Origin of the sequence: Streptomyces sp. RG80, from assembly GCF_040446465.1 — a bacterium.
In the GTDB taxonomy this organism is placed as follows: domain Bacteria; phylum Actinomycetota; class Actinomycetes; order Streptomycetales; family Streptomycetaceae; genus Streptomyces.
Window position 1 is genome coordinate 619,282 of record NZ_JBEAAJ010000004.1, and the last position, 57,357, is coordinate 676,638.

General features: G+C 71.8%; 50 protein-coding genes, 1 tRNA gene and 1 pseudogene (2 of these 52 cut by a window edge). 37 read left to right on the forward strand and 15 right to left on the reverse strand.

Annotated features, from left to right (window positions below; all coding sequences use genetic code 11):
- Positions 1 to 560 carry the 5' portion of an HAD family hydrolase gene (locus tag ABKA17_RS16970; RefSeq protein ID WP_353692878.1) on the reverse strand. Its footprint begins 274 nt before the window's first position, so the window shows 560 of its 834 coding nt (coding positions 1-560); it begins with the start codon at positions 558 to 560; its stop codon lies off the left edge, out of view.
- A 583-nt stretch (positions 561 to 1,143) separates the two neighbouring features.
- Here ABKA17_RS16970 and ssd point away from each other — a divergent pair.
- From ssd to ABKA17_RS17005, 7 genes and pseudogenes are all read left to right on the forward strand, one after another.
- Entirely contained in the window at positions 1,144 to 2,247 is a 1,104-nt protein-coding gene (gene ssd / locus ABKA17_RS16975; protein WP_353692879.1) for a septum site-determining protein Ssd, read from the forward strand.
- Positions 2,244 to 3,557 carry a TadA family conjugal transfer-associated ATPase gene (locus tag ABKA17_RS16980; RefSeq protein ID WP_353692880.1) on the forward strand — a complete coding sequence of 438 codons (1,314 nt, stop codon included), beginning with the start codon at positions 2,244 to 2,246 and terminating at the stop codon, positions 3,555 to 3,557. Before ssd ends, ABKA17_RS16980 begins: the two co-directional genes overlap by 4 nt.
- Before the next feature lie 31 nt (positions 3,558 to 3,588).
- Complete coding sequence (locus ABKA17_RS16985) at positions 3,589 to 4,458, forward strand: type II secretion system F family protein (protein WP_353692881.1); 870 nt, start codon at positions 3,589 to 3,591, stop codon at positions 4,456 to 4,458.
- A 55-nt stretch (positions 4,459 to 4,513) separates the two neighbouring features.
- Positions 4,514 to 5,299, forward strand: coding sequence for a type II secretion system F family protein (locus ABKA17_RS16990; protein ID WP_353692882.1), 786 nt, complete (start codon positions 4,514 to 4,516; stop codon positions 5,297 to 5,299).
- A gap of 70 nt (positions 5,300 to 5,369) precedes the next feature.
- Positions 5,370 to 5,579, forward strand: coding sequence for a DUF4244 domain-containing protein (locus ABKA17_RS16995; protein WP_353692883.1), 210 nt, complete (start codon positions 5,370 to 5,372; stop codon positions 5,577 to 5,579).
- Positions 5,566 to 5,922, forward strand: coding sequence for a TadE family type IV pilus minor pilin (locus ABKA17_RS17000; RefSeq protein WP_353692884.1), 357 nt, complete (start codon positions 5,566 to 5,568; stop codon positions 5,920 to 5,922). The genes ABKA17_RS16995 and ABKA17_RS17000 overlap by 14 nt, the downstream gene beginning before the upstream one ends.
- A pseudogene (locus ABKA17_RS17005) lies at positions 5,919 to 6,299 on the forward strand (Rv3654c family TadE-like protein); the annotation flags it as partial. The gene ABKA17_RS17000 and the pseudogene ABKA17_RS17005, both read left to right, overlap by 4 nt.
- Here the strand turns inward: ABKA17_RS17005 and ABKA17_RS17010 are convergent.
- A complete protein-coding gene (locus tag ABKA17_RS17010; RefSeq protein ID WP_353692885.1) occupies positions 6,250 to 8,943 on the reverse strand; it encodes a DEAD/DEAH box helicase in 2,694 nt (897 codons plus the stop codon). The pseudogene ABKA17_RS17005 and the gene ABKA17_RS17010 overlap by 50 nt on opposite strands.
- 82 nt (positions 8,944 to 9,025) lie before the next feature.
- On the opposite strand from ABKA17_RS17010, the gene bldG reads away from it, so the two are divergent.
- From bldG to ABKA17_RS17085, 15 genes are all read left to right on the forward strand, one after another.
- Complete coding sequence (gene bldG / locus ABKA17_RS17015) at positions 9,026 to 9,367, forward strand: anti-sigma factor antagonist BldG (protein WP_005475923.1); 342 nt, start codon at positions 9,026 to 9,028, stop codon at positions 9,365 to 9,367.
- 117 nt (positions 9,368 to 9,484) lie between these two features.
- Positions 9,485 to 9,922 (forward strand): ATP-binding protein, encoded by a 438-nt coding sequence (locus ABKA17_RS17020; RefSeq protein WP_353692886.1) that lies wholly within the window; start codon positions 9,485 to 9,487, stop codon positions 9,920 to 9,922.
- Positions 9,923 to 10,210: 288 nt separating this feature from the next.
- Positions 10,211 to 12,616 (forward strand): sodium-translocating pyrophosphatase, encoded by a 2,406-nt coding sequence (locus ABKA17_RS17025; protein ID WP_353692887.1) that lies wholly within the window; start codon positions 10,211 to 10,213, stop codon positions 12,614 to 12,616.
- A 195-nt stretch (positions 12,617 to 12,811) separates the two neighbouring features.
- Positions 12,812 to 13,402, forward strand: coding sequence for a small secreted protein (locus ABKA17_RS17030; protein ID WP_353692888.1), 591 nt, complete (start codon positions 12,812 to 12,814; stop codon positions 13,400 to 13,402).
- Between the two features lie 64 nt (positions 13,403 to 13,466).
- Positions 13,467 to 14,990 carry a DUF7059 domain-containing protein gene (locus ABKA17_RS17035; protein ID WP_353692889.1) on the forward strand — a complete coding sequence of 508 codons (1,524 nt, stop codon included), beginning with the start codon at positions 13,467 to 13,469 and terminating at the stop codon, positions 14,988 to 14,990.
- Positions 14,991 to 15,174: 184 nt separating this feature from the next.
- Positions 15,175 to 17,478, forward strand: coding sequence for a serine/threonine-protein kinase (locus ABKA17_RS17040; protein ID WP_353692890.1), 2,304 nt, complete (start codon positions 15,175 to 15,177; stop codon positions 17,476 to 17,478).
- A 143-nt stretch (positions 17,479 to 17,621) separates the two neighbouring features.
- Positions 17,622 to 17,819: a hypothetical protein gene (locus ABKA17_RS17045; protein WP_353692891.1), complete on the forward strand. Its 198-nt coding sequence runs from the start codon at positions 17,622 to 17,624 to the stop codon at positions 17,817 to 17,819.
- A gap of 247 nt (positions 17,820 to 18,066) precedes the next feature.
- On the forward strand, positions 18,067 to 20,883 hold the full coding sequence (gene topA / locus ABKA17_RS17050; protein WP_353692892.1) for a type I DNA topoisomerase: 2,817 nt from the start codon (positions 18,067 to 18,069) through the stop codon (positions 20,881 to 20,883).
- A 174-nt stretch (positions 20,884 to 21,057) separates the two neighbouring features.
- Positions 21,058 to 24,291, forward strand: a complete 3,234-nt coding sequence (gene tmk, locus ABKA17_RS17055) for a dTMP kinase (RefSeq protein ID WP_353692893.1) — start codon at positions 21,058 to 21,060, stop codon at positions 24,289 to 24,291.
- 155 nt (positions 24,292 to 24,446) lie between these two features.
- Complete coding sequence (locus ABKA17_RS17060; protein WP_353692894.1) at positions 24,447 to 25,652, forward strand: DNA polymerase III subunit delta'; 1,206 nt, start codon at positions 24,447 to 24,449, stop codon at positions 25,650 to 25,652.
- A 118-nt stretch (positions 25,653 to 25,770) separates the two neighbouring features.
- Positions 25,771 to 27,369 carry an alpha/beta hydrolase gene (locus ABKA17_RS17065; RefSeq protein ID WP_353692895.1) on the forward strand — a complete coding sequence of 533 codons (1,599 nt, stop codon included), beginning with the start codon at positions 25,771 to 25,773 and terminating at the stop codon, positions 27,367 to 27,369.
- Between the two features lie 129 nt (positions 27,370 to 27,498).
- Positions 27,499 to 27,572, forward strand: a tRNA-Thr gene (locus ABKA17_RS17070).
- A gap of 129 nt (positions 27,573 to 27,701) precedes the next feature.
- Positions 27,702 to 28,112 (forward strand): DUF3052 domain-containing protein, encoded by a 411-nt coding sequence (locus ABKA17_RS17075; RefSeq protein WP_353692896.1) that lies wholly within the window; start codon positions 27,702 to 27,704, stop codon positions 28,110 to 28,112.
- A 131-nt stretch (positions 28,113 to 28,243) separates the two neighbouring features.
- Positions 28,244 to 29,140, forward strand: coding sequence for a glycosyltransferase family 2 protein (locus ABKA17_RS17080; protein ID WP_353692897.1), 897 nt, complete (start codon positions 28,244 to 28,246; stop codon positions 29,138 to 29,140).
- Positions 29,141 to 29,589: 449 nt separating this feature from the next.
- Positions 29,590 to 32,760: an AfsR/SARP family transcriptional regulator gene (locus tag ABKA17_RS17085; protein WP_353693018.1), complete on the forward strand. Its 3,171-nt coding sequence runs from the start codon at positions 29,590 to 29,592 to the stop codon at positions 32,758 to 32,760.
- 36 nt (positions 32,761 to 32,796) lie between these two features.
- Here the strand turns inward: ABKA17_RS17085 and ABKA17_RS17090 are convergent, their stop codons facing one another.
- From ABKA17_RS17090 to ABKA17_RS17100, 3 genes are all read right to left on the reverse strand, one after another.
- Positions 32,797 to 34,485: a bifunctional 3'-5' exonuclease/DNA polymerase gene (locus ABKA17_RS17090; RefSeq protein WP_353692898.1), complete on the reverse strand. Its 1,689-nt coding sequence runs from the start codon at positions 34,483 to 34,485 to the stop codon at positions 32,797 to 32,799.
- Positions 34,486 to 34,743: 258 nt separating this feature from the next.
- Positions 34,744 to 35,463: a Clp protease N-terminal domain-containing protein gene (locus tag ABKA17_RS17095; RefSeq protein WP_353692899.1), complete on the reverse strand. Its 720-nt coding sequence runs from the start codon at positions 35,461 to 35,463 to the stop codon at positions 34,744 to 34,746.
- 105 nt (positions 35,464 to 35,568) lie between these two features.
- Positions 35,569 to 36,195 (reverse strand): LysE family translocator, encoded by a 627-nt coding sequence (locus ABKA17_RS17100; RefSeq protein ID WP_353692900.1) that lies wholly within the window; start codon positions 36,193 to 36,195, stop codon positions 35,569 to 35,571.
- Positions 36,196 to 36,260: 65 nt separating this feature from the next.
- Here ABKA17_RS17100 and ABKA17_RS17105 point away from each other — a divergent pair, with 65 nt between their 5' ends.
- Positions 36,261 to 37,421 (forward strand): DUF2786 domain-containing protein, encoded by a 1,161-nt coding sequence (locus tag ABKA17_RS17105; protein ID WP_353692901.1) that lies wholly within the window; start codon positions 36,261 to 36,263, stop codon positions 37,419 to 37,421.
- On the opposite strand, the gene ABKA17_RS17110 is transcribed toward ABKA17_RS17105, so the two are convergent.
- The 4 genes from ABKA17_RS17110 to rpmB form a co-directional block, all read right to left on the reverse strand.
- Positions 37,418 to 37,960 carry a DUF4232 domain-containing protein gene (locus ABKA17_RS17110; RefSeq protein ID WP_353692902.1) on the reverse strand — a complete coding sequence of 181 codons (543 nt, stop codon included), beginning with the start codon at positions 37,958 to 37,960 and terminating at the stop codon, positions 37,418 to 37,420. The genes ABKA17_RS17105 and ABKA17_RS17110 overlap by 4 nt on opposite strands.
- 109 nt (positions 37,961 to 38,069) lie before the next feature.
- On the reverse strand, positions 38,070 to 38,600 hold the full coding sequence (locus ABKA17_RS17115) for a hypothetical protein (RefSeq protein WP_353692903.1): 531 nt from the start codon (positions 38,598 to 38,600) through the stop codon (positions 38,070 to 38,072).
- A gap of 44 nt (positions 38,601 to 38,644) precedes the next feature.
- The gene (rpsN, locus tag ABKA17_RS17120; RefSeq protein ID WP_353692904.1) at positions 38,645 to 38,950 is read right to left on the reverse strand and encodes a 30S ribosomal protein S14; all 306 of its coding nucleotides are present in this window, start codon (positions 38,948 to 38,950) and stop codon (positions 38,645 to 38,647) included.
- Positions 38,951 to 38,972: 22 nt separating this feature from the next.
- On the reverse strand, positions 38,973 to 39,209 hold the full coding sequence (rpmB, locus tag ABKA17_RS17125) for a 50S ribosomal protein L28 (protein ID WP_353692905.1): 237 nt from the start codon (positions 39,207 to 39,209) through the stop codon (positions 38,973 to 38,975).
- Positions 39,210 to 39,271: 62 nt separating this feature from the next.
- On the opposite strand from rpmB, the gene rpmG reads away from it, so the two are divergent.
- From rpmG to ABKA17_RS17150, 5 genes are all read left to right on the forward strand, one after another.
- Complete coding sequence (rpmG, locus tag ABKA17_RS17130; RefSeq protein WP_019753828.1) at positions 39,272 to 39,436, forward strand: 50S ribosomal protein L33; 165 nt, start codon at positions 39,272 to 39,274, stop codon at positions 39,434 to 39,436.
- A gap of 8 nt (positions 39,437 to 39,444) precedes the next feature.
- Positions 39,445 to 39,693 (forward strand): type B 50S ribosomal protein L31, encoded by a 249-nt coding sequence (locus tag ABKA17_RS17135; RefSeq protein WP_353692906.1) that lies wholly within the window; start codon positions 39,445 to 39,447, stop codon positions 39,691 to 39,693.
- A complete protein-coding gene (locus ABKA17_RS17140; RefSeq protein WP_353692907.1) occupies positions 39,693 to 40,838 on the forward strand; it encodes a CobW family GTP-binding protein in 1,146 nt (381 codons plus the stop codon). The genes ABKA17_RS17135 and ABKA17_RS17140 overlap by 1 nt, the downstream gene beginning before the upstream one ends.
- 5 nt (positions 40,839 to 40,843) lie before the next feature.
- The gene (gene rpsR / locus ABKA17_RS17145; protein WP_353692908.1) at positions 40,844 to 41,077 is read left to right on the forward strand and encodes a 30S ribosomal protein S18; all 234 of its coding nucleotides are present in this window, start codon (positions 40,844 to 40,846) and stop codon (positions 41,075 to 41,077) included.
- A 318-nt stretch (positions 41,078 to 41,395) separates the two neighbouring features.
- Positions 41,396 to 41,656, forward strand: a complete 261-nt coding sequence (locus tag ABKA17_RS17150) for a DUF397 domain-containing protein (RefSeq protein ID WP_502994256.1) — start codon at positions 41,396 to 41,398, stop codon at positions 41,654 to 41,656.
- Positions 41,657 to 41,760: 104 nt separating this feature from the next.
- On the opposite strand, the gene ABKA17_RS17155 is transcribed toward ABKA17_RS17150, so the two are convergent.
- Entirely contained in the window at positions 41,761 to 42,261 is a 501-nt protein-coding gene (locus tag ABKA17_RS17155; RefSeq protein WP_502994257.1) for an ATP-binding protein, read from the reverse strand.
- Positions 42,262 to 42,582: 321 nt separating this feature from the next.
- Between ABKA17_RS17155 and ABKA17_RS17160 the strand changes: the two genes are divergently transcribed.
- Positions 42,583 to 43,419, forward strand: coding sequence for a Sco1979 family transcriptional regulator (locus ABKA17_RS17160; RefSeq protein WP_502994268.1), 837 nt, complete (start codon positions 42,583 to 42,585; stop codon positions 43,417 to 43,419).
- A 112-nt stretch (positions 43,420 to 43,531) separates the two neighbouring features.
- Positions 43,532 to 44,992, forward strand: coding sequence for an aldehyde dehydrogenase family protein (locus tag ABKA17_RS17165; protein ID WP_353692910.1), 1,461 nt, complete (start codon positions 43,532 to 43,534; stop codon positions 44,990 to 44,992).
- A 276-nt stretch (positions 44,993 to 45,268) separates the two neighbouring features.
- Here the strand turns inward: ABKA17_RS17165 and ABKA17_RS17170 are convergent, their stop codons facing one another.
- The gene (locus ABKA17_RS17170; RefSeq protein ID WP_353692911.1) at positions 45,269 to 45,781 is read right to left on the reverse strand and encodes a hypothetical protein; all 513 of its coding nucleotides are present in this window, start codon (positions 45,779 to 45,781) and stop codon (positions 45,269 to 45,271) included.
- Between the two features lie 280 nt (positions 45,782 to 46,061).
- Between ABKA17_RS17170 and ABKA17_RS17175 the strand changes: the two genes are divergently transcribed.
- From ABKA17_RS17175 to ABKA17_RS17195, 5 genes are all read left to right on the forward strand, one after another.
- Positions 46,062 to 46,610 carry a DinB family protein gene (locus ABKA17_RS17175; RefSeq protein ID WP_353692912.1) on the forward strand — a complete coding sequence of 183 codons (549 nt, stop codon included), beginning with the start codon at positions 46,062 to 46,064 and terminating at the stop codon, positions 46,608 to 46,610.
- A gap of 25 nt (positions 46,611 to 46,635) precedes the next feature.
- Positions 46,636 to 47,277, forward strand: a complete 642-nt coding sequence (locus ABKA17_RS17180; RefSeq protein ID WP_353692913.1) for a PadR family transcriptional regulator — start codon at positions 46,636 to 46,638, stop codon at positions 47,275 to 47,277.
- Between the two features lie 73 nt (positions 47,278 to 47,350).
- Complete coding sequence (locus tag ABKA17_RS17185) at positions 47,351 to 48,307, forward strand: ATP-binding cassette domain-containing protein (protein ID WP_353692914.1); 957 nt, start codon at positions 47,351 to 47,353, stop codon at positions 48,305 to 48,307.
- Complete coding sequence (locus ABKA17_RS17190) at positions 48,304 to 49,065, forward strand: ABC transporter permease (protein ID WP_353692915.1); 762 nt, start codon at positions 48,304 to 48,306, stop codon at positions 49,063 to 49,065. The genes ABKA17_RS17185 and ABKA17_RS17190 overlap by 4 nt, the downstream gene beginning before the upstream one ends.
- A 361-nt stretch (positions 49,066 to 49,426) precedes the next feature.
- Positions 49,427 to 50,419 carry a WD40/YVTN/BNR-like repeat-containing protein gene (locus ABKA17_RS17195; RefSeq protein WP_353692916.1) on the forward strand — a complete coding sequence of 331 codons (993 nt, stop codon included), beginning with the start codon at positions 49,427 to 49,429 and terminating at the stop codon, positions 50,417 to 50,419.
- A 224-nt stretch (positions 50,420 to 50,643) separates the two neighbouring features.
- Here ABKA17_RS17195 and gad read toward each other — a convergent pair whose 3' ends face one another.
- Positions 50,644 to 52,056, reverse strand: coding sequence for a glutamate decarboxylase (gad, locus tag ABKA17_RS17200; protein ID WP_353692917.1), 1,413 nt, complete (start codon positions 52,054 to 52,056; stop codon positions 50,644 to 50,646).
- Between the two features lie 30 nt (positions 52,057 to 52,086).
- Positions 52,087 to 53,370 carry an ion channel protein gene (locus ABKA17_RS17205; RefSeq protein WP_353692918.1) on the reverse strand — a complete coding sequence of 428 codons (1,284 nt, stop codon included), beginning with the start codon at positions 53,368 to 53,370 and terminating at the stop codon, positions 52,087 to 52,089.
- Positions 53,371 to 53,506: 136 nt separating this feature from the next.
- Here ABKA17_RS17205 and ABKA17_RS17210 point away from each other — a divergent pair, with 136 nt between their 5' ends.
- Entirely contained in the window at positions 53,507 to 54,268 is a 762-nt protein-coding gene (locus ABKA17_RS17210; protein ID WP_353692919.1) for a MerR family transcriptional regulator, read from the forward strand.
- A 24-nt stretch (positions 54,269 to 54,292) separates the two neighbouring features.
- Here the strand turns inward: ABKA17_RS17210 and ABKA17_RS17215 are convergent, their stop codons facing one another.
- Positions 54,293 to 54,658: a YbjQ family protein gene (locus ABKA17_RS17215; protein ID WP_353692920.1), complete on the reverse strand. Its 366-nt coding sequence runs from the start codon at positions 54,656 to 54,658 to the stop codon at positions 54,293 to 54,295.
- A gap of 132 nt (positions 54,659 to 54,790) precedes the next feature.
- On the opposite strand from ABKA17_RS17215, the gene ABKA17_RS17220 reads away from it, so the two are divergent.
- Complete coding sequence (locus tag ABKA17_RS17220) at positions 54,791 to 55,675, forward strand: DedA family protein (RefSeq protein WP_353692921.1); 885 nt, start codon at positions 54,791 to 54,793, stop codon at positions 55,673 to 55,675.
- A 113-nt stretch (positions 55,676 to 55,788) separates the two neighbouring features.
- On the opposite strand, the gene ABKA17_RS17225 is transcribed toward ABKA17_RS17220, so the two are convergent.
- Positions 55,789 to 57,357 carry the 3' portion of a threonine/serine exporter family protein gene (locus tag ABKA17_RS17225; RefSeq protein WP_353692922.1) on the reverse strand. Its footprint extends 96 nt past the window's final position, so only the last 1,569 of its 1,665 coding nucleotides appear in the window; its start codon lies off the right edge, out of view; the stop codon is at positions 55,789 to 55,791.

Below are 57,357 nucleotides of genomic sequence, written 5' to 3' on the forward strand. Positions count from 1 at the left end.
CAGCGCTCCAGGTCGTACCCCTCGGACTCGGCCAGCTCCTTGATCGCCTCGGCCTTCGTCGGGCCGTAGGCGTAGTACTCCACCTCGCCGGTGTAGCAGCCGTCCTCGCCCACGACCATCCGGGTTGCCACCACCCGGTCCGCGCCCAGCAGTTCGCCGATCGGCTCGACCACCTCGGAGCCCGACGTGGACACGATCACGACGTCGCGTCCCGCGGTGTGGTGCTCCTCGATGAGGGAGGCGGCCTCGTCGTAGATGATCGGGTCGATCAGGTCGTGAAGGGTCTCGGCCACGATCTCCTTCACCTGTTGGACGTTCCAGCCGCGCACGAGTGCCGAGAGGTACTCGCGGGTTCGTTCCATCTGGTCGTGGTCCATACCGCCCACGAGGAAGACGAACTGGGCATACGCGGTACGCAAGGCGGCCCGGCGGTTGATCAGTCCGCCTTGGTAGAACGACTTGCTGAACGTGAGCGTGCTCGACTTCGCAATGACCGTCTTGTCCAGGTCAAAGAAGGCCGCTGTGCGGGGCAAGGAGTGGTTTTCCACGACCCCGAGCATAGGCGCAGCCCATTCGGCGTAAGGTGTGGCGCGTGGGTTTGCCTGAGAGGGCTCTCGGGTACACCATGGAAGTCACGGATCGTTCGCGACCGTGCTAACCCGGCCCGGCTCCTCCCCCCCCGAGTCGGCCGTGGAGACGACCCCCACTCTCCCCCCCGGTGGGGGTCGTCGCATGTCCGGGTGGGTTTTTCCGTTTCCCTGTGTGTCCCTGTGCGGCTCTACGTCGTGTCGAGGCGGCTGCGGCCGCCTCTTTCGCATGCCCATGATCCGTCACTGTGCGTAGCTGTCGCACTGCTCTGCGGAACTCGCACAGACGCCGGTGCGGAGTGCACCGGCATGGGTGACGGCGATATTCACAACGGCTGAGTTGTCCACAGTTATCGACCAAGATCCACAAGATTTCCGGCATCGCTGCACGGTGATTCCAGCGCGGCCCGCCGACGCCGACTTGATGGCCGGTTCCGGTTAGTCGGCCGTGTTTGGCCGGTTCCTATCGGCCGTTCATATGGGGCCGCTTGCCGGTTCTTCACACGTTTGGGAATCGCGGGGCCCTCGTGGCCGGCGCGAGATGCAGCGAAGGGGGATGGAAATCGTGGCCGCAGCCGTCACACACGATCCGCCGCACGGCACCGGAGGGCGCCAGGGCGAACCGCTGATCGTCACCGACGACCCGGTGCTCCTCGACGACCTGCTGCGCCTGTGCGCGGCGGCCGGCGCCACGCCGGAGGTCCATCCGGGGGTGCCGGAGGCGAGAGGCCGCTGGGAGGCCGCGCCGCTCGTCCTGGTCGGCGACGACGCCGCCCGGCGGGTGCGCGGAGCCGCCCGCCGAGGCGGCGTGGTGCTCGTCGGACGGGACCAGGACGACTCCGGGGTCTGGCGCCGGGCCGTCGAGATCGGCGCCGACCACGTCCTGATGCTGCCCGACGGGGAGCAGTGGCTGGTCGACCGGATCGCCGACGTCGCCGAGGGCGTCGGCCGGCCCGCCCTCACCGTCGGCGTCATCGGCGGCCGCGGCGGCGCCGGAGCGTCCACGCTCGCGTGCGCCCTCGCCGTCACCTCCGCGCGGGAGGGGTTGCGCACCCTGCTGGTGGACGCCGATCCGCTGGGCGGCGGACTCGACGTACTGCTCGGCGGTGAGACCGCCGAAGGGCTGCGCTGGCCCGCCTTCGCCGCCTCGCGCGGCCGGGTCGGGGGCGGCGCCCTGGAGGAGTCGCTGCCCGAGCTGCACTCCCTGCGGGTGCTCAGCTGGGACCGCGGCGACTGTGTCGCCGTCCCGCCGCAGGCCGTCCGCGCGGTCCTCGCCGCGGCCCGCCGCCGGGGCGGCACGGTCGTGGTCGACCTGCCGCGCCGCATCGACGACGGCGTCGCCGAGACCCTCGCCCAGCTCGACCTCGGCATCCTCGTGGTCCCCGCCGAACTCCGGGCCGTCGCGGCGGCCGGGCGGATGGCCTCCGCGGTCGGCATGGTCGTACGCGATCTGCGGGTGGCCGTGCGCGGGCCGCGCGCGCCCGGACTCGACGACCGGGAGGTGGCACGGCTGCTCGGACTGCCGCTGGTGGGTGAGGTGCCCCTGGAGGCGGGCCTGGTCCGGCCGCACGAGAGCAGGACCCCGCCGGGTGCCGGACGGGGGCCGCTGGCGCGGTTCTGCAAGGAGTTCTGGGAGCGGGCCCTGGTGGAGGCGGCATGAACGCGTACTCCGGAACGGGACGGATGGTCGGCGCCGGACCTCCCGAGGCCTCGGCGGGTTTTGCAGCCGGTGGGGCTTCCGAGGCGTGGCGGGCGTCGGGCGGTGGGGCTTCCGAGGCGTGGCGGTCGGGTGGTGCGGATCTGACCCCGCGGCTGCTCGACGGCGTACGGCAGTGGCTCGCCGAGAGTGGGGCCGAACCGACGCCCGCGCGGGTGGCACAGGCGTTGCGGCAGCAGGGGCGGGTGCTCGGGGACGCCGAAGTCCTCGGAGCCGCCGAGCGGTTGCGCTCCGAGCTGGTCGGCAGTGGCCCGCTGGAGCCGCTGCTCGCCGATCCGTCCGTGACCGACGTACTGGTGTCGGCACCGGACCGGGTCTGGGTGGACCGGGGAGGTGGGCTCGAGCTGACCACCGTCACGTTCCCCGACGCCGCCGCCGTACGACGGCTCGCGCAGCGCCTGGCCGCGGTGGCGGGACGCCGGCTCGACGACGCGCGGCCCTGGGCGGACGCCCGGCTGCCCGACGGGACACGCCTGCACGCGGTGCTGCCGCCGGTGGCCGTCGACTGCACCTGCCTGGCGCTACGGGTCGTACGGCCGCGCGCGTTCACCCTCGACGAGTTGATGGCGGCAGGCACCGTGCCGCCGGGCGGGGACCGGGTGCTGCGGGCGCTGATCGAGGCGCGGCTGTCCTTCCTCATCAGCGGCGGCACGGGAAGTGGCAAGACGACGCTGCTGAGCGCCCTGTTGGGGCTCGTCGGACCGGGCGAACGGATCGTGCTCGCCGAGGACTCCGCGGAGCTGCGGCCGGAGCACCCGCACGTCGTACGGCTGGAGAGCAGACCCGCCAACCAGGAGGGTGCGGGCCTCGTCACCCTTCAGGACCTGGTGCGGCAGGCGCTGCGGATGCGGCCGGACCGGCTGGTCGTGGGCGAGGTGCGAGGGCCTGAAGTAGTCCATCTGCTGGCCGCGTTGAACACGGGCCATGAGGGCGGTTGCGGCACGGTCCACGCCAACGCGGCCGCGGATGTACCGGCCCGGCTGGAGGCGCTGGGAACGGCCGCCGGGCTCGACCGGGCCGCGCTGCACAGCCAGTTGGCGGCGGCGTTGTCGGTGGTCCTGCACCTCGCCCGGGATCGGAACGGGCGGCGGCGGATCGCCGAGGTGCATGTGCTGGAGCGGGATCCGTCGGGGCTGGTGCGGACGGTGCCGGCGTTGCGGTGGGGCGCGGAGGCGTTCGCGTACGAGCGCGGGTGGGAGCGGCTGCGGGGGCTGCTCGGGGTCGCGGGGCCGACAGGAGGCGTGCGGACATGAGGGGCCGAGGTGTCGAAGGGCGGGGAACGGGATGGCGACCGGTATGAGCGCGGTGTCGGCGGGCGCGGCCCTGTTGTGCGGCGTGGCGGCGGTCTGGCTCTCGGTCGGACGGCGCTCGGGGACGCGGCGGGCCGAGTTGCTGCTCGCCGGGGTCGGTGGGGCGGTCGGGACGGGGCCACCGAAGCCCTCCTGGCGTCGACTGACCGACGGGGTGCGGCGGTTGGGGAGCGAGTGGTGGTCGGTGGCGGCGGGACTGGTGCTCTCCGTGCTGGGTGCCTCGGTGCTGCCGCTCGTCGCGGGGGTCGCCGGGGTGCCGTTGCTGCGGCGGGTGCGGCTGGCCCGGGAGGCGCGCCGGGCCCGGGAGCGCCGAGGGGACGCGGTCATCGCGTTGTGCGGGGCGCTTGCGGGGGAGGTGCGGGCCGGGCGACAGCCGGGAGAGGCGCTGCTGTGTGCCACGCGGGACTCCGACGGGCTCGGCGAGGCGCAGTCCGCGGTGCTGGCGGCGGCCCGGTTCGGCGGTGACGTACCGGCTGCTCTCGCCGGGGCCGCGAGACAGCCGGGGGCGGACGGGCTGCTGGGTCTCGCGGCGTGCTGGCGGGTCGCGGTGGACCGGGGCGCGGGCCTCGCCGCCGGACTCGACCGGCTGGAGGCGGCGTTGCGCGCGGAGCGGGACCAACGTGCCGATCTGCGCGCCCAGTTGGCGGGCTCCCGGTCCACGACCGTGATGCTCGCCGGACTGCCGGCCCTCGGCCTGCTCCTGGGCACGGCCCTCGGCTCCGACCCGCTCCACGTTCTGCTGCACACGGGTCCCGGCCTGGGCTGCCTGGTGATCGGCGGCCTGCTGGAAGGGCTGGGGACGTGGTGGGCGCTGCGGATCGTGCACGGGGCGGAGGCGGTGTGAGGGCGGGGTCCCGTGTGAGGGCGGAGTCGGCGAGGGGTTCGGAGAGGAGGGCGTGGTGAGTGCGGAAGTCGTCCACAGGCTGGGGGCGGTCGCGGGCGCCGCGATGGTGCTCGGGTGGCTCGCCCGGTGGGTGGCCGGGGTGCGGCGCGAGCGGAGGCTTCGGCGCCGGCTGGCACGGCTGGTCGTACGGGAGACGGAGTCCGCCGACATCCGGGCTGAGGTCCGGACGGCCGTGCGGCGGTGGCTGCCCTCGCTGGGTGTGGTGGCCGGCGGATGGGTGCTGGTCGGTGGGGTCGTCGGTGTCGCGGTCGGGTTGCTCGGCGCCGGCGGGCTGTGGTGGTGGCGCGGGCGGCAGACCCCCCAGGCCCCGGGAGAGGCGTACGACGTCGACGAGGCGGTACGTCAACTCCCGCTCGCCGCCGATCTGCTGGCGGCCTGTATCGCGGCCGGCGCGGGCCCGGTGATCGCGGCGCGGGCGGTCGGCGAGGCGCTGGGCGGCCCGGTCGGGGAGGCACTCGCGCGGGGCGCCGTGGAGGTACGGCTGGGTGGGCCGCCCGGCGAGTCCTGGCAACGGCTGGCCGCGCTGCCGGGCGCCGGTCCGCTGGCGCGGCTGCTGGAACGCGCCGACGAGTCCGGACTCCCCGCGGCCGCACCGGTCGCACGGCTCGCCGCGGAGGCCCGGGCCGAGTGGGCGCGCACCGGGACGGCACGGGCCCGGCGGGCGGCGGTGATGGTGACCGCGCCGGTGGGGCTGTGTTTCCTGCCCGCCTTCATCGCGGTCGGTGTGCTGCCCGTGGTGATCGGGCTGGCGGACGGGGTGCTGGGAGGGGGTGGTGGATGACACGGGACGTGAGCGACGACCGGTGATCAAGAAGTAGCGGTGAACAGAGCTGACCTTTACGGGGGTTGAGATGTACAAGGCGGTACGGGCACGGATGCGTGCCCTGGTGTGCGCGGCGCGTGCGGCGCGGCGGGACGTGGGGATGGTCACCTCGGAGTACGCGGTGGGGATCGTCGCGGCGGTGGCGTTCGCGGCCGTTCTCTACAAGGTGGTGACCAGCGGAGCCGTCAGCGCGGAGCTGCAGGCCATCGTGAAGCAGGCGCTCGATGCGCGGATGTGAGCGGGACGCGGACCGGGGGTTCGTGACGGCGGAGTCGGCCGTGGTGCTGCCCGTGCTGGTGATGTTCGCGACGGCACTCGTGTGGGGGCTGCTCGTGGTGGCCGCACAGATCCAGTGCGTGGACGCCGCGCGCACGGGGGCTCGGGCGGCTGCTCGGCAGGACTCGGCCGGCGCGGTCGTCGAGGTGGCCCGGGAGGCGGCACCTCGCGGTGCGAAGGTCACGGTCGGCCGGGAGGAGGGCCGGGTCCGCGTGGTGGTCGTGGCGAGGCCGCCGGTCCTGCACGGGCTGCCCTTCGAGGTACGGGAGGAGGCGGTGGCGGCCGTGGAGGGGGCGGGTCCATGAGACGGGGATTCCGGTGGCACCGGGGTCTTGGCTCCGATCGCGGGTCCGCCACCGTCTGGAGCGTCGGGGCCATCGCCGTGCTGTGCGTGGTGTTCGGCGTCGTGCTTGCCCTGGGGCAGGCCGTCGTGACCCGGCACCGCGCGGCGGGCGCCGCGGATCTGGCGGCCCTCGCGGCGGCCGACCACTGGACGGAGGGCGGCACGGGGGCCTGTGCCCTGGCGGAAGGCCTGGCACGGGCCCAGGGCACCCGGCTCGTGCGCTGCGCGATCGTGGGCGAGACCTCGGACGTCACGGCGAGAGCGGGCCGCGGACCCTTCGCGGCGGAGGTCAGAGCCCGGGCGGGACCGGCCGACCAGCCTCTTCCGGGACCGGCGGGGCCACCTCTTCCGGGACCGGCCGAGCCGCCTCTTCCGGAACCGGCGGAGCCAGGCCCTCCGGCACCGGCCTAGCCGGCTTTCCCGGCGCCAGCTCTCCCGGCCCCGGCGGAGCCAGCTCTCCCCGCCCCGGCGGAGCCTGGTCTTCCGGCACCGGCCGGCCCCGTCCCTCCGGCGCAGGGGCCCCCTCCGCCTTCTCCTCCGGCGCACCGCGCAAGAGCACCGTGAGCAAGCGCACCGCCCCCCTCTTGTGCAACGGGTCGTTGCCGTTGCCGCACTTGGGGGACTGGATGCAGGACGGGCAGCCCGCGTCGCACTCGCAGGCGGCGATGGCCTGGCGGGTGGCGGTGAGCCAGGCGCGGGCGGTGTGGAAGGCGCGCTCGGCGAAGCCCGCGCCGCCGGGGTGGCCGTCGTAGACGAAGACCGTGGGGAGCAGGGTGTCGGGGTGCAGCGGGACCGAGACGCCGCCGATGTCCCAGCGGTCGCACGTGGCGAACAGGGGCAGCATGCCGATCGACGCGTGTTCCGCCGCGTGCAGGGCGCCGCCGAGGGTCTCCGGGTTGATGCGGGCCTCGTCCAGTTGGTCCTCGGTGACCGTCCACCAGACCGCGCGTGTGCGGAGCGTACGAGGAGGGAGGTCGAGCTTCGTCTCGCCCAGTACCTCGCCGGTGATGAGCCGGCGGCGCAGGAAGGAGACGACCTGGTTGGTGACCTCGACCGAGCCGTAGCACAACCGGCCCTGGCCCCACGGGACTTCGACGTCCGTCTCCAGGACGGAGATGGACGTCGTGTCGCGGGCCACCGTCGAGTACGACGGGTTCGCCTCCTCGACCAGGGCCACCGAGTCCTCCAGGTCCAGGGCGCGGACGACATAGGTGCGGCCCTGGTGGAGGTGGACCGCGCCCTCGTGGACGGTCGTGTGCGCGGCGCCCGCGTCGACCGTGCCCAGGAGGCGGCCCGTGCCGGACTCGACGATCTGGACCGGGTTGCCGCCCCCGCCGCGGATGTCGGTGAGGTCGGCGGCGCTTTCGCGGCGGGTCCAGTGCCAGGCCTTCGTGCGGCGGCGCAGCAGCTTGGCGGCCTCCAGTTGGGGCAGCAGGCCCTCGGTCTCCGGTCCGAACAGGGCCAGGTCCTCGTCGGTCAGCGGCAGTTCCGCCGCCGCCGCGCACAGGTGCGGGGCCAGCACGTACGGGTTGTCGGGGTCGAGGACCGTGGACTCCACGGGCTGGTCGAAGAGGGCCTCGGGATGGTGGACGAGGAAGGTGTCCAGGGGGTCGTCGCGGGCCACCAGGACCGCCAGGGCGCCCTGTCCGGAGCGGCCCGCGCGGCCTGCCTGCTGCCACAGGGAGGCTCGGGTGCCGGGGTAGCCGGCGATGACGACCGCGTCCAACCCGGAGACGTCGATGCCGAGTTCCAGGGCCGTGGTCGCCGCGAGGCCCAGCAACTCGCCGGAGTGAAGGGCCTGTTCCAGGGCGCGGCGCTCCTCCGGGAGGTAGCCGCCGCGGTACGCCGCCACGCGTCGGGCCAGGGAGCGGTCGACCTCGGCCAGCCGCTCCTGGGCGATGACCGAGATGAGCTCGGCGCCGCGCCGGGAGCGCACGAAGGCGACCGAGCGGACGCCCTGCACGGTCAGGTCGGTCAGGAGGTCCGCGGTCTCGGCCGTCGCCGAACGGCGGACCGGGGCGCCCTTCTCGCCGTGCAGCTCGGTGAGCGGGGGCTCCCAGAGGGCGAACACCAGTTCACCGCGTGGTGAGGCGTCGTCGGCCACCTCGACCACGGGGAGGCCGGTGAGGCGGCGGGCGGCGACCGCGGGTTCGGCGGCGGTCGCGGAGGCCAGCAGGAAGACCGGGGAGGCGCCGTAGCGGGCGCAGAGGCGACGCAGCCGGCGCAGGACCTGGGCGACGTGGGAGCCGAACACGCCGCGGTAGGTGTGGACCTCGTCGATGACGACGTACTTGAGCGCCTTCAGGAAGGAGGACCAGCGGGGGTGGGACGGGAGGATGCCGCGGTGCAGCATGTCCGGGTTGGTCAGGACGTAGTTGGCGTACTGGCGGATCCACTCGCGTTCCTCGTAGGGGGTGTCGCCGTCGTAGACCGCGGGTCGAACAGAATTGCCCAGCGGTTGTGAAAGTTCCTTCACAGAACGGCACTGGTCCGCCGCGAGGGCCTTGGTGGGGGCGAGGTAGAGCGCGGTGGCGCCGCGGCCGTTCGGGGCCTCGGAACCGTCCAGGAGGGCCGACAGGACGGGCATGAGGTAGGCCAGGGACTTGCCGGAGGCGGTTCCGGTGGCGACGACCACCGAGTCGCCGTCCAGGGCGTGCTCGGCCGCCTGTGCCTGATGGGTCCAGGGGTGTGCGACGCCCGCCGCCTGCACGGCCGCCACGACCTCCGAGCGAATCCGGTCAGGCCAGAGGGCATGGCGGCCCTCACGTGGGGGCAAGTGCTCCGTATGAGTGATGCGCGCAGCCCGGCTCGGCCCGGAGGCGAGCCGGTCCAGGACCGTGCCTGGTTCCGGCCGGGACACGGGGTCCGCCGAGGGTCGATCGGTTCGGTGATTCTTGGCCATCGGCACCGAGTGTGTCACTGGCGTGACGGACAATGGGACCAAGGCGTCGTGCACGCCTGCCGGTAAGTGATTGAATGCCATCGCGGCTGGCGAACCGTCCTGGGGGCTTCAAGCCGAGGTGTCCCGCGGGACGACCGCTCGATAGCAAGGTGCTGGAGGATCCGTGGACCTGTCCCTGTCGACCCGTACCGTCGGCGATCGTACGGTCGTCGAGGTCGGTGGCGAAATCGACGTATATACCGCGCCCAAGTTGCGCGAGCAGCTGGTCGAGCTGGTGAACGACGGGAGTTTCCACCTCGTCGTAGACATGGAGGGCGTGGACTTCCTCGACTCCACCGGGCTCGGCGTGCTGGTCGGCGGCTTGAAGCGGGTGCGTGCCCATGAGGGCTCGCTGCGCCTGGTCTGCAACCAGGAGCGCATTCTGAAGATCTTCCGCATCACCGGTCTCACCAAGGTGTTCCCGATCCACACCTCGGTCGACGAAGCGGTGGCGGCCACCGACTGACCAACCGGCCCGGGCGCGGAAAAAGGACCGAGCCCGGGGCGGCCGTTGTACATGGGGGGTCCGGGCTTTCGGCAGCCCGGTCCCCCGACAGCACGCCCGTAGTTCCGAGGGGGATGCATGGCCACCGTTGAACTCCGCTTCAGCGCGCTGCCCGAGCACGTCCGCACCGCCCGTCTGGTGGCGGCCGCGGTGGCGCGCAGGGCCGGAGTGGACGAGGCCGTTCTCGACGAGGTCAGGCTCGCCGTCGGCGAGGCCTGTTCCCGTGCCGTCGGACTGCACCAGAACAGCGGCATCACCGCACCTGTGAAGGTGCTGCTGATCGAGGAGGAGAAGCAGTTCTCCATCGAGGTCGGCGACGAGGCGCCGCGCTCGGCCCCGGGTGACCGGGCGCCCGGCGGGGCCGCCGAGGATCCGGACGCGGAGACCGACGAGGACGAAATGGGCCTCGCGGTCATCAGCGGTCTGGTCGACGACGTGGAGGTCACCGCAGGGGAGCACGGCGGGTCGATCCGTATGACCTGGCCGACCACTCCGCCGGCCGCGGCGCTCCCCTGATCTCACCGTCGTAGAAGACATCGAGGGCCCTGCTCAGCAGGGCCCTTTCTTTTTGCCATCGAATTCGTGAAAGAATTCACGATCAATCGCCCGATAATTCGATCAAGCGCCAATGTAGGCGTCAATGCCTTTGAGGCATTAGCTCTTTCGGGTTCCATGTCGTGACGTCGATCATTTGCTGAAGAGCATGTGAAGGCCAATTCCGTTTACCGCGTACTGTTTTGATCAGGTTCCGCTACCTACAATCCGTCCACATCTTGAGCTCAGCACAGGCGTCAAGGAGGACGAATGGCGGGGCTTTCTACCCCTCATCAGTTGGACCATCCCACTTCCCTCGCAGCCGCGGTTCTGACCGACGACAACCGGATCATCATCTGGGTGATCGCCGCCGTCGCGCTGGCCGCGCTCGTGGTCGCGGGCATCCTGGTACGCCAGGTGCTCGCGGCGGGCGAGGGTACCGACAGCATGAAGAAGATCGCGACGGCGATCCAGGAAGGCGCCAACGCCTATCTGGCCCGGCAGTTGCGCACGCTCGGCGTTTTCGCCGTGGTCGTGTTCTTCCTGCTCATGCTGCTGCCCGCGGACGACTGGAATCAGCGCGCCGGTCGATCCGTCTTCTTCTTGATCGGCGCGGCGTTCTCGGCGGCCACCGGCTATATCGGCATGTGGCTCGCCGTGCGCAGCAATGTGCGCGTTGCCGCGGCGGCACGGGAAGCGACACCTGCGGAAGGTGAGCCGGAAAAGGATCTCACCGCCGTCTCGCACAAAGCAATGAAGATCGCTTTCCGTACGGGCGGCGTCGTCGGCATGTTCACGGTGGGCCTCGGTCTGCTGGGTGCCTCCTGCGTGGTGCTCGTGTACGCGGCCGACGCGCCGAAGGTGCTGGAGGGCTTCGGCCTCGGGGCCGCCCTGATCGCCATGTTCATGCGAGTCGGCGGCGGCATCTTCACCAAGGCCGCCGACGTCGGCGCCGACCTGGTCGGCAAGGTCGAGCAGGGCATTCCGGAGGACGACCCGCGCAATGCCGCGACCATCGCCGACAACGTGGGCGACAACGTCGGCGACTGCGCGGGCATGGCGGCCGACCTCTTCGAGTCGTACGCCGTGACCCTGGTCGCCGCGCTGATCCTCGGCATGGCCGCCTTCGGCGACGCCGGACTCGCCTTCCCACTGCTGGTACCGGCGATCGGCGTGCTCACGGCCATGATCGGCATCTTCGCGGTGGCGCCGCGCCGGTCCGACCGCAGTGGCATGACGGCGATCAACCGCGGGTTCTTCATCTCCGCGGTGATCTCGATCGTGCTCGTCGCGATCGCGGTGTTCGCCTACCTGCCGTCGTCGTACGCCGACCTCGACGGGGTCACCGACACGGCGATCACGGCCAAGGACGGCGACCCGCGGATCCTCGCGCTCGTCGCGGTGGGCATCGGCATCCTGCTGGCCGCCGTCATCCAGCAGCTGACGGGCTACTTCACCGAGACCAACCGCCGCCCCGTCCAGGACATCGGCAAGACCTCGCTCACGGGGCCCGCCACCGTCGTCCTCGCCGGTATCTCGATCGGTCTGGAATCGGCCGTCTACACCGCCCTGTTGATCGGCCTCGGCGTCTACGGGGCGTTCCTGCTCGGCGGTACGTCGATCATGCTGGCGCTGTTCGCGGTGGCACTGGCCGGCACCGGTCTGCTCACCACGGTCGGTGTGATCGTCGCCATGGACACCTTCGGGCCGGTCTCCGACAACGCGCAGGGCATCGCCGAGATGTCCGGCGACGTCGAGGGCGCGGGCGCGCAGGTGCTCACCAACCTGGACGCGGTCGGCAACACCACCAAGGCCATCACCAAGGGCATCGCCATCGCCACCGCCGTCCTGGCGGCGTCGGCGCTCTTCGGGTCGTACCGCGACGCCATCGTCACGGGCGCGCAGGACGTCGGCGAGAAGGTGTCCGGCGAGGGCGCCCCGATGAACCTGATGATGGACATCTCGCAGCCCAACAACCTCGTCGGCCTCATCGCGGGCGCCGCGGTCGTCTTCCTCTTCTCCGGACTCGCCATCAACGCCGTCTCGCGGTCGGCGGGTGCCGTGGTGTACGAGGTGCGGCGGCAGTTCCGCGAGCGGCCCGGGATCATGGACTACAGCGAGAAGCCGGAGTACGGCAAGGTCGTCGACATCTGCACCAGGGATGCCCTGCGCGAGCTCACCACACCCGGTCTGCTGGCCGTGATGGCGCCCATCTTCATCGGGTTCACGCTCGGCGTCGGCGCGCTCGGCTCGTATCTGGCGGGCGCGATCGGCACGGGCACGCTCATGGCGGTGTTCCTCGCGAACTCCGGTGGTGCCTGGGACAACGCCAAGAAGCTCGTCGAGGACGGTCACCACGGCGGCAAGGGCAGCGAGGCCCACGCCGCCACCGTGATCGGCGACACGGTCGGCGACCCCTTCAAGGACACCGCCGGTCCCGCGATCAACCCCCTGCTGAAGGTGATGAACCTCGTCGCGCTGCTCATCGCGCCCGCGGTCATCAAGTTCAGCTACGGCGAGGACAAGAGCATCGGTGTACGGATCACCATCGCCGTGCTCTCGCTCCTCGTGATCGTCGGGGCGGTCTACGTCTCCAAGCGGCGCGGAATCGCAGTAGGGGACGAGGAGAAGGCCAAGCGGGTGGCCAACTCGGCCGATCCCGCGGTGGTTTCGTAGGCGGTCTTACGACGGTCCTGCTCAAGGGGCGGGCGGGCGGCGCGCGTTGACGCGTCGCCCGCCCGCCCCTCGTGTGTTTACGCCCGCACCGTGAGCCTTCTCTCTCTTGGTGCAAATGGTTACAAAAGATGTCTATACGGATGTCCGGCGCGCGGACGGGGGCCGTCCGGCGTGTATCTTCCGGGGCCGAGAGCCATGGAAGGGACCAATCCGGTGAACAAGAAGCTCGCGGCCGCACTGTCCGGCGGTGCGGTACTGGTACTGGCGCTGTCGGGATGCAGCAGCGACGACAACAGCGACAAGCTGAACTCCTGGGCCAAGGAGGTCTGCGACGCCGTACAGCCGCAGGCCAAGAAGATCGAGGCCGCCAACGCCGCGATCCAGAAGGAGACCTCGGACAACAGCACGCCGGAGGAGGTCCAGAAGACCGACGCGCAGGCCTTCCAGGACATGTCCGACGCCTACAAGGCGATCGGGGCCGCGGTCACCAAGGCCGGGGCGCCGGACGTCGACAACGGCGAGACGAAGCAGAAGAACGCGGTCAAGGAGCTCAACAGCATCTCCGCGTCCTACGCCTCCCTCCAGAAGCAGGTCGCCGACCTCGACACCAAGGACCAGGGGAAGTTCGCCGACGGCCTCAAGGACATCGCGACCGAGCTCGACAAGCTGAGCACCAGCGGCAGCGACGCCCTCAAGACCCTTGAGGAGGGTGACGTCGGCAAGGCGATGGCGCAGCAGGAGAGCTGCAAGAGCGCCTCCGCCGCGCCGTCGGCCACCACCGGCTGACATCCACCCTCGCGTGGCCCCGGCGCCGTAGGCATCGCCTGCGGCGCCGGTTCACAATGGGGGAGTGAGTAACGCCAGCCTTGCCCCCCTGCCCTCCGACCGCCCCGACGTCGCCGCGCGCCTGCGGGACGCCCTTCTGGGGGCCTCCTTCACCGCCGACGGGCTGCTCGAACTGCTCGGTGCGCCCGCGTACGCGGCGCTCGCGCGCAGCGAGACCGTGCCCGCGCTGCGGGCGACCCGCGGGGACACGCCGCTGGAGGTGCTCGTCCGGCTCTTCCTGCTCCAGCAGCCGGTGCCGCACGCGCGCGTGGCGGACGTTCTGCCCCTGGACGCGTGTCTGGAGGGCGGCTGGCTCGCGCGGGCCGGCGGGCCGTCCGGTGACGAGGTCGCCGCGACCGTGGACGTACGGCCCTACGGCGGACCCGGCGGCGAGGACTGGTTCATCGTGTCGGACCTGGGGTGTGCCGTCGGGGGCGCCGGGGGCATCGGCAGCCGCGACGAGGGCGTCGTCCTCGGGGTCGGCGGGGCGTCCACGACCCTCGCGGGCATCACCGTGCGTACGCCCGTCGGCGCCGCCCTCGACCTCGGGGCCGGCTCCGGCATCCAGGCGCTGCACGCCGCGCAGCACGCCACGCGCGTGACGGCGACCGACCTGAACCCGCGCGCGCTGCACATCACCGGGCTCACGCTGGCGCTCTCCGGCGCCCCGGCGGCCGAGCTGCGGGAGGGCTCGCTGTTCGAGCCGGTCAAGGACGGGGAGACGTACGACCTGATCGTCTCCAACCCGCCCTTCGTGATCTCGCCGACCGCGCGGCTGACGTACCGGGACGGCGGGATGGGCGGGGACGATCTGTGCCGGTCGCTCGTTCAGCAGGCGGGGGAGCGGCTGAACGAGGGCGGGTTCGCGCAGTTCCTCGCCAACTGGCAGCACGTGGAGGGGGAGGACTGGCAGGACCGCATCCGCTCCTGGGTGCCGCGCGGGTGCGACGCGTGGATCGTGCAGCGCGAGGTGCAGGACGTCACGCAGTACGCCGAGCTGTGGCTCAGGGACGCCGGGGACCACCGCGGGGACCCGGTCGAGTACCAGGCGCTGTACGACGCCTGGCTGGACGAGTTCGAGGCGCGCAAGGTGAAGGCCGTCGGGTTCGGCTGGATCACCCTGCGCAGGACGGGCGCCGCCGTGCCCTCGGTCGTCGCCGAGGAGTGGCCGCACCCGGTCGAGCAGCCGCTCGGCGACACGGTCCGGGCGCACTTCGAGCGCCTCGACTACCTGCGCGAACACGATGACGCGGCCCTGCTCGCGGGCCACTTCAAGCTCGCCCCCGAGATCGTCCAGGAGCAGGTCGGGCTGCCCGGCGCCGAGGACCCCGAGCATGTCGTGCTGCGGCAGAACCGCGGGATGCGCCGGGCCACCAAGGTGGACACGGTCGGCGCGGGCTTCGCCGGCGTGTGCGACGGCTCGCTGAGCGCGGGGCGGATCCTGGACGCCATCGCGCAACTGGTGGGCGAGGACCCGGTGTTGCTGCGAGACCGTACGCCCGCGCAGATCCGGGTGCTCGTGGAGCAGGGATTCCTCGATCCGGCGTGACCGGTGCCTTGATCCGGCGTGACCCGTGAGGTGAACGCGCGCCCGTGGGGTCAGCGTGCCCGGTCTGGCGGGATTGATCCTGAAAAGGTCTCCTGTCAGTGGTGGGTGCGAAGCTACCTTCGAGAGACAGAGTCCACGCGTCCTCGGGGGAGGCACGCCGACTCGGGTCTCGGGGGGAGGCGTGATGGTGGGGGATACGCCGGAACAGGGCGAAGGCAGGGTCATCAACGGGCGCTACCGGCTGCTGCGGACGCTCGGCGCGGGCGGCATGGGCCGGGTCTGGCTCGCGTACGACGAGGAGTTGGCCTGCGAGGTCGCGATGAAGGAGATCGCGCTTCCGGACGTGCCGATGGACGCGACCGAGCCCGCGCAGCGCATCGCGCGGGCCCGCAGCGAGGCCCGGCACGCGGCGCGGCTGCGCGGCCACCCGCATGTCGCGACGGTGCACGACGTGGTGGTCTACGAGGGGCTGCCGTGGATCGTCATGGAGTACGTGCCGGACGCGGTCGACCTTCAGGCGGTCGTACGGCGTTCGGGGCCGCTGCCGCCCGCCCAGGCGGCCCGCATCGGGCTCGCCGTGCTCGACGCGCTGACCGCCGGGCACCGGATCGGCATCCTCCACAGGGATGTGAAACCGGCCAACATCCTGCTGGCGTCGGACGCCTCGGGCGACCCGTACGCACGCGTGCTGCTCACGGACTACGGCATCGCGCTGCAACCGGAGTCCCGCGAGCCCCGGCTCACCGCCACCGCGGGCATCCTCGGGACACCCGGCTATCTCGCTCCGGAACGGGCGCGTGGGGAGCCGCCGACCCCGGCCGCGGATCTGTTCTCCCTGGGCGCGACCCTGTACTCCGCCGTGGAGGGCCGCGGCCCCTTCGACCGGCACGGTGACTACGCGACCCTGACGGCGCTGCTCGGGGAGGAACCGACGGCTCCGGTGCGGGCCGGCGAACTCGCGCCGGTGCTCCAGGGGTTGCTGGTGAAGGACCCGGTGCGCAGGTCGTCGCCGGAGACGGTGGCGCGGGGGTTGGAGCGGGTCGTACAGGGCGCTTCACCGGCCTGGCCCGCGGCGCCCGGCACCGGCACGGCGGCGTCCGGTGCGGCGGGGCCCGGAGGGGCGCCGGGAGGCTACGGGCCGCCGCCCGAGGGGTTCGGAGCGGTGACGCCGGGGTTCGGGGCGGCGACACCGCAGACGCCGGGTGCGCTGCCGACGCCGAGCACCCCGCAGACCCCGCACACACCGGCGGGCACGCCCCAGGGGGCGCTGGGCCCGGCCACACCGGGGACCGCGGGTCCCGGTGGCGGCGGTCCCGCCACGCCCGCGGGGGCGCCGGGCGGGGCGCCCGGGGTGCCGTACGACCCGTGGCGGCAGGGCGCCACGCCACAGCAGTCCGCGGCGCCCGGCAATCCCTACGCCCAGTCGCCGACCGGCGGGAGCGGCGGCCCCGGACCGTACGGCCCGTACGCGGGAAGCGGCGGCCCGACGCCCTACCCGGGAGGCCCCACTCCGCCCTACGCGGGCGGCACCTATGGCGCCGGCTGGGGCACGGGCGGGGCCGGTGGCGGGCCGCCCGGCCCTTCCGACCCCGCGAAGAAGCGGCTGGCCCTCGTCGCGCTCGTCGTGGCCGCCGTGCTCGTCGTCGCGGGCGGGACCTGGCTGGCCGTCTCGCTCACCGGGGACTCCGGCGACGGCAGCAACGCCACACAGAAGAAGCCGGCCACCTCCGGCGTGCCCAAGTCCTCGCCCCCGCCGACCGGGCCCGTGCTGCCGTACGGCGATGTCGTCGGGCTCAGCGAGCCGCTGGAGACCGGCGACTGTGTGCAGGCGGTCTGGTCGGGGACGCCTTTCAAGTCGGTGCCGAACCTCGGCAAGGTGAGCTGCTCCGAGGACTGGCCCGACGGTCAGGTCGTGGCGGTGGACACGGCCACCGACGCCGCCGACGCGGCCGCCGAGGGGGCCGGGCGCTGTGCGAACCAGACGCGCGCGGTGGTCGACGCCCTGCCGGACGCGGCCGGCTACGCCGTCGTACCGACCAAGGAGGGCTTCACCACGGCCAACAGCGGTACGGCATGTCTCGTACTGGGCCGCCATGCCGCGATCGGCGGTGAAGTGGGCCGGTTCCGCGACGAGGGCTCCAACCTGTGGGTCGGTCAGATGAGCGTCGGCGACTGCTGGGTCTACGAGGAAGAGGAGGACGGTTACAACGCGCCGCTCACCGACTGCGCCAAACCCCATACCGACCAGGTCATAGGGATGGTTCAGGTGCCCGGAAGCCTGAGTTACGAGAAAGGCGTCGACAGCGCGACCAAGCTGTGCGGCAACAAATTCGAGTCGACCTGGGCGCCGGGTTCGGAGCGGGCCGTGTTCGGCTGGGTGGCCGATGAGGACGACTGGAAACTCGGCTTCAAGAAGGCCGTGTGCACCGTGGGACGGGCCGACAACGGCAAGACGACCGGAAAGATACCCGCGCCCGGCTCCGTCTGAGCCCGGCCGCCGACGAGCCGCCCGGACAGTCCACAGCGGCGTCGGCCCGGCGTTCACCTCGGGTTCGCCTGGCCGCCGCCCACGCGTGTCAACCTCCCGGGGCTGGACACGCGCGGACGGTGCAAAAGGGGGCAGAGGGCGGCATGGAGAGGGGACCGGCGATCTTCGCGGGGGTGGTGTTCGCCCTGTTCGGAGGCGGGCTTCTGATGTGGACGGCGACCCGGGTGCGGCAGCGCGAACCCGTCGCGCACGGTGTGAACCCCGTCGCATCGGCGACCCTCGCGGGCCTCGCCGCGGTGGTCGCGCTCGCCCTCGGCGCATACTGCCTTTCCCGTATCTGAGGAGCGGGGAAAGGCCGAGGTCCCGCTAATCGGGAGGTCGCCCTCCGGTCAGGCTCGAAATAGCCGGTGGGTACACCGGGCGGCAGGAATGGCGGTAGTCGGGTTACCGTTCGAGTGGCCGTTGCGGGCTTTTCCCGTTTGACACGGGGGCGGGATGTACCGTCACACTCCGCAGCGTCACCATGACCCGACCCCGGGAAGAAGGCGCCTGGGGAGGCCCCAGCGTCGACCGGAGAGAAGAGCGAAGTTGTCCCCGACCAGCGAGACCGCAAAGGGCGGCCGCCGACTCGTCATCGTCGAGTCGCCTGCCAAGGCGAAGACGATCAAGGGCTATCTGGGCCCTGGTTACGTCGTCGAGGCGAGCGTCGGGCACATCCGCGACCTCCCCAACGGCGCCGCGGAGGTGCCGGAGAAGTACACCGGCGAGGTCCGCCGGCTCGGCGTGGACGTCGAGCACGACTTCGAGCCGATCTATGTCGTCAACGCCGACAAGCGCGCCCAGGTCAAGAAGCTCAAGGACCTGCTGAAGGACTCCGACGAGCTCTTCCTCGCCACCGATGAGGACCGCGAGGGCGAGGCCATCGCGTGGCACCTCCAGGAAGTGCTCAAGCCCAAGGTCCCGGTCAAGCGGATGGTCTTCCACGAGATCACCAAGGCCGCGATCCAGGCCGCCGTGGCCAACCCGCGCGAGCTCAACCAGAAGCTGGTCGACGCCCAGGAGACCCGCCGTATCCTCGACCGTCTCTACGGCTACGAGGTCTCGCCGGTCCTGTGGAAGAAGGTCATGCCGCGGCTGTCGGCGGGTCGCGTCCAGTCCGTCGCCACCCGGCTCGTCGTCGAGCGGGAGCGCGAGCGCATCGCGTTCCGTTCCGCCGAGTACTGGGACCTGACGGGCACCTTCTCGACCGGCCGCGCGGGCGACCCGAGCGACCCGTCGACCCTCGTCGCCCGCCTCCAGAGCGTCGACGGCAAGCGGGTCGCACAGGGCCGCGACTTCGACTCCCTGGGCCAGATCAAGGGCGCCAACACCCTCCACCTCGACGAGGCGAACGCCCGCGCGCTCGCCGCCGGCCTGGAGCAGACGCAGTTCGCCGTCCGCTCGGTCGAGTCCAAGCCGTACCGCCGCTCGCCGTACGCCCCGTTCCGTACGACGACGCTCCAGCAGGAGGCCTCGCGCAAGCTCGGCTTCGGGGCGAAGGCGACCATGCAGGTCGCGCAGAAGCTGTACGAGAACGGCTTCATCACCTATATGCGTACGGACTCCACGACGCTCAGCGACACCGCCGTGTCCGCGGCCCGCGCGCAGGTCACGCAGCTGTACGGCGCCGACTACCTGCCCTCGGCCCCGCGGACGTACGCCGGGAAGGTCAAGAACGCGCAGGAGGCGCACGAGGCGATCCGCCCCTCGGGTGATCGTTTCCGCACGCCCGCCGAGACCGGACTGACCGGCGACCAGTTCAAGCTCTACGAGCTGATCTGGAAGCGGACCGTCGCCTCCCAGATGAAGGACGCGGTCGGCAACTCCGTGACCGTGAAGATCGCCGGCACCGCCGCCGACGGCCGGGACGTCGAGTTCAGCGCCTCCGGCAAGACGATCACCTTCCACGGCTTCCTCAAGGCCTACGTCGAGGGCGCGGACGACCCGAACGCGGAGCTGGACGACCGCGAGCGCCGGCTGCCCCAGGTCAGCGAGGGCGACCGGCTCGGCGCCGAGGAGATCACGGTCGACGGGCACGCCACCAAGCCCCCGGCCCGCTACACCGAGGCCAGCCTGGTCAAGGAGCTCGAAGAGCGCGAGATCGGCCGCCCGTCGACGTACGCCTCGATCATCGGCACCATCCTCGACCGCGGCTATGTCTTCAAGAAGGGCACGGCACTCGTGCCGTCCTTCCTGTCCTTCGCCGTGGTCAACCTGCTGGAGAAGCACTTCGGGCGGCTCGTCGACTACGACTTCACCGCCAAGATGGAGGACGACCTCGACCGCATCGCGCGCGGTGAGGCGAAGTCCGTGCCGTGGCTCAAGCGGTTCTACTTCGGCGAGGGCACCGAGGGCGGTGCGGCGGTCGCCGGCAACGGCGACGGGGACCACCTCGGCGGTCTCAAGGAGCTCGTGACCGACCTGGGCGCGATCGACGCGCGCGAAGTGTCGTCGTTCCCGGTGGGCAACGACATCGTGCTGCGGGTCGGCCGCTACGGGCCGTACATCGAGCGCGGTGAGAAGGACGCCGAGGGCCACCAGCGCGCGGACGTCCCCGAGGACCTCGCCCCGGACGAGCTCTCCATCGAGCTCGCGGAGGAGCTGCTCGCCAAGCCGAGCGGTGACTTCGAGCTGGGCGCCGACCCGGTGACGGGCCACCAGATCATCGCGCGGGACGGCCGCTACGGGCCCTACGTCACCGAGGTGCTCCCCGAGGGCACCCCGAAGACCGGCAAGAACGCCGTGAAGCCGCGTACGGCCTCGCTGTTCAAGTCGATGGCGCTGGACACCGTGACCCTCGCGGACGCCCTCAAGCTGATGTCGCTGCCGCGCGTCGTCGGCGCCGACGCCGAGGGCCAGGAGATCACCGCGCAGAACGGGCGCTACGGGCCGTACCTGAAGAAGGGCACGGACTCGCGCTCGCTCCAGACCGAGGACCAGCTCTTCACCATCACCCTCGAAGAGGCGCTGGAGATCTACTCCCAGCCCAAGCAGCGGGGCCGCGCGGCCGCCAAGCCGCCGCTGAAGGAGCTGGGTACCGACCCGGTCAGCGAGAAGCCGGTCGTGGTCAAGGACGGCCGCTTCGGGCCGTATGTGACCGACGGGGAGACCAACGCGACCCTGCGCTCCGGCGACAGCGTCGAGGACATCACCCCGGAGCGCGGCTACGAACTCCTCGCCGAGAAGCGGGCGAAGGCGCCCGCCAAGAAGACGGCGAAGAAGGCTCCCGCGAAGAAGGCCGCCGCCAAGAAGGCTCCGGCCAAGAAGACGGCTGCCAAGAAGACCGCGGCGAAGACGACGGCCGCCAAGAAGACGACCGCCACCGCGAAGAAGGCGGCCGCTTCGAAGACTGCGTCCGACGACTGAGGCACGGAACGGGACGCGCTCGGTGGGTCGGGCGCGGCTGATGTGACCGAGTTGCGCCGCGGACCTTCACCCCGGGTTCGCAAAACGAACGCCCCGGCATCGGTTTGGTGTCGGGGCGTGCGCACGTTCGGACGGGCGAGGCGGGGTGTCGGTGCCGCCCGATAGGCTGAAAGCATGACGCGAGCCGAGCAGCCAACGGCCCACCACCCGGCCCCCGACGACGCCCTTGCCGCGGACTCCCGCGAGCGCGCCGTCCGCGCCCTGTTGCGCCGACCGCAGCTCAGGAGGCTGTGGAGCGCGCAGCTGGTGGGCGGTGTCGGCGACGCCCTCGCCCTGCTGGTGCTGGTCGTCCTCGCCCTCCAGGCGGCGATCGCCGAGGGCTCCTTCGGCGGCGGCTACCGGGGCGTGGCGTTCGCAGTGGCGACCGTCTTCGGGGTGCGCATTCTGGCCACACTGCTCTTCGGGGCGGTGCTCCTCGGCCCGTTGACGTCGCTCACCTCGCAGGAGGGCCCGCTCGACCGGCGCTGGACCATGGTCGGCGCGGACGCGGTGCGGACGCTGGCGCTGATCGTCGCGCCCCTGTGGATCGACTGGACGCCGGACAACGCCCTGGCCTTCCTTCTGGTGACCGCCTTCGTGACCGGGGTCGCCGAGCGCTTCTGGACGGTGTGCCGGGAGAGCGCGGCGCCCGCCCTGCTGCCGGCCCCGCCGCCGGAGGGCGCGACCGTACGGCCGCTGCCGGACCACATGGACGCGCTGCGCCGACTGTCGCTGCGCACGGGCTTCGTGGCGATCCCGCTGGCCGCCGCCGCGCTAGTCACCGCCTCGCTGGTCAACAACCTGCTGGGCGCCGGGATCGACTGGTTCGCCCAGCACCAGGCGGCCCTCGCCTCGTACGTCGCGGCCGGTCTGTTCGCGGCGTCCCTGTCCGTGCTGACCTTCCTGGAACTCCCCGACACCCGCACGCCACGCGCGCGTTCCCCGCTGGAGGGCATGCGCCGCCCCAAGACCGGCACCGGTGTCGACAAGGGCCGCACCGGCGTGCTCCCGCTGCTGGTGCTGGCCTCCGCGGCCGTCGCGGGCGCGATCTCCGCGGCCGTCGCCGTGGCCGTGCTGCACGCCAAGGACCTGGGTGGCGGGCCGGTCACGTTCGGCCTGCTGGTCCTGGCCCTGACGGGCGGCGTCGTCGTCGGCATCCGTACGGCGCCCAAGGTGCTGGTCGCGCTCTCGCGCCGCCGGCTGCTCGCACTGGCGATCGCCTTCACCGGCGTCGCCCTGCTGGCCGCGGGTCTCGTCCCGGACGTGACGACGGTGATCCTGATCCTCGCGCTGGCCGGCGTCGGCGCGGGCGTGGCCGCCAACACCGGGCACACCCTGCTCGACCAGGAGGCCGAGGACTACCGGCGCGGCCGCACGACCGAGCATCTGCACGCGGTCGTACGGGTCTTCGTGGCGCTCGGCGCGGTCGTCGCACCGCTGGTGGCCGCGCTGATCGGGCCGCACCGGCTGGAGAACGGCAAGTTCGTGTTCGCGCACGGCGGTGCCGCGTTCACGCTGATGCTGGTCGGCGCGCTGCTGCTGCCGGTGGCCGCGCTGGTCCTCGCCAAGGTCGACGACCGCTCCGGGGTGCCGCTGCGGCACGACCTGCGGGACGCGCTGCTCGGCGGCGACGACCCGGTGACGGTGCCCGCCGCGAGCGGCTTCTTCATCGCCCTGGAGGGCGGCGACGGCGCCGGGAAGTCCACCCAGGCCGAGGCGCTCGCGGAGTGGATAAGGGCCAAGGGCCACGAGGTCGTCGTGACGCGCGAGCCGGGGGCGACGCCGGTCGGCAAGCGGCTGCGCTCGATCCTGCTCGACGTCTCCAGCGCCGGGCTCTCGCACCGCGCGGAGGCGCTGCTGTACGCGGCGGACCGCGCGGAGCACGTGGACACCGTGGTGCGGCCCGCGCTGGAGCGGGGCGCGGTCGTGATCTCCGACCGCTACATCGACTCCTCCGTCGCGTACCAGGGGGCGGGCCGCGACCTGTCTCCGACGGAGATCGCCCGCATCAACCGCTGGGCGACGAACGGCCTGGTACCGCATCTGACCGTGCTGCTGGACGTCTCCCCGGAGATCGCCCGGGAGCGGTTCACCGAGGCGCCGGACCGGCTGGAGTCGGAGCCGGCGGAGTTCCACGCGCGCGTGCGCTCCGGGTTCCTCACGCTGGCCGCCGCTGACCCGGGCCGCTACCTGGTCGTCGACGCGGGCCAGGAGCCCGAGGCCGTCACCACCGTCGTACGCCACCGCCTCGACCAGCTGCTGCCGCTCTCCGAGCAGGAGATCCGGGAGCAGGAGGAGGCCCGCCGCAAGGCCGAGGAGGAAGCGCGCCGCAAGGCCGAGGAAGAGGCCGCGCGCAAGGCCGAGGAGGAGCGCCTGGAGCGCGAGCGCCAGGAACAGCTCGAGCGGCTGCGCGCCGAGGAGGAGGAGCGCAAGCGCCGCGAGCTGGAGGAGGCGCAGCGCCGCGAGGCCGAACGGCAGGCGGAGGAGGCCCGGCTGCGGGCCGAGGAAGCGCGCAAGCGTGCCGAGGAGGAGCGGGTCCGGCTGCTCGCCGAGGAGAAGGCGCGGGCCGAGGAAGAGGCTCGCCGCAAGGCCGAGGAGGAACGGCGCCGCAAGCAGGCCGAGGAGGAGGCCCGGCTGCACGCCGAGGCCGAGGCCCGGCGCCTGGAGAAGCAGCGCAAGGCCGAGGAGGCACTGCTGCGGGCCGAGGAGGCGCGCCGGCTCGCCGAGCAGGCCACGGCGGCCGCGGAGGCGGGGCCGAGGAAGCCGGTGCCGCCGACGGCCGCGCCTCCGGAGGCGGTGACCGTGCCCACGCCGGTGGTGACGCCGACGAACGCGTCGGGCGGGCCGGTGGAGGAGACGGCTGTGCTGCGGCCGGTGCGGGACGGGGACGGGCGCGAGGGCAAGAGTGAGAGGAGGGCCGCGGTTTCGTCTCCTTCCTCGGCTCCTTCGGACAACGAGGTGACTGCGGAGCTGCCGAAGCCGCCGGCGGGGGCTGCGGACGAGACCGCGGTGCTGCCTCCGGTGGTGCCGGGTGCGGCTGATGAGACGGCTGTGCTGCCGCCCGTCGTGCCGGGTGCCGCCGATGAGACCGCTGTGCTGCCGCCCGTGCCGGGGGAGACTCCCGCGGACCGGGTGCCGCCCGGGTTCTTCCGGGAGGAGCAGGCGGGGCCGGACGGGACCGAGGACCGTACGCGGGAGATGCCCCAGGTCGACGAGTCGGGGGCGCCTCGCAAGCGGGCCCGGTCGGACTGGGCCGAGGAGACACCGCTGGACGACCTGCCGTCACTGGCGGACGAGCTGCTCGGGCCGCATGACGGTGAGGAGTTCGGCGAGGAGCGTGGGCGTCGGGGCCGGGGGCGTCGAGGCTGAGCCGGAGTTGGGTGCGGCCCGGGAGCACTGTTTGCGCGGGCGGGGCGGGGCAGTGCGGCTGACCGCTTCCCGGGCGGTCGGCGGGGACCGTTGTCAGTGGCGACCCGCACAATGGATCCCGCACCCCCCACCGTGACGAAAGGGCGGCACGAGCCATGACCGTCTGGGACGACCTCGTCGGCCAGGAGAAGGTGAGCGAGCAGCTCGGCGCCGCCGCTCGGGACGCCGACGCGTTCGTCACCGCGGTCGCCACCGCCGCTCCGCGGCCCGAGGCGTCGAAGATGACGCACGCCTGGCTGTTCACCGGCCCGCCCGGGGCGGGACGGACACAGGCGGCGCGGGCCTTCGCCGCCGCCCTGCAGTGCGTGAGCCCAGACCGGGCGCTCGGCGGGGTGCCCGGGTGCGGGTTCTGCGACGGATGTCATACGGCCCTCCTCGGCACCCACGCCGACGTCACCACCGTCGCCGCGGTCGGCACCCAGATCCTCGCCGACGACATGCGGGACACCGTCCGCAAGTCGTTCACCTCGCCGGCCAACGGCCGCTGGCAGGTGATCCTCGTGGAGGACGCCGAGCGGCTGAACGAGAAGTCGGCCAACGCGGTACTGAAGGCCGTCGAGGAGCCCGCCCCCCGTACCGTCTGGCTCCTGTGCGCGCCCTCCATCGAGGACGTCCTGCCGACCATCCGCTCCCGCTGCCGGCACCTGAACCTGCGCACGCCCTCCGTCGACGCCGTCGCCGACCTTCTCGTACGGCGGGAAGGCATCGAGCCCGGCGTGGCCGCGGCCGTCGCCCGGGCCACGCAGGGCCATGTCGACCGGGCCCGGCGGCTGGCCACCGACCCCGCCGCGCGCGAGCGCAGGGCCGCCGTCCTCAAGCTGCCCCTGCGGGTCGAGGACGTCGGCGGCTGTCTCAAGGCCGCCCAGGAACTCGTCGACGCGGCCGCCGAGGACGCCAAGCTGCTCGCCGAGGAGATGGACGCCAAGGAGACCGAGGAGCTGAAGGCGGCCATGGGCGCGGTCCAGGGCGGGCGGATGCCGCGGGGTACGGCGGGGGTGATGAAGGACCTGGAGGACAAGCAGAAGCGGCGCCGGACCCGTACCCAGCGCGACAGTCTCGACCTCGCCCTGACCGACCTCACCGGCTTCTACCGCGACGTCCTCGCCCTCCAGCTCGGCTCCCGGGTGGCGATCGCCAACGCGGAGGCCGAGGACACCCTGGAGCGCCTCGCCCGCGGCGGATCCCCCGAGTCCACGCTCCGCCGCATCGAGGCGATCGCCGCGTGCCGTGACGCCCTCGACCGCAATGTGGCGCCGCTGCTGGCGGTGGAGGCGATGACGATGGCACTGAGAGCCGGCTGAGGCACGGCGTATCCGCGCCCCTTCGCTCCTGATCAACAGAAGGTTGACCAGGTCCCTCGTACGAGCCGCAAGATGCACGGAAGGCGATCGAGTGGCTGCGCAGAGTTACGCTCGGCTGATGTACATCAGGCGTAGCCTCCGCCAGGCACCCCCGCTCGACCCGCCCCGCCGCCGGCGTCCGCGCACCGCCGGCGCCCTCCTCGCCGTCGCCGCGCTGGTGGTGACCGCGTGCTCCGCGGGCAGCGGTTCCGCCGGCTCGACCGCGGAGGCGGCTGCGCTGGCCGCGCTGCCGAAGTCCACGCCGTCCGTTCTCTCGTCGTACTACGGGCAGAGGCTGAACTGGCGCAGCTGCGGAGTGCCCGGTTTCCAGTGCGCCACGATGAAGGCACCGCTCGACTACGACAAGCCGGACGCCGGCGACGTCCGCCTCGCCGTCGCCCGCAAGAAGGCGACCGGCTCCGGCAAGCCGGTCGGTTCACTGCTGGTGAACCCGGGCGGGCCGGGTGGCTCGGCGGTCGGCTACCTCCAGGCGTACGCCGCGATCGGCTACCCCGCCGAGGTCCGCGCGCGGTACGACATGGTCGCCGTCGACCCGCGCGGCGTCGCCCGCAGCGAGCCCGTCGAGTGCCTGGACGGGCGGGACATGGACGCGTACACGCAGACCGACACGACGCCCGACGACGCGGAGGAGACCGACGAACTCGTCGCCGCCTACCGGAAGTTCGCGGAGGGCTGCGGCGCGCACTCGCCCGACCTGCTGCGTCATGTCTCGACCGTCGAGGCGGCGCGGGACATGGACATCCTGCGGGCGGCGCTGGGCGACGAGAAGCTGAGTTACGTCGGGGCGTCGTACGGGACCTTCCTCGGTGCGACGTACGCGGGCCTCTTCCCGGACCGGGTGGGCCGCCTGGTCCTGGACGGCGCGATGGACCCGTCCCTGCCGGCCCGCCGGATGAATCTCGACCAGACGGCGGGGTTCGAGACGGCGTTCCAGTCGTTCGCGCGGGACTGTGTGCAGCAGCCGGATTGTCCGCTGGGCACGAAGGCGGGAGAGGTCGGCAAGAACCTCAAGGCGTTCTTCGCGAAGCTCGACGCGCAGCCGATCCCCACGGGCGACGTGGACGGCCGCGAGCTCGGTGAGTCCCTCGCCACCACCGGGGTGATCGCGGCGATGTACGACGAGGGGGCCTGGGCGCAACTGCGCGAGGCGCTGAACTCGGCGATGAAGGAGAACGACGGCGCCGGACTGCTGGTCCTGTCCGACAGCTACTACGAGCGGGACGCCGACGCCCGCTACTCGAACCTGATGTTCGCCAACGCCGCCGTGAACTGCCTCGACCTCCCCGCGGCGTTCGACTCGCCGGACCAGGTACGGGAGGCGCTGCCGGAGTTCGAGAAGGCGTCCCCGGTCTTCGGCGAGGGCCTCGCCTGGGCCTCACTGAACTGTACGTACTGGCCGGTGAAGGCGACGGGCGAGCCGCACCGCATCACCGCGGAGGGCGCCGCCCCGATCGTCGTCGTCGGCACCACCCGGGACCCGGCCACGCCGTACCGCTGGGCCCGCGCCCTCGCCGCCCAGCTCTCCTCCTCCCGCCTCCTCACCTACGAGGGCGACGGCCACACCGCGTACGGCCGCGGCAGCACCTGCATCGACGCCGCGATCGACGCGTACCTCCTGCGGGGGACCCCGCCGACGAAGGGAAAGCGCTGCTCATAACCCCTCCAGCAGCCCCTCCACGCCCCGCCCGCACCCCCGGAGCGCCCGCCTCCGGGGCCGGTACGGAGCACCCTCGGAAACTGTGTAGACTTACCGACGTTGCTGATCGCACCATAGTGCGGACGGCGCGCCGCCTTAGCTCAGATGGCCAGAGCAACGCACTCGTAATGCGTAGGTCTCGGGTTCGAATCCCGAAGGCGGCTCTTTCCAAGCCCAGCTCAGACACTGTCTGAGCTGGGCTTTTGCGTTCCTGTGGGCCTTCTCGTTCGCTCCCGTCCCCGTGGGCGGGACATACCTCGCCCGGCCCGTCAGCATGGGAGGGGAGGTGTGGGATGGGTGGTTACTCCGGTACGCCGCTCGGGCGGAAGATCGGGATCAAGGGTGGGCAGCGGGTGGGGCTGCGGTATGCGCCCGAGGGGTGGGACATTCCTGGGCTGCCCGACGGGTGCGAGGTCGTGGCGGGTGGGCCGGGTGGGGTGGATGTCGCCCTCGCCTTCTATCGGGAACACCGGGTGCTGGCCGCCGAGGCCGCCGCGCTTGTTGAGGATCTCGCCGACGACGCGATGCTGTGGATCGCCTGGCCGAGGAAGGCCGCCGGGCATGTCAGCGACATCAGCGAGAACGACCTGCGCGAGCTCTTCCTCCCGCTCGGCGTCGTCGATGTGAAGGTGGCCGCGCTGGGGGAGGACTGGTCGGGGCTGAAGTTCGTACGCAGGAAAGCGAATCGGACAGGGGAGCGGTAACGGAAGCGGAACCGTGGCCGGGACGCGATCCCGAAGGCGAACCGGCGTCGGTGAACGGGCGTATCTGAGAAGTCCTTACCGTGAACGGTTAGCATCGCGGCGGTACTTGCGAGCCGGGATGAGGTGAGGGCATGGGGGAGGCGCCACGCGTCGCCGTTGCCGTCGTGACCATGGGGAACCGGCCGGAGGAGGTCGATGCCCTGCTGGAGTCCGTGGCCAAGCAGGACGTGCCGCCCACCCGGATCGTGATCGTCGGGAACGGCTGCCGGCTGCCGGAGTTCGCCGAGCGGCTGTCGTTGCCCGGTGAGGTCACCGTCCTGGAAACGGACGACAACCTCGGCTGTCCCGGCGGCCGCAACGTCGGGATCGCGCGGCTACGGGAGTTCGGGGACGTCGATGTCGTCGTGGAGCTGGACGACGACGGGCTGCTGGTCGACGCCGATGTGCTGCGCCGCGTAGGGGAGTTGTTCGCGGCCGACGAGCGACTCGGCGTCGTGGGCTTCCGGATCGCCGACGAGCACGGGGAGACCCAGCGGCGGCACGTGCCCCGCGTCGGGGCTTCCGATCCGATGCGCGGCGGGTACGTGACCGGCTTCCTCGGCGGCGGCCACGGCTTCCGTATGACGATGCTCGACGAGATCGGCGACTGGCCGGCCCGGTTCTTCTTCGCGCACGAGGAGACCGACCTGGCGTGGCGGGCCGTCGACGCGGGGTGGCGCATCCTGTACACGCCCGAACTGCTGCTCCAGCACCCGAAGACCTCGCCCGCCCGGCACGCCGTCTACTACCGCGTCAACGCCCGCAACCGTGTCTGGCTGGCCCGGCGCCGACTGCCGTTGCTGCTGGTCCCGGTCCATCTCGGAGTCTGGGTGCTGCTCACGCTCGCGCGGAACCGGTCGGTGGCGGGGCTGCGCGCCTGGTTCGGCGGATTCGCAGAAGGTGTGCGGGAGTCGGCGGGGGAGCGGCGTCCGATGCGCTGGCGCACGGTGTGGCGGCTCACGCGGCTGGGACGGCCGCCGATCATCTGACCGCTTGCCGGCCCCGGCCCCGGCAATTGAACGCCGGTGAAGGCCCGTAGAGGACGAGAAGCCCAGTCAGGACGAGAACCCCGGTCGTTCACCTCCGCCGACCGGGGTTCTCTCGCGTCCCCGGATCCGGCCACGGCGGCGACACTCCCCCGAGCTACGCGTCGTACGCGCGCACCGTCGGGCCAGATCCGATGGAGTGATCAGATCAGGCGGCGCCAACAGATCGCTAACATGTGGCCAATGGCCCTCTCCGGCGGCGTCGGTCGATTGGCGTGAAGTCGCCGGGCGAGGCCTTCGGATGGCCGGTACGGTAGCGGATTCCGGCCTGATCGTCGGTCGGCGGGCGCTGGCGGGAAACCGTCGCGCGGAAGGCGTGATCCCGCCAGAAGTGCGGGGTGTCGGGTGTGGAGCGCCGCCGGGTACGGCGCGTGGAAAGGCAGTGGTTCGGCGTGAAGCGGTACGAGCTGCGGTTCGGACTGCTGGGGCCGCCGGTGCTCTTCGACGCCGGCACGGCCCAGGTGCTGGGCAGTCCCAAGGCGCGGGCACTGCTGGCGGCGCTGCTCCTCGAGGGCGGCCGTACCGTGTCGGTCGAGTCGCTCAAGGACGCGCTGTGGGGCGGGGCGCCGCCCGCCTCCGCACAGGCCTCGCTGCACAACCACGTCACCCGGCTGCGACGGCTCCTCGACGACCCCGAGCGGCTACGGGCGGTGCCGCCCGGCTATCTGCTGCGCGTCGAGCAGGGTGAGCTGGACGTCCATGTCTTCGACACCCACGTCGCCGAGGCGCGCGCCGCGCACGCCGGACGGGACTGGGCGGGGACGGTGCGCGCGTGCACCGACGCGCTCGCGCTGTGGCGGGGCTCGCCGCTCAGCGGACTCCCCGCCGAGCTGGGCGGATACGCCTTCGCGCAGCGACTGCGGGAGGCTCGGCTGCTGCTTCTCGAGCTGCGCTACGACGCCGAGCTCGCGGTCGGCGACCGGCTCGACGCCCTGGTCCTCGAACTGATGTCCCTGACCGCCGAACATCCGCTCCGCGAGGCCTTCCACCGCCAGCTGATGCTGGCCCTGCACCGAACCGGACGGCAGGCGGAGGCCCTGGCCGTCCACCGGGACCTGCGGACGCGACTCCTCGACGAACTCGGAGTGGAACCCGGTGCGGGGGTGCGGGAGGCCCACGTCGAGGTGTTGCGCGAGGCGACGGAGACCTCCACCGGAACTGAGGGCACGCGAGCCGACCCCCGAGCGGCCAACACCGCCCCAGGGGTGGTCGACGAAGCCCCCGCCCCCGGAACCGCCGACGCCACGCTCGCCCCCACCGACGCCGTACTCCAAGCGGCCGGCGTCGAAGGCGAGGCACTCGGCGTAAACGGCGACCCGGCCGACCCGGACCCCGGCACAGCAGCCGCCGAGCCCCGAACCGTGGCCGCGCCATCACCACCGCGCCCCGCCCAACTCCCCCCGCCACCACCCCACTTCACCGGTCGCGCAGCCGTCCTCGACGACGTACGCCGAACCCTGTCCGACGCCGAACCCGCCACCGTCGCCGTCATCAGCGGCATGGCCGGTGTGGGCAAGAGCGCGCTCGCGCTGCACGTGGCCCACGGTCTGCGGGAACGCTTCCCGGACGGCCAGTTGTACGTCAACCTGCACGGCGCCACCCCGGGCATGACCCCGCTGACGTCGTCCCAGGCGCTCACCGCGCTGCTGCGCGACCTGGGCACCGACCCGCGTTCCATCCCCGAACACCCGGACGCGGCAGCCGCGTTGCTGCGTTCCATGCTCGCGCCGACCCGCACGCTCATGGTGCTCGACGACGCCGGGACCGCAGCGCAGGTACGGCCGCTGTTGCCGGCCGGCACCGGTTGCGGGGTGATCGTCACCAGCCGCTCCCCGTTGACCACTCTCGACGGCGCCCGCCGTTTCGCGCTCGCCCCGCTGTCGGCGGAGGACAGCGCGGCACTGCTGCGGACGGTGTCCGGCCGTGAAGGCGGTGGTGGTGACGGCGGCGGGGCCGGGGACGCGGCGGACGGTGACCGTATCGACGCGAGCCACCCCCTGGTCGAACTCACCGGCCGTCTCCCGCTCGCCCTGCGCATCGTCGCCGCCCGCCTGGCCGCCCGCCGCGCCCTCACCCCGGACGTCCTGGCCGACCAACTGGCCGCCACGGAGGACCGGTTGCGGCATCTGGAGTACGACGACCTGTCCGTACGCCGCTCCCTGGCCGTCGCCCACGACGCGCTCGCCGCGTCCGGTCGCCGCACCGACCGGGACGCCGCCCTCGCCCTGCGCCGGCTCGGCGCGCTCGACCTGCCCACCTACGGCGCCCCTCTCATCGCCCGGCTGCTCGGCACCGAGACGAGCCGGGCCGAGGCCGCGCTCGACCGCCTCGTGGACGTGGCGCTCCTGGACGAGACGGCGTACGGCCGCTACACCCCCCACGACCTGGTCCGTGACTTCGCCCGCGAACTGGCCACGCCGGCCGGGGCGCCCGACATCGCCCGCACCGCCGTGCGCTGGTACACCGGCGTCGCCGAACGCGCCCTCACCGCGATCGTCGAGCCCGGCCTCGACCAGGACGACCGCCGGCGCCCGACCGCCGCGCAGCCGCCCGAGCACGCGGCGCACGTGCTGTCCGTACCGGCCTTCGCCTCCGCCGAGGAGGCCTTCGCCTGGGGGACGTCGGAGCTGGAGAACGTCATCGCCCTGGTCGAGCGGTACGCGGACGCCCCCGACGAGCGCACGGCCGCCCATGTCTCCACCCTGCTGCGGCTGTTCTTCCCCTACCTGCAACGCAGTGGCCGGGTCTCCGAGATGGAGGGGCTCGGGCAGGCCGCGGTCCGGTTGGCGCGGCGGCTCGGGGACGAAGCCGCCGAGGCGTACGCGCTGCTCGACCTCGCCGGTCTGCACTTCCTCACCGGCCGCCCCGGCGAGGCCCTCACCCTCGTCGACGAATCCCTGGTGCTCTGGCGGCGGCTCGGCGCACTCGCCCGGATCCGGCGCGGCCTCGGCAACCGGGGCCTGCTGCTGGAGACCCTCGGCCGGTACGAGGAGTCCGCGGAGGCGCTGCGGCAGAGCCTGGAGCTGTCCCGGCAACTGGACGACCCCTGGGGCGAGGCCGTGACCTACGGCCACCTCGGCAACCTGTACGAGCACACCGACCCCCGCGCCGCCATCGAGCAGCACCGGCGCTCGCTCGCCATCGGCGTCGAGATCGGCAACGTCATCGTGCAGCACTCCGCGCACTGCAACATCGGCTACGCCCATCTCACCCTCGGTGAACCGGCCGCCGCCCTGCCGCACTTCGAGGAGAGCCGGCGCATCCTCGGCGGACACGGCGACTGGCACGGCGAGTCCCAGACCCGGCTCGGACTGGTGCGCGCCCTGCGGCTGCTCGGCCGTACGGAACAGGCCGAGAGCGAGTGCGTCGAGCTGCTGAGCCGCGCGGACGCCCGCGCCGACGGCTACGCGGGCGGTCTCGCCCGCCACCAGCACGGGCTGCTGCTCCAGGAACTGGGGCGCACCGAGGAGGCGTACGACCAGTGGCGTACGGCCCTCGCCGCGCTGGACGGCACGGACCGCAAGGAGGTCGTGGCCGAGCTCCGCGCCCTGCTCGACGACTGAGCTTCTTGTCCCGCGACCGACCCCTGAGCGCCCGGTTCATTTGGCATCCGCGTAGCACTCCACCACCGATGTCGTGAACGGGAACCGCACCGGCGTCTCCCCGAAGGTCAGGCGTGCCGCCAGTTCCGCAGCGTCCCGGATCGCCGCGACGACCGTCTCCGCCTCCTCCTCGGGGCAGTGCACCATCACCTCGTCGTGCTGGAAGAAGACCAGCTCGGCCGCCATGTCCGCACAGGTCTGGCGCAGCGCGGCGAGCAGCAGCAGGGTCCAGTCCGCGGCGCTGCCCTGGACGACGAAGTTTCGGGCGAAGCGGCCACGGGCGCGTGCGTTGCGGGAGGCGTAGCCCGGCACCCAGCCGTCCTCGGCGGGGGTCTCGGCGGTGTCCTCCTGGGGGATGCCGGCCTCCTCGGCGGCGTCGCCCGAACCGACCGCCGGTGGACAGGTCCGCCCGAGCCAGGTCCGTACGAGCCGCCCCTCCTCGCCCGCGCGGGCCGCCTCGTCGACGTACGCCACCGCCTTGGGGAAACGGCGTCGCAGCGCGGCGAGGTTCTTGAGGCCGTCGCCGGAGGTCTGGCCGTAGACCGCGCCCAGCACGGCGAGTTTCGCCTGGTCGCGGTCGCCGGAGAAGGCGCGGTCGGAGACGGACTGGTACAGGTCGCTCTCCCGCCCCGCCACCTCCATCAGCCCGGGATCGCGGGAGATCGCGGCGAGCACGCGCGGTTCCATCTGGTCGGCGTCGGCGACGACCAGCCGCCAGCCGGGGTCGGCGACCACGGCTCGGCGGATCACCTTGGGGATCTGGAGGGCGCCCCCGCCGTTGGTGACCCAGCGTCCGGTGACGGTGCCGTGGCAGAGGAACTCCGGCCGGAACCGGCCCTCGCGCACCCAGTCCTGGAGCCAGGACCAGCCGTGGGCGACCCAGATGCGGTACAGCTTCTTGTACTCGATCAAGGGCTTCACGGCCGGGTGGTCGACGGACTCGAGCTCCCAGCGGCGGGTGGAGCTCACCTTGATGCCGGCCTGCGCGAAGGCCTTGACGACATCGGCGGGCAGATCGGGCCGGACCCGGCGCCCGAAAGCGGCGGACACCTCGTCGGCGAGCTCGGCGAGCCGGCGGGGCTCACCGCCGCCTGCGTACCGCTCGCCGAGCATCTCGTGCAGGACCCGCCGATGGACGTCGGCGCTCCACGGCAGGCCCGCGCGGTTCATCTCGGCGGCCACCAGCATCCCGGCCGACTCGGCGGTGATCAGCAGCCGCATCCGGTCCGGGTGCGCGGTGGCGTCCTGGCGGCGCTGCTGGTCGGCGTAGACCTCCAGGAGGTCGGCCAGGGGCAGATGGACAGCCTGCGGCTCGAAGAGGGAGGACTGCGAGCCGGGTTCGGCCGAGCGCAGCGGCGGATCCGGCGGTACGGGGCCACCGCGCAGCCGGGCCAGGGCGGCGGCGGCCGACCGGGGTTCGCCGGACCTGCCTGCGTGGCCCAGCAGCAGGGTCTCGGCGTCCTCGACGTCGTAGCACCGCTCCACTCGCACCCCTGCGGCGAGCAGTCGCGGATACACCTCGGCCGTGGACCGCCACACCCATCGCGCGACCTCCGGCCGCCCCCGCACGGCCGCCGCGAGATCCGCCTCCCACCGCACCGGCCCGGCGGGCAGCCCGTCGGGACCGAGGGCGGCGATCTCCACACCACCGTCCTCGGCCGGTGCGAGAGCCCAGCGGTCGGTCATGGCTGCGAGTGTCGCAGGAGGGTCTGACAACGGGCCTCGACACGACCCGCGAGGCCGACGGTCCAGTGCCGGCCCTGACCGCGGCCTCGGACCCGGCCCTGACCGCGGCCTCGGACCCGGCCTCGGCCGTGGACCCAGGCCCGGTCCCATTCTCGGTGCCCGATTCGGCCCCGGCCCCCAGATTCGACCCCGGCCCGGACCCGGACCCGGCTGAGCACGGTCTCGTGGGGCCGTCGGCTTCAAGGGCGCCGCCCGCCCCTACTTCTCCTGCAACTCCGCCAGCGCCTTGGCGATGTCCGCCTCCGTCGCCTCCTTCGTGATCCCGAGGCCGGACAGCACGCCTTCGCCGTTCTCGAACTCCAGCAGGGCCAGCAGGATGTGCTCGGTGCCGACGTAGTTGTGGCCGAGGCGCAGGGCCTCGCGGAAGGTGAGTTCGAGGATCTTCTTGGCGTCGGAGCCGTAGGGCACGAGCTCCGGGACCTCCTCCGCGGCCGGCGGCAGCGCGGCGGTGGCGGCCTGGCGTACGGCGTCCAGGAGTACGCCCTGCGCGGTGATCGCCTTGGCGGCCAGGCCCTGCGGTTCGGCCAGCAGTCCGAGGACGAGGTGCTCGGGGCAGCCCTCGGCGTTGCGGGCGGCGATGGCCTCGTTGTGCGCGGCCATCACCGTGTTGCGGGCACGCGGCGTGAAGCGGCTGAAGTCCTGCGCGGCACTCGAGTCGGCGCCCTCCTTGGGCACGAACCTCTTCTGCGCGGCCTGCCGGGTGACTCCCATGCTCTTGCCGATGTCCGTCCAGGAGGCGCCCGAACGCCGGGCCTGGTCGACGAAGTGGCCGATCAGGTGGTCGGCCACGTCACCGAGGTGATCGGCGGCGATGACCGCGTCCTGGAGCTGGTCGAGCGGCTCGGGGTGCACCTTCTTGATGGCCGCGATGAGGTCGTCGAGGCGTACGGATGACGTGATTTTGGGGTTCGTCGTCATGTGTCAACCTTAGGTTGACAGTAGAGGGGTGTCAACCTTGAGTTGACATTGCAGGCATCCACGCACGCGTGCCCCGACCGCGCCCCCTCACCTCACCCCGCGCCCCTACTTCGGCGAGGAAGCCACCAGCCGTACCGCCAGCCCCGTGAACACCGTCCCGCTGAAGACGTTGAGCCCCCGCGCCACCCGCCGACTGCGCCGCAGCAGTGCGGAGAGCTTCCCGGAGAGCAGTCCGATCGAGCCGTCCACCACGAAGCCCATGACCGTGATCGAGAGCCCGAGGACCAGGAACTGCTCCCACACGTGTCCCTTCTCGGGCGCCACGAACTGCGGCAGGAACGCCACGTTGAAGAGGATCACCTTGGGGTTGAGGAGATTGGTGACGGCGCCCTGCCAGAAGGCCCGCCGCATCCCCGGCCCGGCCACCACCCCCTCGCCCATCGGCGAACGGTCCCGGAACGCCTTCACCGCGAGATACAGCAGATAGGCCGCGCCCGCCCAGCGCAGCACGTGGTACAGCGCCGGAAGGGCCAGGAACAGCGCCGACAGGCCCAGCGCCGCGGCGACCGTGTGCACGAACATCGCGCAGGCCACCCCGAACGCCGCCATCACCCCGGCCGAGGGCCCGCCCCGGCCGCCCATCGCCACGATGAACATCATGTCGGGGCCGGGAGTCACACAGAGCGCGAAGGCGGCCACGAGGAAGGCCGCGTAGAGAGACATGTCCACCATGCGGCCATGCTCGGACCGGCCCGGGGGAGCGGCGAACGATTTTCGGGGAGTGAGACGATCGCCCCGTGACCAGCAGCAGTACCCCCAGTACCGTCGACCGCGCCTTCGAGGCCGCCCTCTACGCGGACTCCGACGCCGCCCTCGACACGGCGGCCTCCCTCCTCGCCGCCGACCGGACCGCGGACGCCGAACTCGACCGCCGGGGCCGGGAGTTCGTCGCGCAGGCCTGGCGGCGCGGCTGGCAGCCCGCCGACGTCGTACGGATGGTGCGGCGTGACCTGGACGACGTACACGTACGTCTGACGCAGGCCCTGATCCGTGCGCAGGCGTCCGACGACCGTGCGCGCGGCCCCCGCTGGCGGGCCCAGCTCGAAGAGCTGACCGCCGAGCCGCTCGCGACGGACCGTTTCTCCCACGCCACCGCGGTCCTGGAGCTGTATCGCCTGCTGCTCCGCCTTCCCGCGCTGGAGCCCCTGGAGGAGCCGGCCGGCCGGAAGGCGGCCCCCGAGTCCCGCATGCTCACCCGGATCCGCGCGCTGCTCGCCAAGGCCGAGGCCACCGGTTACCCGGAGGAGGCGGAGGCGCTCAGCGCCAAGGCGCAGGAGCTGATGGCCCGGCACAGCGTCGACGAGGCGCTGATCGACGCTCAGGCGCCCACGCTCCCCCACGCTCGGCTTCGCTCGCGCGGGGGGACCCCCATCACCCCCGGCGCCTGCCGGATCGGGGTCGAGCCGCCGTACGAGCAGGCCAAGGCGGTGCTGCTGGACGCGGTGGCGACGGCGAACCACTGCCGGGCGGTGTGGAACGAGGCGTTCGGTTTCTCCACGGTGGTCGGCTTCGAAGGGGATCTGGAGGTCGTGGAGCTCCTCCACACCTCGCTCCTCGTCCAGGCCATGACGGCGATGACCACGGCGGAGGCGGCGCAGCGGGCGGGCGGCCGGAAACGGACCAAGACCTTCCGGCAGTCCTTCCTCGCGGCGTACGCCCACCGCGTCGGCACCCGGCTGCGCGCCGCCGCAGAGACCCAGGTCGGCGACGACCTGCTCCCGGTCCTCGCCACCCGCGAGGTCGCCGTCACCGACCGCCTCGACCAGATGTTCCCGCAGACCACCACGACCCGGCTGCGCGGCGTCAGCGACGAGGCGGGCTGGACCGAGGGTGCCGAGGCGGCGGACCGGGCACAGGTCAGGTCCCGCCGACGGCTGGACCAGCCGCCCGGTCGCTAGTCGCCCGTCTGCTGGAAGCCGCTCACCGAGGCGTCCGGGGCCTGTCCGTCGCTCTTCAGGGCCACATCGCCGTACGACCACTTGAAGCTGTGCGTGTCGGTGGAGCCGGGCAGCGTGAACGTCGCCGACTTCACACCGAGGCTCTTCGTGCCGCCGCCCTCGCCGCGGACGTAGGTGATCGTGAAGGAGGTGACGCCGCCCTTGGTGAGGGTCGTCTTCTTCGCGTTGGCGGCCTCGTCGGGCGCGACGGTGGCCGAGGTGGCGCCCGCGTGGAGGTCGACGCCGGGGAGACCGTCCAGGGTGCACGCGGCGCCCTTGTTGGTGAGCGTGACAGGCACGTTGCCGGTGTCCCCGACGGCCGGGGCGGCGTTGGCGGGACCGACCTGCACGGTCATCTCGTCGAACGTGCAGGCGGAACCGCTCTTCTTGGCACCGCTGTCCGCGTCCGCCTTCCCGCCGCTGTCCCCGCCGTCGTCCGAGCAGCCGGTCAGCAGGAGGGCGGCGGCGACGACGCCGACGGCGAGGGGGAGTGCGCGCATGTGGGGTCCTTGATGGTTCAGGTGCTGCGTGAACGCGTGCATGGATCATCACGCATGTACCTGGGAATCGGTTGCCCGCCCCCGCCGTGGCCTCGATGTCCTACGAGGATCAGCCCAGGCTCGCCGTGGGCAGCCCGGACGGCAGCTGGCCGCCCTCCGACTTCGTGTACGTCTCCGTGCCGAGACCGCCCTCCCATGTCACCTTGAGGCTGGTCTTGCCGACGGAGTCGACCATCCCGGTCTGCCGGTCCTTGCTGCCGTCCGTGCACTTGAGGTGGATCATCTGCATGCCGTCCTCCTCGCCCGCGGTCCCGCTGCACACGGTTCCGCCGGTCGTGAAGAGCCCGGCCTCCGTGCCGTTGACCATCAGCACCACGGCCTTGCCCTTGGTGGTGGCGAGCCAGCTGCCGGCGAGGTCGCCGGAGGGGGCGGCGGACGACGACGACCCGCCGGTCCCGCCTCCCGTGTCGGCGGTCGCCGTCGAGGAGGCGCTGGCGCTCGGCGACGAGGAGTCGTCGGAGTCTGAGTCGCCGCCCCCGCCGCACGCGGTCAGCGTGAGCGCGCCCGCCAGGGACACGGCCGCCGCCGCGATCCGCATCCGCCGGCGTGACGTGGTGCGCGAGAAGATCGCCGAAGTCACTGGAGGCTCCCTGCTGTAGCGGTCGACGCAACGACCGCAGCAAGCTACCAGGAGGACTTGCGCACCCCCGGCAGGTACCCGGCGTGCGCCTGCTCGCGCAGGCCGACCCGGGAGAGGCCGAAGGCGCGGAAGTAGCCGCGCGGCCGTCCGTCCACCTGGTCCCGGTTGCGCACGCGCGTGGCGCTCGCGTCGCGCGGCTGCCTGCTCAACTCCTGCTGTGCGGCGGCCCGCTCGGCGTCCGTGGAGGACGGCCGCCGGATGATCTCCTTCAGTTCGGCGCGCCGCTCGGCGTACCGGGCGACGATCTCCTGCCGCTTGTCGTTCTTCGCGATCTTGCTCTTCTTCGCCATACCGGTTCTCCCTCAGATCCCTTCAGACCCGCACCCCGCGCGCGCGGATGCGCGCGACGGCGGCCTCGATGCCGATCGTGTCGACGGTCTTGATCCCCTTCGTGCTCAGCCGCAGCCGGACGTGCCGGCCCTCGCTGGGCAGCCAGTACCGCTTGGACTGGATGTTGGGGTCGAAGCGGCGCGAAGTGCGCCGGTGGGAGTGCGAGATGCGGTTGCCGAAGCCCGGCTGGGCGCCGGTCAGCATGCAGTGGGCGGACACGGGTGATGCACCTCTCTCGAAGCAGTTGTGTAAATGGAATTCATTTTCAGTAAGATAGCAGCATGGCTCGCAACGAACTCCGCCCGGTCATCAAGCTCCGGTCCACCGCCGGGACCGGCTTCACCTATGTGACCCGCAAGAACCGCCGCAACGACCCGGACCGTATGACGCTCCGCAAGTACGACCCGGTCGTCGGCCGTCACGTCGACTTCCGAGAGGAGCGCTGACCACCGCCATGCGCAACGGAATCCACCCCGCCTACGGCCCCGTCGTCTTCCGTGACCGTGCCGCGAACTACGCCTTCCTCACCCGCTCGACCATGACGAGCGAGAAGACGATCGAGTGGGAGGACGGCCACACGTACCCGGTCGTCGACGTCGAGATCTCGAACGTCAGCCACCCCTTCTACACCGGCACCGCGCGCGTGCTGGACACCGCCGGACGCGTGGAGCGCTTCGAGCGCCGGTACGGAAAGAAGGGCTGATGCTCTCCGTCGTGATCGTCGGCGGGCTGCACGCCGACGCCCGCAAGGCGGCCGTCGAGCGGCTGCTCGCCGACGTGCCCGGCAGCGTCGTCCTCCACCACGACCTGGCGACGGCCGCGGCGGGCACGGTCGTACGGACCGTCCGGGACGCCTCCGGCATCCTCTCCGCGGGCGAGGCGCCCCTGGTCAACGACTGCGCGTGCTGTGCGCTGCGCGAGGACCTGGTGCCGGAGCTGCGCCGGCTGGCCGACGACGGGCTCACCCGGCTCGCGGTCGTCGAGCTGTGGGACTCGGTGGAGCCCAAGGCGATGGCCGAGGTCGTCACGGCCGGCGGGCTCATCGTCACCGGCGTGGTCACCGCCGTCGACCCGGCGCTGATCCTGCCCTACCTCGGCAACGGCGACGACCTCGCCGAGCGCGGCCTCGCCGCGGCCGCCACCGACCAGCGCACGGTCGCCGACACCTTCGCCCGTCAGCTGGAGTACGCCCCGATCCTCGCCGTGGCCGACTCGGAGGAGGCCGACGACGAGGACCGCGAGCTGCTCGCCCAGCTGCACCCGACGGCCCGCCAGGTCCCGATCGGCCACGGTGACCTGGCGGGCGCCCCGTCCGCGCTCGCCGACGCCGTGCTCGCCGGGTTCGACGTGGAGGCCGCGGCCGCCGCCCAGCACCCCGCCTGTGCCCTCCTGCCCACCGAGGCCGACGCGCACGGCGTCTCCACCCTGGTCTGGCACCGCTGCCGCCCCTTCCACCCGGAGCGGCTGTACGAGGCGCTGGAGGACATCACCTGCGCCGCCGCCCGCAGCCGCGGCCGGTTCTGGCTCGCCGACCGACCGGACGTACTGCTGCACTGGGACGCGGCCGGCGGGGCGCTGTGCGTGGAGAGCGCGGGCCCCTGGCTCGCCTCCCTCCCCGACGCGGCCTGGGAGATGGTCCCGCCGGTGCGTCGCGCCGCCGCCGCGATGGACTGGCACCCCGAGCACGGCGACTGCTGCCAGCACCTGGTGTTCACCTCGCCCGCCCTGGACCGCGACGGCCTCGAACGGCTGCTGGAGTCCTGCCTGTTGACGGACACCGAGTACGCCGCCGGCCGCGACGCGTGGAAGCAGTTGCCGCCCGCCTTCGACACCCTCCTGGAGGTCTGACCCCGATGCCCCGCAAGCCCGAGCGCAAGCCCGCCAAGAACCGGCCCAACCCGCTGGACCAGGCGAAGATCACATACATCGACTACAAGGACACCGATCTGCTGCGGAAGTTCATCTCCGACCGCGGCAAGATCCGCAGCCGCCGGGTCACCCGGATCTCGGCCCAGCAGCAGCGCCAGCTGGCCCGTGCCATCAAGAACGCGCGGGAGATGGCCCTGCTGCCGTACAGCAGCCGCTGATCGCTCGTCCCTCTGTCAGGCCCCGGCGCGGACGCTCCGCGCGCCGGGGCCGAGCTCTGCCTGTGCAGGATTTGGGTGAAGGTTGGAACACGATGGGCGCGGTACGCGTCTGTTCCTTATACACGAGGGGGTTCGACCCAGATGCCCAAGGCGCCGGGGAACGGATCCGGCGCCCCGTACGTCACATCTGTAACCACAGGACCACCCCGCGTGCACGTGCATCTGCTCATGCATCTGCACGTGAACAGAGCTATGATCCGGACCAGTTGACCACTGCATCAATGGCCCCAAGGCCACCGCACCACCGGGGAGCGACCTGTGGACCACGACGTGTACAACGGCATCGGCGTGTACAACGGCATGGCGGCCGCGGACCTGAACGGGGTGGCCTGGCAGAAGAGTCGGCACAGCAACTCCCAGGGATCCTGCGTGGAGTTCGCGCGGCTGCCCGACGGGGGCGTGGCGATGCGTAACTCCCGCTTCCCCGACGGTCCGGCGCTCGTCTACACGCGCGCCGAGATAGAGGCGATGCTCCTCGGGGTCAAGGACGGCGAGTTCGACCACTTGGTGGCGGGCTGAAGGTCAGGGCCGAGGCCCGGTCGCGGGCGGAGGACTCAGGGCAATCGTCGCATCACGCCCGGTGACGCGCGTAGAACCGCGGCGCCGAAAAACGCCGCGGGGCGTCACTCGGCGGACTGGAGCCGGAACAGCGCCCAGACGACCTTGCCGTTGAGCGTGCCCGCGAGCGGGTGCCAGCCCCAGCTGTCGGCGAAGGAGTCGACCAGGAACAGGCCCCGCCCGGACTCCGCCGAGAAGTCGTCCTCCGAATCGCGCGCCACCGGACTGTCGTGGCTGGGATCGCGCACCGCGCACACCAGGCGCTCGGTCCAGCGCATCAGATGGAGCCGCACTGGCGGGATCTGTTCGGGAGCGTGTCCGTTGCTCGTCGGCAGTCCGTGCCGCAGGGCGTTGGTGACCAGCTCGGAGACCACCAGGCAGACGTCGTCGAAACGGTCGCCTATGTCCCACTGGTCGAGCGTTCTGCGGGTGAACTGCCGTGCCTCGCGCACCGCTTCGTAGCGGGCGGGCAGGGCACAAGAGGCGGCGTTGGACACGGCCGCGGGATCCAGCGGCGGAAGGCCCTGCCGTAACGGCTCGAGCATGGTCGATCCATTCGTCCCCATGCGAGGCACTCCCGGAGGTTCGCGGTCGTTGCGATGCAGCGGTTGCGCGGGACCATGGTTTCGGATGAAGAGTGCAGATGCAAGGTGCAGATGCACGTGCACGTGACCGAATTGGACGCTCCCGTACCGCTTGTTGGGCATTTTTTCCGCCAACTTCCTTACCTCTCTTGCCTTCTCCTCCCGTCCTCCTGTGTGGAATCTTTGGCTTCTTTCCATCTCTGTAATCGGACGAGTACAGCTCGAAGTGTTTTAGTGGCAGACTTCGGCTCCTGAAGACGGCTGGGGAGGCTGGCGAACGTGAGCGCGGGAGAGCCCGGATCGGTGGTGCGGCGCATGCTGCTCGGCTCGCAACTCAGGCGACTGCGTGAGGCACGCGGAATCACCCGCGAGGCCGCGGGCTACTCCATCCGCGCTTCCGAGTCGAAGATCAGCCGGATGGAGTTGGGCCGGGTGAGCTTCAAGACCAGGGACGTCGAAGACCTCCTCACGCTGTACGGCATCACGGACGAGCAGGAGCGCGCCTCGCTCCTCTCCCTCGCCCGCGAGGCCAACGTGGCGGGCTGGTGGCACAGTTACTCCGACGTCCTGCCGAGCTGGTTCCCCACCTACGTCGGCCTGGAGGGCGCGGCCACCCTGATCCGGGTGTACGAGGTGCAGTTCGTGCACGGCCTCCTCCAGACCGAGGCCTACGCCCGCGCGGTCGTCCGGCGCGGTATGAAGGGCGCGAGCGAGGCCGACGTGGAGAAGCGGGTGGCGCTGCGCCTGGAGCGGCAGAAGTACCTCGCCGACGACAACGGCCCCGAGTTCCACATCGTGCTGGACGAGGCGGCGCTGCGCCGGCCGTACGGCGACCGCGAGGTGATGCGCGGTCAGCTCCAGCATCTGATCGAGGTCTCCGAGCGCCCCAACGTACGCCTTCAGGTCATGCCGTTCGGCTTCGGCGGCCACTCCGGCGAGTCCGGTGCCTTCACCCTCCTCAGCTTCCCCGAGTCCGACCTCTCGGACGTGGTCTATCTGGAGCAGCTCACCAGCGCGTTGTACCTGGACAAGCGCGAGGACGTCGCCCAGTACGAGAAGGCGCTCAAGGAGCTCCAGCAGGACAGCCCCGGCCCGGACGAGAGCCGCGACCTCCTGCGCGGTCTCCTCCAACTCTCCTAGGGTTTTCCCCAGAACATCGCTCTGTGTCCCCAACTCCCTTACGACACAAGTACGATGACGCGTGATCAGGCCGTGACGTTGATCGGGCGTCCGCTAGCGATTTGGGGATCACATGTCGTCGTACTTCACTGATCTGGCCCAGCAGTACATCGACGGTGAGTGGCGCCCGGGCACCGGTTCCTGGGACATCATCGACTTCAACCCGTACGACGGGGAGAAGCTGGCGTCGATCACCATAGCCACGGTCGACGAGGTCGACGAGGCGTACCAGGCGGCCGCCCGCGCCCAGAAGGAGTGGGCCGAGACCAACCCCTACGCGCGTCGCGCGGTCTTCGAGAAGGCGCTGGGGCTCATCGAGGAGCGCCAGCAGGAGATCACCGAGGTGATCATCGCCGAGCTCGGCGGCACCCTCGTCAAGGCCGGATTCGAGCTCCACCTCGCCAAGGAGTTCTTGCGCGAGGCGATCCACCTCTCGCTGCGCCCCGAGGGCCGCATCATCCCGTCCCCGATCGACGGCAAGGAGAACCGCGTCTACCGGGTGCCGGTGGGCGTGGTGGGGGTGATCAGCCCCTTCAACTTCCCCTTCCTCCTCTCGATCAAGTCGGTGGCCCCGGCGCTGGCGCTCGGCAACGGCGTCGTGCTGAAGCCGCACCAGAACACCCCGATCACCGGCGGCACCCTGGTCGCCAAGATCTTCGAGGACGCGGGCCTGCCCAAGGGCCTGTTGAACGTCGTCGTCACCGACATCGCGGAGATCGGCGACGCCTTCATCGAGCACCCGATCCCCAAGGTCATCTCCTTCACCGGCTCCGACAAGGTCGGCCGCCACGTCGCCACCGTCACCGCCTCGCACTTCAAGCGCTCGGTCCTCGAACTCGGCGGCAACAGCGCCATCGTGGTCCTCGACGACGCCGACATCGACTACGCCGTCGACGCCGCGGTCTTCAGCCGGTACGTCCACCAGGGCCAGGTCTGCATGGCCGCCAACCGTGTCCTCGTGGACCGTTCGATCGCGGACGAGTTCACAGAGAAGTTCGTGACGAAGGTGAAGTCCCTGAAGGTCGGCGACCCGAGCGACCCGGCGACGGTCATCGGCCCGGTCATCAACTCCTCCCAGGCGGACGCCCTTTCGGCGGTCGTCGAGCAGGCGGTCACCGAGGGCGCGACGGCCCTGGTGCGCGGCGAGACGACGGACAACCTGGTCGCCCCGTCGGTCCTCACGGGCATCCCGGCCGACTCCGCCCTCCTCCAGCAGGAGGTCTTCGGCCCGGTCGCCTTCCTCATCCCGGTCGACGGCGAGGAGGAGGCGGTCCGCATCGTCAACGACACCCCCTACGGCCTCAGCGGCGCCGTCCACACCGCGAGCATCGAGCGCGGCGTCAACTTCGCCAAGCGCATCGACACCGGCATGTTCCACGTCAACGACGGCACCGTCCACGACGAGCCCATCGTCCCCTTCGGCGGCGAGAAGAGCTCCGGCGTCGGCCGCCTCAACGGCGAGACCATGCTCGACGCCTTCACCACCCTGAAGTGGATCTCCATCCAGCACGGCCGCAGCGGCTTCCCGTTCTGACACCACCACGACCACCGAACCGGCGACCGGCCCTGACGGGGCTGGTACGCCGGTTCGGCGTTTTCAGCCTGTCGGCGTTTCGAGGACGGGGCTGACACCTCTGGAGGCCGGTCGGTGTCTTGTCTTCAGCCCGTCCGGCGTTTGAGGACGAGGCCCGTTCAGGGCCGTTGGGGGTCCAGGGGGCGGAGCCCCCTGGGTGCGGGGTCGAAGGGGCGGCAGCCCCTGGGGGATGGGAACGGGTAGGGGCGGCGGGGGCGAAGAAGGCCCGGTCCGGTGTCACGAGGCGATCCGGACGGCGACGTAGACGACAAGCCCACCCAGCGTCAGACCGGCGGGCCCGACGAGGACCCGGAACACGGTGTCCCGCACCGGTGGCCTCAGCCGGGCCCGGAACGCCGCGAGCACCCCGGCGGTCAGGACGGTGAGCCCACCCAGGGTGACGGTCGCCCAGCCGGAGGTGGCGACGGGCCCGACCGTCTCCACAGGCCCCGCGGGCAGCACCCGCACCGACGTACGCCTCCCCAGCGGCAGCCCCGTGTCGACGGTGGCCTGCCGCGGGGCCCGGTGCGCGACGACGAGTTCGCCCCCGCAGGCGACGTAACGCCCCCTGCCCGTCCCGACCACCGAACAGCGCGTGGCGGTGAAGACACCGGGGTGCCCCACGACACCGAGCGCCCCCGCGAGCATGTACCCGCCGCCGAGGAACGGCAGCAGCCCCAGAACCAGCACGAAGAAGCCCGCGCTGATCCTGCCGGTCCGGGGCGATCGCGCCGACGCCGGCGACCGCACGGGCCGGAGAGCGACCGGTGGCCCCCCGCCCGGCTTCCTCTTCCGCGGATGCCGTCTCTTCCTGGACCCCTTGCCCACCGAGCCCTCCCCTCACCGCGACGATCCTCCTCGGACGGAAGGCCCGTCGGGTCGCACGCGGAGAGGCTCTCGGCGAATCCTTACCGAGCGCCCTGGACGTCGTAGCGAAGCCGCCGCGATTGAGGACAGAAACTGACCGCAAGCCCCTCTACCTTCGTAGATGTCAGGCAAAGCCAGCTGATTCCGACGAAAGGCGGCCGTCATGGTCACCCACGTGCGACCCGAGGCATACGGCGACGAGCGCGGCGCACTGCTCTCCTTCCTGGCGGAGCAGCGCGGCGGCATCCGGCGCTCCCTGCTGGGGCTGACGGACGAGCAGGCCGCCACCAGGCCCAGCGCGAGCGAGCTGTCGCTGTCGGGGCTGCTCAAGCATGTCGCCGAGGTCGAGCAGGGCTGGGTCGCACGGGCCAAGGGCGAGGCGCCGGCGGTGAAGCGGGACGAGTCGAACTGGCACGAGTGCTTCGCGCTGGTCGAGGGCGAGAGCGTCGAGCAGCAGCTCGCGTACTGGGAGGAGGTCGCCGCCGAGACGGAGGCGTTCATCCGCGCGGTACCCAGCCTCGACGACACCTTCCCGCTGCCGAACGAGCCGTGGTTCCCGCCGGACGAGGCGGTCTCCATGCGCTGGCTGGTTCTGACCCTGATCCGCGAGATGGCCCGGCACGCCGGCCACGCCGACATCATCCGCGAGTCCCTGGACGGGGCGACCGCCTTCGCTCTGGTCGCGAAAGAGCAGGGCAGCGGTTGGGGGTGAGGCCGCGCGGCCTACTCTGGACCGCATGTCAGCGATCCGTCTCCTCGTGCTGGGCGCGGTGCGCCAGCACGGGCGGGCCCACGGCTACCAGGTGCGCAACGACCTGGAGTACTGGGGCGCGCACGAGTGGTCCAACGCCAAGCCCGGCTCGATCTACCACGCGCTGAAGCAGATGGCCAAGCAGGGGCTCCTGATCGCGCACGAAGTCGCGCCGTCCACGGCCGGCGGGCCGCCGCGCACGGAGTACGAGATCACCGAGGCCGGTGTCGAGGAGTGCTTCAGGCTGGTCCGCGAGGCGCTGACCTCGTACGACCAGAAAATGGACATGAAGTCGGCGGCCATCGGCTTCATGGTCGAACTGCCGCGCGCGGAGGCGGTGGCGCTGCTGAAGGAGCGGATCCGCGGGATCGAGGCGTGGCGCTCCTCCGTCACCGAGCACTATGTGCCCGAGGACGGTCCGGCACAGCTCGGCCACATCGGCGAGATCATGAACCTCTGGATCCACACGGCCGACGCGGAGGCCGAGTGGACCGAGGGGCTCATCGCCCGTATCGAGGGCGGGGCGTACAGCTTCGCGGGGGAGGGCGAGCCGTTCGTCGGGGTTCTCGGGGAAGGTGAGGAGAACCCGTACGGGACGCCGGAACCGCATCCTGGAGATCATCGCTAATCAAGTTTGACCAATCGGGCTTCGGGTATTAGCTTCGAGCGGGTAGTCAAGTTTGATTAGCGAAGGAGAGTCTGTGGCCGACACGGCGATCACCGTCGAAGGCGCACACAAGAAATACGGCGACAAGAAGGCACTGGACGGTCTCGACCTCCAGGTCGGGCGCGGCACGGTGCACGGAGTCCTCGGACCGAACGGCGCGGGCAAGACGACCCTGGTCCGCGTCCTGTCCACCCTGCTACGACCGGACGCGGGCCGCATCGAGGTGGCGGGCCGCGATGTCGTACGGCAGGCGCACGACGTGCGCTTCCGTATCGGTCTGCTCGGCCAGCACGCGGCGCTCGACGAGGAACTCGGCGGCCGGCAGAACCTGGAGATGTTCGGCCGTCTCTACCACCTGGGCGCGCGCCGGGCACGCGCGCGTGCCGACGAACTCCTGGAGCGTTTCGAGCTGACGGACACCGGCCGCAAGCCGGTCCGCTCCTACAGCGGAGGCATGCGCCGCCGCCTGGACCTCGCGGCCTCCCTCATCACCGAACCGGAGGTGCTCTTCCTGGACGAACCGACCACAGGACTCGACCCGCGCGGGCGCGCCGAGGTGTGGTCCGCGGTCCGCTCCCTCGTCGGTGGCGGCACGACGGTCCTGCTCACCACGCAGTACCTGGAGGAGGCCGACCAGCTCGCCGACCGCATCTCCGTCGTCGACGCCGGCCGGGTGATCGCGGACGGTACGGCGGACGAGCTGAAGGCGTTGACGGGCGGCGACCGGATCGACGTGGTCCTGCGGGACGCGGGGCAACTGGGCGCGGCGGTCGCCCTGTTGCCGCTGGGCGGCGCGGGTGTCTCGGTCGACACCGACCGCCGGCTGCTCAGCGCGCCGGTCAGCGACCGGATGGCGGCGCTCTCCGGGGTGGTACGCGCGCTGGAGGAGGCCGGCATCGAGGCGGAGGACGTGGCGCTGCGGCGGCCGACGCTGGACGAGGTGTTCCTGCACCTCACGGACGGGGACCGACGAGAGAAGGAGGCCGCGTGAGTACGTACGCGCTGACCGATTCATGGACCATGACGCGCCGCGAACTCGCCCACTGGGGGCGGCAGCCGGTGCAGGTCGTGGTCAACCTGGTCTTCCCCGTGATGCTCCTGCTGATGTTCGCGTACCTGGTCGGCGGCGGCCGGGGCGTCACCGGTGACTACGTCGACTACCTGGTCCCCGGCATGCTCGCGCTCACCATGGCCTTCGGTCTGGAGGGCACGATGCTCGCCGTCACCCAGGATCTCAACAAGGGTGTCATCGACCGGTTCCGCTCGATGCCGATGGCCAACGGGGCGGTGCTGGTGGGGCGTTCGGCGGCCGACATGCTCCAGTCGGCGCTGGGCCTGACGGTGATGATCGGCGTCGCCTGGGCGCTCGGCTGGCGCGCCCACGGCGGGGTGGCCGGCTTCCTCGGCGCCGTCGGCCTTCTGCTGCTGTTCCGGTTCGCCATGCTCTGGATCGGCATCCACCTGGCGATGGTCGCCGGGAAGCCCGAGATGGTGCAGGCCGTGCAGATCCTGGTCTGGCCGGTCGGGTTCCTGTCCAACGCCTTCGCCACGCCCGAGTCCATGCCGGGCTGGCTGGGGACGGTCGTGGAATGGAACCCGATGTCCCAGACGGCCACGGCGGTACGGGACCTGTTCGGCGGGCCCGGCGGGGAGTCGGGGCACGTGTGGGCGGCGGTGGCGTGGCCGGTGGCGCTGGTGGCGGTGTTCTTTCCGCTGGCGGTGCGGCGGTTCGGGGCGTTGAGCAAGTAGGGAGGGAGGAGCCCGCGCCCCCCCCGGAAAGGTGGGGCGGGATTCGTTGTGGGGGAGTGGGAACCTCGGCGCGGTGAGCGGTGTACCAGGAGTGTCGGTGCATCGCGGACCGGGATCGGGGGGCGGCATGGGGTGGGTCAGGAGAAGGGGAGCGGGGCGGGGCACGGCGCCGGTGGCGGTCGTGGTGGCCCTTGTGCTGGGGCTGCTGGCCGTGTTGGGGGCGTGTGACCGGGCGGGTTCGAGTGGGCGGTCTGAGTCGAGTGGGGGCGCGGGTTCGAGTGGGCGGGCCTCCGCTGCGCCGGCGGCGGCTGCGCCTGCCCGTGTCCCGTCGGGGGCCGAGCTGCCGGGGGAGTCGGTGGACGTGGGGTTCGCCTCGGACGGCAGCGGGTTCGCGTTGCTCGCGGAGTGCGGGAAGGCGAGGTGCGTGCAGCGGGTCGCCGTGCTGGAAAAGGGGGCCAGGGCCTGGCGGCCGGTGACCTCGCCGCTTCCGGACGTGACGGGCGACCTCGGCATCACCGCCGGGCTCGTCGTCCTGGGGCCCGGGCGCGCGCTGATCACCGAGGGCAAGTGGCCGCCGCCGGACCGCACTTGGTTCACGAGCGACGGAGGAAGCAGCTGGCGCCGGTCGACGAACGAACCCGCGGGGACGACACCGAGGGTCCCCGAAGGGGGCGCCCTGGTCCAGGACTGCACCGGGACGGACGAGGAGGGCAACGGATGCGCGGCATCCCGACTGCTGGCGGTCGTGCCGGACACGGGGGAGTACCGGGTCCTGGCGACCCAGCCCCCGCTGGAGGGCATCGTGACCCCCGCGGGCCGGACCCCGGGCAGGCTCTTCGCCTCAGGCCTCGACCCGCGCTCGGGCCGGCCCACGCTCGCGGTCAGCGAGGACCGCGGGGCAAGCTGGCGAACGCTCACCCTGGCGACCGGCCCGGAGCAGGGCTGGGGCATGACCGTGGTGACCGACGGATCCGTGCTGTACGCGGCACAGTCAGGCCAACTCCTGGACGAGGACGGCGTCAAGAACGGCCTGCTGAGCCTCCACCGCAGCACTGACGGCGGCCTCACCTGGGAGCGGACCTGGCGGCACCGCAAGGGTGCGGAACCCCGCTCGCTGCTCGGCGCCCCCATCGCCGCCGCCGACGGCAGCCTCACCGTCCACGGCGAGGACGGCGCCTGGCGCAGCACCGACGGCGGCCGTTCCTTCGCACGCGCCGGTGCGAGGGGACCGTCGGGCTGGGTGAGCACGACCCCGCTCGGCTATCTGTGGGGCGACAGCTTCGGCGCCGGGAGGTGGCGCATATCCGCCGACGGTGTCCGCTGGACGACGTTCGACCTGGGCGACGGACCCTGACGGGGAGCGGCTGCTCAACGGCGGACCGCCCCGCGGCAGGTCACCCCGTGGCGGCCCGCTCGCCGGCGGACGGTCCAAGGGCGGACGGTCCAAGGGCGGACCGTCCAGGGGAGGGCGGCTCAGTGGCGGGCCCATCAGAGACGAGCCCTTCACCAGTCGGCCTATCACCAGTCGGCCCTTCAGCGGTTGGCCTCTCACCAATCGGCCCCCCAGCGGTCGCCCCCTCAGTGGTGGAACCCGGTGGCCGCCTCCTTGTCCCGGGTCAGCGGGTGTGGCTGGCGGCGCAGCTCCGGCAGCAGTCGGCGCAGGTCCTCCACGAACAGCTCGGCGAGGTCGGCCGAGAAGCCGTTGCGGCAGACCACCCGCAGCACGGACAGGTCCTCCCGGTGCGGCGGGAAGGTGTAGGCGGGGACCAGCCAGCCGCTCTCCCGCAGCCGCCGGGACACGTCGAAGACGTCGTACGCCGTGACGTCGTGGCCGGTGGTGAAGGCGAAGACCGGCAGTTGGTCGCCCCTGGTCAGCAGCCGGAAGTCACCGAGCGCCTCCACGCGTTCGGCGAGGCGTTCGGCGACGTCCCGGGTGGACTGCTGGACGGCCCGGTAACCCTCGCGGCCCAGCCGCAGGAAGGTGTAGTACTGCGCGACGACCTGGGCGCCGGGCCGGGAGAAGTTGAGGGCGAAGGTCGGCATGTCGCCGCCCAAGTAGTTGACGCGGAAGACGAGTTCCTCGGGCAGGGCCTCCTTGTCACGCCACAGCGCCCAGCCGACGCCCGGGTAGACGAGACCGTACTTGTGCCCGGAGGTGTTGATGGAGACGACCCTCGGCAGCCGGAAGTCCCAGGCCAGTTCCTCGTCGAGGAAGGGCGCGACCATGGCGCCGGACGCGCCGTCGACGTGCACCGGGATGTCGAGGCCGGTGCGTTCCTGGAGTTCGTCCAGGGCCGCGCAGAGCTCGGCGATCGGCTCGTAGGAGCCGTCGAAGGTGGAGCCCAGGATGCCGACGACCCCGATGGTGTTCTCGTCGCACAGCGCGGCGGCGGCCTGCGGGTCGAGGTGGAACCGGTCGCCCTCCATGGGGATCAGCCGGGCCTCCACCTCCCAGAAGTTGCAGAACTTCTCCCAGCAGACCTGGACGTTGACACCCATGACCAGGTTCGGGCGCACGTCATGGGCGGGGTAGCGGTCGGCGTTGCGTTGCGCCCAGCGTCGCTTGAGCGCGAGCCCGGCGAGCATGCACGCCTCGCTGGAGCCGGTCGTCGAACAGCCCACGGCGGCCGCCGGGTCGGGGGCGTTCCACAGGTCGGCGAGCATCGCGACGCAGCGCCGCTCCAGTTCGGCGGTGCGGGGGTACTCGTCCTTGTCGATCATGTTCTTGTCCCGGCACTCGCCCATCAGGACCCCGGCCTGGGGTTCCATCCACGTGGTGACGAAGGTGGCGAGATTGAGCCGGGAGTTGCCGTCGAGCATCAGCTCGTCGTGGACGAGCTGGTAGGCGGTGGAGGGTGGCAGTGGAGCGTCCGCGAGGCGGTGCTTGGGCGGGGCCTCGGTCATGCCGGCGACCGGGTTCGCCTCCCCGTAGAAGGGGTTGACGGACAGCGGGCGCTCGTCGGGCTTCTCGGGGCCTTGGTGGAGCGGCATGGATGTTCTCCTGAGTCTCCTGAAGAGGGATCAGCGGACCGGGGTTCCGTCCTCGCGCAGTTGCATCTGGGGGCGGCCGGTCACCAGCAGCCAGGCGGGCAGCGAGGCGATGCACAGCAGGGCGAGGATCGCCGGGGAGGACACCAGCACGGCGGCGGTGAAGAGGCTCACCCAGCCCTGCCGGGTGACCGCGAGGAGCATGCCCAGCACACCGGCGGCGACACCGAGGGCGGGATGGACGCCGGGCACCAGCGCGTGCGCGCACAGCCCGAAGGCGGCGCCGACGAAGACGGCCGGGAAGATCCGTCCGCCGCGGAAGCCACAGGACGCGGCGACGAGCAGCGCGGCCAGCTTCACCACCGTCATCGTCGCGAACTCCCCGGCCGACCAGCCGTCGGGGTCGGCCGCGATCTCCCCGACCTCGTCCAGCCCCTTGAAGAGCGTGAGATGGCCGCCGAGGGCCCCCAGCAGTCCGAGGACGAGCCCGCCGACGGGCAGCGCGAGCATCGGGTGACGCAGCCGCGAGAAGCCGCCATGGACGTACGGGAAGGCACGGACGGCGCACATGCCGAGCAGCGCGGCCGCGGGCGCGATCAGCAGCGCCGCCAGCAGATCGCCCCAGCCGGGCCGGCCGAACGCGGGCAGGTGCAGATCGAAGGTCGGATGGGCCACCAGGGTGGTGGTCAGAGCGCCCGCGGCGGCGGCGACGAGCGGACCGAAGACGTTGTCCCACAGGGCACCCTTGAGCTGCCGTCCGGCCAGCGCCTCGGAGATGAGCAGCGCCGCCGCCACCGGGGTGCCGAACAGCGCGCCGATCGTCGCCGCCTCCGCCAGCGCGGCCCACAGTCCGCCGGGCATCCGGGGGAGCAGCCGGCGGCCGAGCCAGAAGGCGAGCCCGACGTTCACGGCGATGATCGGGTTCTCGGGGCCGAGGCTGGGCCCGCCCGCGAGCATCAGCGCGGTGGCCAGCAGCAGCCCCGGCAGCACGGCGGGCGGCAGGACGGGGGCGTCCAGTCCGGTGGTGGCCGGGTCGGGGCCGGCGTGCCCAGGCGCCTTCCACACCACGAGGCCGACGGCGACGCCGGTGGCGGTGAGCATGACGATGATCCACAGGGCGGAGTAGCGGCCCACCCCCAGGGCGTCGGGCAGGTTCCGCCACAGCACGTCCTGAAGCGCCTCGGCCGCCGCGCTCACCCCGAGGAAGAGCAGACTCGCGCCCACGCCCACCACGAGAGCGGGGAGGATCAACGGCAGCAGCGCCCGGGCCGGGGTCGCCGGGGCGGCGGGTGCCTGCTGCGCGGTGTCCTGGACCACGGGCTCACGATAAGCGGACAAAACGGGCGGGACATCCGGAGGGGCCGGGCACCGCGCCGGACGGAGGAAACGGGCTTGCACCTCACGTGGCGTGAGGCGGCAGCGTGGGGGACGTACCGAGAAGGGAGCGGACGAAGTGAGCTATTCCGTGGGACAGGTCGCCGGTTTCGCCGGAGTGACGGTGCGCACGCTGCACCACTACGACGACATCGGCCTGCTCGTACCCGGCGAGCGCAGCCACGCGGGCCACCGGCGCTACAACGACGCCGACCTCGACCGGCTTCAGCAGATCCTGTTCTACCGGGAGCTCAGCTTCCCGCTCGACGAGGTCTCCGCCCTGCTCGACGATCCGGACACGGACCCGCGCGCACACCTGCGCCGCCAGCACGAGTTGCTGACCGCCCGGATCGAGAAGCTGCGGAAGATGGCGGAGGCCGTGGAGCAGGCCATGGAGGCACGGAAGATGGGCATCAACCTCACACCCGAGGAGCGGTTCGAGGTCTTCGGCGACAAGGACCCCGAGCAGTACGCCGAGGAGGCGGAACAGCGCTGGGGAGGCACGGAGGCGTACGCGGAGTCCCAGCGCCGCGCCGCCGGCTACACCAAGGACGACTGGAAACGCATGCAGGCCGAGGTGGCCGCCTGGAGCGAGAGCTACGGCGCGCTGATGGAGGCCGGCGAGGCGCCGACCTCCGAGGCGGCCATGGACCTGGCCGAGGAACACCGGCGGCACATCGGCCGCTGGTTCTACGAGTGCCCGTACGACGTGCACCGGTGCCTGGGTGAGATGTACGTGTCCGACGAGCGCTTCAAGGCGTTCTACGACTCCATGCGCCCCGGTCTGGCCGAGCACCTGAGGGCCGCGATCGACGCGAACGCGGCCCGGCACACCTCCTGACGTTCCGGCCCGGGAGTCAAGGGCCTACTCCCGGGTCAGAACGACCGCCGTCCCGTACGCGCACACCTCCGTGCCGACGTCCGCCGCCTCGGTCACGTCGAAGCGGAACATCAGCACCGCGTTGGCGCCCCGCGCGCGGGCCTGCTCGACGAGCCGTTCCATAGCCTGGTTCCGGGTCTGGACGAGCGTCTTGGTGAGCCCCTTGAGTTCACCGCCGACCATCGACTTCAGCCCCGCACCGATCTGACTCCCCAGATGCCGGGAGCGGACCGTCAACCCGAACACCTCGCCAAGAACCTCCTGGACCCGATAGCCGGGTACGTCGTTCGTGGTCACGACCAGCACGTCCGGCTGGGGCCCCTGCCCGCCGCCGTATTCTTCGATACCCATGGCTCACAGCTTTGTCCCAGCGAGGGCACAGTGCATCCTGGGAGACCGCATGGAACCTGGGCCACGACGGCTGCGTTGATACTTTTGGGCAGCCAGTCCCAGCCCGTCCCCCACATCAGGAGCCACAGACCCGTGACCACGCTCGCGCTCGCCCCCGAGTGGCTCAGCCCGAACTATCTGATCGAGACGTTCAGCCTCCCCGGCATCCTGCTGATCGTCTTCGCGGAATCGGGTCTGTTCGCGTTCCTGCCCGGCGACTCGCTGCTGTTCACGGCGGGCCTCTTCGTGGCGCAGGGCGAGTTCATCACCCAGCCCCTGTGGCTGGTCTGCTTCCTGATCGTGCTGGCGGCCGTCCTCGGTGACCAAGTCGGCTACATGATCGGCAAGTTCTTCGGTCCCAAGCTCTTCAACCGGCCCAACTCCAAGCTCTTCAAGCAGGAGAACCTGGACAAGGCACACGAGTTCATGGAGAAGTACGGCCCCAAGGCGATCGTCCTGGCCCGCTTCGTGCCGATCGTCCGGACCTTCGCGCCCATCGTGGCCGGCGCCGGCCGTATGAAGTACCGCACGTTCCTCACGTACAACGTCATCGGCGGCATCGCCTGGGGCACCGGCGTCACGCTCGCGGGTTACTGGCTCGGTCAGATCGACGTCATCCACAAGAACGTCGAGGCGATCCTCGTCCTCATCGTCTTCGTCTCGGTCGTCCCGATCATCATCGAGTACCTCCGCGAGCGCTCCAAGAAGAAGAAGGCCGCAGCCGAGACCCCGGCCCCCCAGCCCCAGGCCTACCAGCCCCCGCCGATGGACGACGCCACGACCCAGCTCCGCCGCATCCCCTCGGACGACGACCAGCAGCAGGGCCCGCAGGGCCAGCAGGGTCAGCAGCACTACGGCGGCTACGACCAGTACTACGCCCCCCAGCCCCAGCAGCAACAGCCGTACGCCCAGCAGTACCCGCAGGGCCAGAGCTACGGCCACCAGAACCAGCAGTACCCGCCCAACCAGGGCTACTGAGACCCACCCAGGGGCGCGGGGCTGTATCGATGTGCGGCTCCGCCGCGCGGGCGCGACAAGCCACAGCGAACCCGCAGGCGCCGTCGGACCGGACCGCCCGAGTTCGTGGGCGCTCAGAACCCCCGCGTCCGCTTAGCCGCCCGGCGCCCCGCCGCGGACCCACCCGGAACCCGCAGGAACAACCGGGAGATCTCCGACCCCAGGTTCACCCCGATCGCGATGGCCATGGCCAAGGACGCGGCCGTGGCCAACGACACCAGCCCCTTGTCCACGTGGTTCTGCGCGATGGACAACAGCCCGAAGTACGTGGCCGACCCTGGCAACAGGGGCCCGATCGCGGCGGTCGTATAGGGCAGCGCCGAGGCGAACCGGTACCGCGACAGCATCTGCCCGAACAGCCCCACCAGCCCCGCCGCCACCGCCGTAGAGGCAACCGGTGAGATCTCGCCGACGTAGTGCATCGCGCCGTACACCGACCACGCGACGCCACCGTTCAGGGTCACCGCCAGCACGGTCGTCCGCTCCTGCTGCAACAGCACCGCGAAGGTCAGCGAGAGCAGCATCGCCGCCCCGATCTGCCACAGCGGCCGTTTCTCGATGGTCAGGACGGCGTCGGGGTTCAGCTCGGCGCCCAGCTTCACCCCGAAGTACAGGACGATCAGCACGCCCGCGACGATGCCGACGAAGAAGTACATGACCTCCAGGAGCCGCGCCGACGCGGTGATGTAGAAGCCGGTCAGCCCGTCCTGCACGCCCGCCACCAGCGCCCGCCCCGGCAGCAGCGCGAACAGCCCACCGGTGATGACGGCGGACGCCTTCACGTCGACGTCGGCCACCGTCAGCGCGACCCCTATCGCGGCCGGCGGCATCGCGGCGACCGTGAACTGGTAGAACTCCGGCAGCCCGCGCCCCGCGCACAGCCAGGCCAGCCGGTCGCCGAGCATCGCGCCCAGCGCGGCCGCGACGAACACGATCAGATCACCGCCGACGAGCACCGAGGCCGCACCGGCGAGCAGCCCGCTCGCCCCGGTCAGCACCCAGCCGGGATACGGATGCCGGTTGCGGCGGATCTCGGCGAGCCGCCGGTACGCCTCCTCCAGCGAGAACGCCGTCTCCGGGTCGCTGAGGTCGTCCACCAGCTGGAACACGGCCGCCAGCCGCGTGTAGTCGGTGCCGCGCCGCCGTACCGTCCTCGAGGCCGTCACCGGGTCGTCCACCAGCGACGGCTGGTACGAGATCGACAGCAGGGTGAAGGTGACGTTCGGCTCGCAGCGGTCCAGCCCGTAGGACCGGCACACGGCGAACATCGCCGCCTCCACGTCCTCCGCGCCCTCACCGCCCGCGAGCAGCAGCTCGCCGATACGCAGCGTCAGGTCGAGCACGCGCGGGACGGCCGGCCCCTCGTCCTCGGCCTTGTGCAGCGGCTCCGGCGCCGGCCGCTCGGCCACCGGCATCCGCAGCATCGTGCGCATCCGGTCCTGCCAGGGCACGTCCTTGGTCAGACTGACCACCGGTATGCCGGACGCCGGGGTGAACGCGGGCGCCTGCCTGGCGCTGTAGGTGCGCGGGGTGTTGAACGCCGACCCCTCGGACTCGGCGGCGGGCGTCTGCGGGACGTCCAGGCCGTCGGGGACGGCGAACTCGCTCGTCGTCTCCGGCTCGGTGCCGCCTCTGGGCACGGC

Coding starts and splice junctions, on each gene's coding strand:
- ssd (WP_353692879.1), top strand. CDS start 1,144: ATGGAAATCGTGGCCGCAGCCGTCACACACGATCCGCCGCACGGCACC.
- ABKA17_RS16980 (WP_353692880.1), top strand. CDS start 2,244: ATGAACGCGTACTCCGGAACGGGACGGATGGTCGGCGCCGGACCTCCC.
- ABKA17_RS16985 (WP_353692881.1), top strand. CDS start 3,589: ATGGCGACCGGTATGAGCGCGGTGTCGGCGGGCGCGGCCCTGTTGTGC.
- ABKA17_RS16995 (WP_353692883.1), top strand. CDS start 5,370: ATGTACAAGGCGGTACGGGCACGGATGCGTGCCCTGGTGTGCGCGGCG.
- ABKA17_RS17000 (WP_353692884.1), top strand. CDS start 5,566: ATGCGCGGATGTGAGCGGGACGCGGACCGGGGGTTCGTGACGGCGGAG.
- ABKA17_RS17010 (WP_353692885.1), bottom strand. CDS start 8,943: ATGGCATTCAATCACTTACCGGCAGGCGTGCACGACGCCTTGGTCCCA.
- ABKA17_RS17020 (WP_353692886.1), top strand. CDS start 9,485: ATGGCCACCGTTGAACTCCGCTTCAGCGCGCTGCCCGAGCACGTCCGC.
- ABKA17_RS17025 (WP_353692887.1), top strand. CDS start 10,211: ATGGCGGGGCTTTCTACCCCTCATCAGTTGGACCATCCCACTTCCCTC.
- ABKA17_RS17030 (WP_353692888.1), top strand. CDS start 12,812: ATGGAAGGGACCAATCCGGTGAACAAGAAGCTCGCGGCCGCACTGTCC.
- ABKA17_RS17040 (WP_353692890.1), top strand. CDS start 15,175: ATGGTGGGGGATACGCCGGAACAGGGCGAAGGCAGGGTCATCAACGGG.
- ABKA17_RS17045 (WP_353692891.1), top strand. CDS start 17,622: ATGGAGAGGGGACCGGCGATCTTCGCGGGGGTGGTGTTCGCCCTGTTC.
- tmk (WP_353692893.1), top strand. CDS start 21,058: ATGACGCGAGCCGAGCAGCCAACGGCCCACCACCCGGCCCCCGACGAC.
- ABKA17_RS17060 (WP_353692894.1), top strand. CDS start 24,447: ATGACCGTCTGGGACGACCTCGTCGGCCAGGAGAAGGTGAGCGAGCAG.
- ABKA17_RS17065 (WP_353692895.1), top strand. CDS start 25,771: ATGTACATCAGGCGTAGCCTCCGCCAGGCACCCCCGCTCGACCCGCCC.
- ABKA17_RS17075 (WP_353692896.1), top strand. CDS start 27,702: ATGGGTGGTTACTCCGGTACGCCGCTCGGGCGGAAGATCGGGATCAAG.
- ABKA17_RS17080 (WP_353692897.1), top strand. CDS start 28,244: ATGGGGGAGGCGCCACGCGTCGCCGTTGCCGTCGTGACCATGGGGAAC.
- ABKA17_RS17090 (WP_353692898.1), bottom strand. CDS start 34,485: ATGACCGACCGCTGGGCTCTCGCACCGGCCGAGGACGGTGGTGTGGAG.
- ABKA17_RS17095 (WP_353692899.1), bottom strand. CDS start 35,463: ATGACGACGAACCCCAAAATCACGTCATCCGTACGCCTCGACGACCTC.
- ABKA17_RS17100 (WP_353692900.1), bottom strand. CDS start 36,195: ATGGTGGACATGTCTCTCTACGCGGCCTTCCTCGTGGCCGCCTTCGCG.
- ABKA17_RS17110 (WP_353692902.1), bottom strand. CDS start 37,960: ATGCGCGCACTCCCCCTCGCCGTCGGCGTCGTCGCCGCCGCCCTCCTG.
- rpsN (WP_353692904.1), bottom strand. CDS start 38,950: ATGGCGAAGAAGAGCAAGATCGCGAAGAACGACAAGCGGCAGGAGATC.
- rpmG (WP_019753828.1), top strand. CDS start 39,272: ATGGCTCGCAACGAACTCCGCCCGGTCATCAAGCTCCGGTCCACCGCC.
- ABKA17_RS17135 (WP_353692906.1), top strand. CDS start 39,445: ATGCGCAACGGAATCCACCCCGCCTACGGCCCCGTCGTCTTCCGTGAC.
- ABKA17_RS17140 (WP_353692907.1), top strand. CDS start 39,693: ATGCTCTCCGTCGTGATCGTCGGCGGGCTGCACGCCGACGCCCGCAAG.
- rpsR (WP_353692908.1), top strand. CDS start 40,844: ATGCCCCGCAAGCCCGAGCGCAAGCCCGCCAAGAACCGGCCCAACCCG.
- ABKA17_RS17155 (WP_502994257.1), bottom strand. CDS start 42,261: ATGGGGACGAATGGATCGACCATGCTCGAGCCGTTACGGCAGGGCCTT.
- ABKA17_RS17165 (WP_353692910.1), top strand. CDS start 43,532: ATGTCGTCGTACTTCACTGATCTGGCCCAGCAGTACATCGACGGTGAG.
- ABKA17_RS17175 (WP_353692912.1), top strand. CDS start 46,062: ATGGTCACCCACGTGCGACCCGAGGCATACGGCGACGAGCGCGGCGCA.
- ABKA17_RS17180 (WP_353692913.1), top strand. CDS start 46,636: ATGTCAGCGATCCGTCTCCTCGTGCTGGGCGCGGTGCGCCAGCACGGG.
- gad (WP_353692917.1), bottom strand. CDS start 52,056: ATGCCGCTCCACCAAGGCCCCGAGAAGCCCGACGAGCGCCCGCTGTCC.
- ABKA17_RS17215 (WP_353692920.1), bottom strand. CDS start 54,658: ATGGGTATCGAAGAATACGGCGGCGGGCAGGGGCCCCAGCCGGACGTG.